At 71.9% G+C, this 54,849-nt stretch carries 60 protein-coding genes (2 of these 60 cut by a window edge); 19 read left to right on the forward strand and 41 right to left on the reverse strand.

Features of this window, described 5'->3' with window-relative positions; all coding sequences use genetic code 11:
• Together ACWEGE_RS17665 and ACWEGE_RS17670 are read right to left on the reverse strand one after the other, a co-directional pair.
• On the reverse strand, positions 1-991 hold the start of the coding sequence (locus ACWEGE_RS17665) for a patatin-like protein (protein WP_449661522.1). 2,039 nt of this gene lie to the left of the window's left edge; the window shows 991 of its 3,030 coding nt (coding positions 1-991); it begins with the start codon at positions 989-991; the stop codon falls past the left edge of the window.
• A 96-nt stretch (positions 992-1,087) separates the two neighbouring features.
• Positions 1,088-2,074 (reverse strand): zinc-dependent alcohol dehydrogenase family protein, encoded by a 987-nt coding sequence (locus tag ACWEGE_RS17670; protein ID WP_449661523.1) that lies wholly within the window; start codon positions 2,072-2,074, stop codon positions 1,088-1,090.
• A gap of 115 nt (positions 2,075-2,189) precedes the next feature.
• Between ACWEGE_RS17670 and ACWEGE_RS17675 the strand changes: the two genes are divergently transcribed.
• On the forward strand, positions 2,190-2,549 hold the full coding sequence (locus ACWEGE_RS17675) for a winged helix-turn-helix transcriptional regulator (RefSeq protein WP_449661524.1): 360 nt from the start codon (positions 2,190-2,192) through the stop codon (positions 2,547-2,549).
• Here the strand turns inward: ACWEGE_RS17675 and ACWEGE_RS17680 are convergent.
• Both ACWEGE_RS17680 and ACWEGE_RS17685 read right to left on the reverse strand, forming a co-directional pair.
• Positions 2,546-3,781, reverse strand: a complete 1,236-nt coding sequence (locus tag ACWEGE_RS17680) for a DUF445 domain-containing protein (protein ID WP_449661525.1) — start codon at positions 3,779-3,781, stop codon at positions 2,546-2,548. The genes ACWEGE_RS17675 and ACWEGE_RS17680 overlap by 4 nt on opposite strands.
• A 4-nt stretch (positions 3,782-3,785) precedes the next feature.
• Positions 3,786-4,577, reverse strand: a complete 792-nt coding sequence (locus tag ACWEGE_RS17685) for an Abi-alpha family protein (RefSeq protein ID WP_449661526.1) — start codon at positions 4,575-4,577, stop codon at positions 3,786-3,788.
• 134 nt (positions 4,578-4,711) lie between these two features.
• Here ACWEGE_RS17685 and ACWEGE_RS17690 point away from each other — a divergent pair, with 134 nt between their 5' ends.
• Positions 4,712-5,533, forward strand: coding sequence for a maleylpyruvate isomerase family mycothiol-dependent enzyme (locus tag ACWEGE_RS17690; protein WP_449661527.1), 822 nt, complete (start codon positions 4,712-4,714; stop codon positions 5,531-5,533).
• Here ACWEGE_RS17690 and ACWEGE_RS17695 read toward each other — a convergent pair.
• Positions 5,530-5,940 carry a LapA family protein gene (locus ACWEGE_RS17695; RefSeq protein ID WP_449661528.1) on the reverse strand — a complete coding sequence of 137 codons (411 nt, stop codon included), beginning with the start codon at positions 5,938-5,940 and terminating at the stop codon, positions 5,530-5,532. The two genes, ACWEGE_RS17690 and ACWEGE_RS17695, sit on opposite strands and share 4 nt — an antisense overlap.
• A 45-nt stretch (positions 5,941-5,985) precedes the next feature.
• Positions 5,986-7,125: a dipeptidase gene (locus ACWEGE_RS17700; RefSeq protein ID WP_449661529.1), complete on the reverse strand. Its 1,140-nt coding sequence runs from the start codon at positions 7,123-7,125 to the stop codon at positions 5,986-5,988.
• A 100-nt stretch (positions 7,126-7,225) separates the two neighbouring features.
• Between ACWEGE_RS17700 and ACWEGE_RS17705 the strand changes: the two genes are divergently transcribed.
• Complete coding sequence (locus ACWEGE_RS17705; protein ID WP_176174478.1) at positions 7,226-7,672, forward strand: MarR family winged helix-turn-helix transcriptional regulator; 447 nt, start codon at positions 7,226-7,228, stop codon at positions 7,670-7,672.
• 47 nt (positions 7,673-7,719) lie between these two features.
• The gene (locus tag ACWEGE_RS17710) at positions 7,720-8,100 is read left to right on the forward strand and encodes a VOC family protein (protein ID WP_449661530.1); all 381 of its coding nucleotides are present in this window, start codon (positions 7,720-7,722) and stop codon (positions 8,098-8,100) included.
• A gap of 30 nt (positions 8,101-8,130) precedes the next feature.
• Here ACWEGE_RS17710 and ACWEGE_RS17715 read toward each other — a convergent pair whose 3' ends face one another.
• The 8 genes from ACWEGE_RS17715 to ACWEGE_RS17750 form a co-directional block, all read right to left on the reverse strand.
• Complete coding sequence (locus ACWEGE_RS17715; RefSeq protein ID WP_449661531.1) at positions 8,131-9,051, reverse strand: S41 family peptidase; 921 nt, start codon at positions 9,049-9,051, stop codon at positions 8,131-8,133.
• Positions 9,052-9,061: 10 nt separating this feature from the next.
• Entirely contained in the window at positions 9,062-9,916 is an 855-nt protein-coding gene (locus ACWEGE_RS17720; RefSeq protein WP_449661532.1) for an amidohydrolase family protein, read from the reverse strand.
• Positions 9,913-11,457 carry a benzoate-CoA ligase family protein gene (locus tag ACWEGE_RS17725; protein WP_449661533.1) on the reverse strand — a complete coding sequence of 515 codons (1,545 nt, stop codon included), beginning with the start codon at positions 11,455-11,457 and terminating at the stop codon, positions 9,913-9,915. Before ACWEGE_RS17725 ends, ACWEGE_RS17720 begins: the two co-directional genes overlap by 4 nt.
• An 8-nt stretch (positions 11,458-11,465) precedes the next feature.
• Positions 11,466-12,887 carry a benzoyl-CoA 2,3-epoxidase subunit BoxB gene (gene boxB / locus ACWEGE_RS17730; RefSeq protein ID WP_449661534.1) on the reverse strand — a complete coding sequence of 474 codons (1,422 nt, stop codon included), beginning with the start codon at positions 12,885-12,887 and terminating at the stop codon, positions 11,466-11,468.
• Between the two features lie 5 nt (positions 12,888-12,892).
• Entirely contained in the window at positions 12,893-14,512 is a 1,620-nt protein-coding gene (boxC, locus tag ACWEGE_RS17735) for a 2,3-epoxybenzoyl-CoA dihydrolase (protein WP_449661535.1), read from the reverse strand.
• A gap of 31 nt (positions 14,513-14,543) precedes the next feature.
• Positions 14,544-14,969 (reverse strand): hypothetical protein, encoded by a 426-nt coding sequence (locus ACWEGE_RS17740; RefSeq protein ID WP_449661536.1) that lies wholly within the window; start codon positions 14,967-14,969, stop codon positions 14,544-14,546.
• 82 nt (positions 14,970-15,051) lie between these two features.
• The gene (locus tag ACWEGE_RS17745; RefSeq protein ID WP_449661537.1) at positions 15,052-15,954 is read right to left on the reverse strand and encodes a GNAT family N-acetyltransferase; all 903 of its coding nucleotides are present in this window, start codon (positions 15,952-15,954) and stop codon (positions 15,052-15,054) included.
• Between the two features lie 152 nt (positions 15,955-16,106).
• Positions 16,107-18,533, reverse strand: coding sequence for a glycoside hydrolase family 3 protein (locus tag ACWEGE_RS17750; protein ID WP_449661538.1), 2,427 nt, complete (start codon positions 18,531-18,533; stop codon positions 16,107-16,109).
• Positions 18,534-18,628: 95 nt separating this feature from the next.
• On the opposite strand from ACWEGE_RS17750, the gene ACWEGE_RS17755 reads away from it, so the two are divergent.
• The gene (locus tag ACWEGE_RS17755; protein WP_449661539.1) at positions 18,629-19,210 is read left to right on the forward strand and encodes a TetR/AcrR family transcriptional regulator; all 582 of its coding nucleotides are present in this window, start codon (positions 18,629-18,631) and stop codon (positions 19,208-19,210) included.
• 4 nt (positions 19,211-19,214) lie between these two features.
• On the opposite strand, the gene ACWEGE_RS17760 is transcribed toward ACWEGE_RS17755, so the two are convergent.
• On the reverse strand, positions 19,215-19,598 hold the full coding sequence (locus ACWEGE_RS17760; protein WP_449661540.1) for a TIGR03618 family F420-dependent PPOX class oxidoreductase: 384 nt from the start codon (positions 19,596-19,598) through the stop codon (positions 19,215-19,217).
• 29 nt (positions 19,599-19,627) lie between these two features.
• Positions 19,628-20,215: a dihydrofolate reductase family protein gene (locus ACWEGE_RS17765; RefSeq protein WP_449661541.1), complete on the reverse strand. Its 588-nt coding sequence runs from the start codon at positions 20,213-20,215 to the stop codon at positions 19,628-19,630.
• Between the two features lie 90 nt (positions 20,216-20,305).
• Between ACWEGE_RS17765 and ACWEGE_RS17770 the strand changes: the two genes are divergently transcribed.
• Positions 20,306-20,761, forward strand: coding sequence for a winged helix-turn-helix transcriptional regulator (locus ACWEGE_RS17770; RefSeq protein WP_449661542.1), 456 nt, complete (start codon positions 20,306-20,308; stop codon positions 20,759-20,761).
• A 17-nt stretch (positions 20,762-20,778) separates the two neighbouring features.
• Here the strand turns inward: ACWEGE_RS17770 and ACWEGE_RS17775 are convergent, their stop codons facing one another.
• Positions 20,779-21,225 (reverse strand): MarR family winged helix-turn-helix transcriptional regulator, encoded by a 447-nt coding sequence (locus ACWEGE_RS17775; protein WP_449661543.1) that lies wholly within the window; start codon positions 21,223-21,225, stop codon positions 20,779-20,781.
• A gap of 49 nt (positions 21,226-21,274) precedes the next feature.
• On the opposite strand from ACWEGE_RS17775, the gene ACWEGE_RS17780 reads away from it, so the two are divergent.
• Together ACWEGE_RS17780 and ACWEGE_RS17785 are read left to right on the forward strand one after the other, a co-directional pair.
• On the forward strand, positions 21,275-21,742 hold the full coding sequence (locus tag ACWEGE_RS17780) for a DUF1579 family protein (protein ID WP_449661544.1): 468 nt from the start codon (positions 21,275-21,277) through the stop codon (positions 21,740-21,742).
• 41 nt (positions 21,743-21,783) lie between these two features.
• The gene (locus ACWEGE_RS17785; RefSeq protein ID WP_449661545.1) at positions 21,784-23,697 is read left to right on the forward strand and encodes an ABC transporter ATP-binding protein; all 1,914 of its coding nucleotides are present in this window, start codon (positions 21,784-21,786) and stop codon (positions 23,695-23,697) included.
• A gap of 195 nt (positions 23,698-23,892) precedes the next feature.
• On the opposite strand, the gene ACWEGE_RS17790 is transcribed toward ACWEGE_RS17785, so the two are convergent.
• Positions 23,893-24,648 (reverse strand): 2-keto-4-pentenoate hydratase, encoded by a 756-nt coding sequence (locus ACWEGE_RS17790; RefSeq protein WP_449661546.1) that lies wholly within the window; start codon positions 24,646-24,648, stop codon positions 23,893-23,895.
• Positions 24,645-25,436, reverse strand: coding sequence for a 2-keto-4-pentenoate hydratase (locus ACWEGE_RS17795; RefSeq protein WP_449661547.1), 792 nt, complete (start codon positions 25,434-25,436; stop codon positions 24,645-24,647). Before ACWEGE_RS17795 ends, ACWEGE_RS17790 begins: the two co-directional genes overlap by 4 nt.
• 138 nt (positions 25,437-25,574) lie before the next feature.
• Here ACWEGE_RS17795 and ACWEGE_RS17800 point away from each other — a divergent pair, with 138 nt between their 5' ends.
• From ACWEGE_RS17800 to ACWEGE_RS17810, 3 genes are read left to right on the forward strand one after another with little or no spacing between them, the layout of a single operon-like run.
• The gene (locus ACWEGE_RS17800; RefSeq protein WP_310968855.1) at positions 25,575-26,078 is read left to right on the forward strand and encodes a VOC family protein; all 504 of its coding nucleotides are present in this window, start codon (positions 25,575-25,577) and stop codon (positions 26,076-26,078) included.
• A gap of 56 nt (positions 26,079-26,134) precedes the next feature.
• Positions 26,135-26,707: a hypothetical protein gene (locus ACWEGE_RS17805; RefSeq protein WP_449661548.1), complete on the forward strand. Its 573-nt coding sequence runs from the start codon at positions 26,135-26,137 to the stop codon at positions 26,705-26,707.
• Between the two features lie 23 nt (positions 26,708-26,730).
• Positions 26,731-27,132 (forward strand): CoA-binding protein, encoded by a 402-nt coding sequence (locus ACWEGE_RS17810; protein ID WP_449661549.1) that lies wholly within the window; start codon positions 26,731-26,733, stop codon positions 27,130-27,132.
• On the opposite strand, the gene ACWEGE_RS17815 is transcribed toward ACWEGE_RS17810, so the two are convergent.
• The 13 genes from ACWEGE_RS17815 to ACWEGE_RS17875 form a co-directional block, all read right to left on the reverse strand.
• Positions 27,129-27,656 (reverse strand): NHL repeat-containing protein, encoded by a 528-nt coding sequence (locus ACWEGE_RS17815; protein WP_449661550.1) that lies wholly within the window; start codon positions 27,654-27,656, stop codon positions 27,129-27,131. The two genes, ACWEGE_RS17810 and ACWEGE_RS17815, sit on opposite strands and share 4 nt — an antisense overlap.
• Before the next feature lie 74 nt (positions 27,657-27,730).
• A complete protein-coding gene (locus tag ACWEGE_RS17820; protein ID WP_449661551.1) occupies positions 27,731-28,291 on the reverse strand; it encodes a GvpL/GvpF family gas vesicle protein in 561 nt (186 codons plus the stop codon).
• Positions 28,288-28,614, reverse strand: a complete 327-nt coding sequence (gene gvpJ, locus ACWEGE_RS17825) for a gas vesicle protein GvpJ (RefSeq protein WP_449661552.1) — start codon at positions 28,612-28,614, stop codon at positions 28,288-28,290. The genes ACWEGE_RS17820 and gvpJ (ACWEGE_RS17825) overlap by 4 nt, the downstream gene beginning before the upstream one ends.
• Positions 28,611-28,856, reverse strand: a complete 246-nt coding sequence (locus ACWEGE_RS17830) for a gas vesicle protein K (RefSeq protein ID WP_449661553.1) — start codon at positions 28,854-28,856, stop codon at positions 28,611-28,613. Before ACWEGE_RS17830 ends, gvpJ (ACWEGE_RS17825) begins: the two co-directional genes overlap by 4 nt.
• A complete protein-coding gene (gene gvpJ / locus ACWEGE_RS17835) occupies positions 28,853-29,053 on the reverse strand; it encodes a gas vesicle protein GvpJ (RefSeq protein WP_449661554.1) in 201 nt (66 codons plus the stop codon). The genes ACWEGE_RS17830 and gvpJ (ACWEGE_RS17835) overlap by 4 nt, the downstream gene beginning before the upstream one ends.
• A complete protein-coding gene (locus tag ACWEGE_RS17840; RefSeq protein ID WP_449661555.1) occupies positions 29,046-29,780 on the reverse strand; it encodes a GvpL/GvpF family gas vesicle protein in 735 nt (244 codons plus the stop codon). The genes gvpJ (ACWEGE_RS17835) and ACWEGE_RS17840 overlap by 8 nt, the downstream gene beginning before the upstream one ends.
• A complete protein-coding gene (locus ACWEGE_RS17845; protein WP_449661556.1) occupies positions 29,777-30,076 on the reverse strand; it encodes a gas vesicle protein in 300 nt (99 codons plus the stop codon). Before ACWEGE_RS17845 ends, ACWEGE_RS17840 begins: the two co-directional genes overlap by 4 nt.
• A 16-nt stretch (positions 30,077-30,092) precedes the next feature.
• Positions 30,093-30,422: a gas vesicle protein GvpO gene (locus tag ACWEGE_RS17850; RefSeq protein WP_449661557.1), complete on the reverse strand. Its 330-nt coding sequence runs from the start codon at positions 30,420-30,422 to the stop codon at positions 30,093-30,095.
• Between the two features lie 184 nt (positions 30,423-30,606).
• Positions 30,607-31,287, reverse strand: coding sequence for a response regulator transcription factor (locus ACWEGE_RS17855; protein WP_449661558.1), 681 nt, complete (start codon positions 31,285-31,287; stop codon positions 30,607-30,609).
• Positions 31,287-32,681, reverse strand: coding sequence for a sensor histidine kinase (locus ACWEGE_RS17860; protein WP_449661559.1), 1,395 nt, complete (start codon positions 32,679-32,681; stop codon positions 31,287-31,289). The genes ACWEGE_RS17855 and ACWEGE_RS17860 overlap by 1 nt, the downstream gene beginning before the upstream one ends.
• A 71-nt stretch (positions 32,682-32,752) precedes the next feature.
• Positions 32,753-33,475, reverse strand: coding sequence for a type 1 glutamine amidotransferase (locus tag ACWEGE_RS17865; protein ID WP_449661560.1), 723 nt, complete (start codon positions 33,473-33,475; stop codon positions 32,753-32,755).
• Complete coding sequence (locus ACWEGE_RS17870) at positions 33,468-34,661, reverse strand: MurT ligase domain-containing protein (RefSeq protein WP_449661747.1); 1,194 nt, start codon at positions 34,659-34,661, stop codon at positions 33,468-33,470. The genes ACWEGE_RS17865 and ACWEGE_RS17870 overlap by 8 nt, the downstream gene beginning before the upstream one ends.
• A gap of 92 nt (positions 34,662-34,753) precedes the next feature.
• Positions 34,754-35,653, reverse strand: a complete 900-nt coding sequence (locus ACWEGE_RS17875) for an NADP-dependent oxidoreductase (protein ID WP_449661561.1) — start codon at positions 35,651-35,653, stop codon at positions 34,754-34,756.
• 71 nt (positions 35,654-35,724) lie between these two features.
• On the opposite strand from ACWEGE_RS17875, the gene ACWEGE_RS17880 reads away from it, so the two are divergent.
• The 4 genes from ACWEGE_RS17880 (at position 35,725) to ACWEGE_RS17895 (ending at position 40,177) form a co-directional block, all read left to right on the forward strand.
• Positions 35,725-36,285 carry a TetR/AcrR family transcriptional regulator gene (locus tag ACWEGE_RS17880; RefSeq protein WP_449661562.1) on the forward strand — a complete coding sequence of 187 codons (561 nt, stop codon included), beginning with the start codon at positions 35,725-35,727 and terminating at the stop codon, positions 36,283-36,285.
• A gap of 830 nt (positions 36,286-37,115) precedes the next feature.
• Positions 37,116-37,898 (forward strand): IclR family transcriptional regulator, encoded by a 783-nt coding sequence (locus tag ACWEGE_RS17885; RefSeq protein ID WP_449661563.1) that lies wholly within the window; start codon positions 37,116-37,118, stop codon positions 37,896-37,898.
• 26 nt (positions 37,899-37,924) lie between these two features.
• A complete protein-coding gene (locus ACWEGE_RS17890; RefSeq protein ID WP_449661564.1) occupies positions 37,925-39,616 on the forward strand; it encodes an L-lactate permease in 1,692 nt (563 codons plus the stop codon).
• A gap of 9 nt (positions 39,617-39,625) precedes the next feature.
• The gene (locus ACWEGE_RS17895) at positions 39,626-40,177 is read left to right on the forward strand and encodes an HD domain-containing protein (protein ID WP_449661565.1); all 552 of its coding nucleotides are present in this window, start codon (positions 39,626-39,628) and stop codon (positions 40,175-40,177) included.
• Here ACWEGE_RS17895 and ACWEGE_RS17900 read toward each other — a convergent pair.
• Genes ACWEGE_RS17900 through ACWEGE_RS17910 form a run of 3 tightly spaced genes read right to left on the reverse strand, consistent with a single transcriptional unit; the run spans position 40,174 to position 42,254 of the window.
• Positions 40,174-41,439, reverse strand: a complete 1,266-nt coding sequence (locus ACWEGE_RS17900) for an RNA polymerase sigma factor (protein WP_449661566.1) — start codon at positions 41,437-41,439, stop codon at positions 40,174-40,176. The two genes, ACWEGE_RS17895 and ACWEGE_RS17900, sit on opposite strands and share 4 nt — an antisense overlap.
• Before the next feature lie 39 nt (positions 41,440-41,478).
• A complete protein-coding gene (locus tag ACWEGE_RS17905) occupies positions 41,479-41,829 on the reverse strand; it encodes a YciI family protein (RefSeq protein ID WP_449661567.1) in 351 nt (116 codons plus the stop codon).
• A complete protein-coding gene (locus tag ACWEGE_RS17910) occupies positions 41,829-42,254 on the reverse strand; it encodes a YciI family protein (RefSeq protein ID WP_449661568.1) in 426 nt (141 codons plus the stop codon). Before ACWEGE_RS17910 ends, ACWEGE_RS17905 begins: the two co-directional genes overlap by 1 nt.
• A gap of 146 nt (positions 42,255-42,400) precedes the next feature.
• Between ACWEGE_RS17910 and ACWEGE_RS17915 the strand changes: the two genes are divergently transcribed.
• Entirely contained in the window at positions 42,401-43,384 is a 984-nt protein-coding gene (locus ACWEGE_RS17915) for a small ribosomal subunit Rsm22 family protein (protein ID WP_449661569.1), read from the forward strand.
• 16 nt (positions 43,385-43,400) lie between these two features.
• On the opposite strand, the gene ACWEGE_RS17920 is transcribed toward ACWEGE_RS17915, so the two are convergent.
• Positions 43,401-44,237 carry a maleylpyruvate isomerase family mycothiol-dependent enzyme gene (locus tag ACWEGE_RS17920; RefSeq protein ID WP_449661570.1) on the reverse strand — a complete coding sequence of 279 codons (837 nt, stop codon included), beginning with the start codon at positions 44,235-44,237 and terminating at the stop codon, positions 43,401-43,403.
• A gap of 65 nt (positions 44,238-44,302) precedes the next feature.
• On the opposite strand from ACWEGE_RS17920, the gene ACWEGE_RS17925 reads away from it, so the two are divergent.
• Positions 44,303-45,634 (forward strand): sensor histidine kinase, encoded by a 1,332-nt coding sequence (locus tag ACWEGE_RS17925; protein ID WP_449661571.1) that lies wholly within the window; start codon positions 44,303-44,305, stop codon positions 45,632-45,634.
• Between the two features lie 56 nt (positions 45,635-45,690).
• Positions 45,691-47,016: a DUF2079 domain-containing protein gene (locus ACWEGE_RS17930; RefSeq protein ID WP_449661572.1), complete on the forward strand. Its 1,326-nt coding sequence runs from the start codon at positions 45,691-45,693 to the stop codon at positions 47,014-47,016.
• Between the two features lie 122 nt (positions 47,017-47,138).
• On the opposite strand, the gene ACWEGE_RS17935 is transcribed toward ACWEGE_RS17930, so the two are convergent.
• The 5 genes from ACWEGE_RS17935 to ACWEGE_RS17955 form a co-directional block, all read right to left on the reverse strand.
• A complete protein-coding gene (locus ACWEGE_RS17935; protein ID WP_449661573.1) occupies positions 47,139-47,741 on the reverse strand; it encodes a DUF4232 domain-containing protein in 603 nt (200 codons plus the stop codon).
• A 129-nt stretch (positions 47,742-47,870) separates the two neighbouring features.
• Entirely contained in the window at positions 47,871-50,417 is a 2,547-nt protein-coding gene (locus ACWEGE_RS17940; RefSeq protein WP_449661574.1) for a CHAT domain-containing protein, read from the reverse strand.
• A gap of 83 nt (positions 50,418-50,500) precedes the next feature.
• Positions 50,501-50,986, reverse strand: coding sequence for a hypothetical protein (locus ACWEGE_RS17945; RefSeq protein ID WP_449661575.1), 486 nt, complete (start codon positions 50,984-50,986; stop codon positions 50,501-50,503).
• Complete coding sequence (locus tag ACWEGE_RS17950; RefSeq protein WP_449661576.1) at positions 50,983-51,558, reverse strand: RNA polymerase sigma factor; 576 nt, start codon at positions 51,556-51,558, stop codon at positions 50,983-50,985. Before ACWEGE_RS17950 ends, ACWEGE_RS17945 begins: the two co-directional genes overlap by 4 nt.
• Complete coding sequence (locus ACWEGE_RS17955) at positions 51,555-53,183, reverse strand: S8 family serine peptidase (protein WP_449661577.1); 1,629 nt, start codon at positions 53,181-53,183, stop codon at positions 51,555-51,557. The genes ACWEGE_RS17950 and ACWEGE_RS17955 overlap by 4 nt, the downstream gene beginning before the upstream one ends.
• A gap of 198 nt (positions 53,184-53,381) precedes the next feature.
• Between ACWEGE_RS17955 and ACWEGE_RS17960 the strand changes: the two genes are divergently transcribed.
• Positions 53,382-54,849, forward strand: partial view of an RHS repeat domain-containing protein gene (locus ACWEGE_RS17960; protein ID WP_449661578.1) — the beginning only. 1,604 nt of this gene lie beyond the right edge of the window; only the first 1,468 of its 3,072 coding nucleotides appear in the window; the start codon lies at positions 53,382-53,384; the stop codon falls past the right edge of the window.

The raw sequence follows: 54,849 nt of genomic DNA on the forward strand, positions 1-54,849 counted from the left end.
GCGCGCGGAGCACGGCGTCGTTGTGCCGGGTCAGGTCGTCCAGCTCGGCGCTGATCGACTGGCTCATCACGGTGTTGACGACCTTGGCCATCGCGTTCGACAGCAGCGGCGGGTTCGCCGGATCGCACCCGACGGCGTCGGTTTCGCCCTCGCCGGTCGGCACGACGTAGAGCAGCAGCCGCCGGACGTCCACATTGGACCGGCGTTCGAAGATCTCCCGCAGCGCGGGCCGCAGCGGCTTGTTGAGCAGCACCCCGCCGTCGGTCAGCCAGTGCGAGCGGGTCAGTTCGGTGTACGGCGTCATGTCCGGGTGCAGCCGGTCGGTGCCGTCGGTACCGATCGGCATCCGGGACAGCTCGAACGCGCCGGGGAAGGACGCGGTGGAGCGGGCCGCCAGCGCGAGCGGCCCCTCCACCCCGACCGTCCACTGTGTACCGCAGAACCGGAACAGCATGCGGTGCTCGGTGTCCCGCACCAGGTTCCCGAGCGCGTCGTCGAACCGGGTGGTCTCGCCGTCGATCATGGTGCCGGTGAGCAGCACGGTGATGTCGGGGTCGTCGGCGGGCGGCGCCCCGGCCGCGGTGATCTGCCGCAGCGCCCGTTCGACGCCTTCGAGCAGCACGCGGTCCCCGTCGAGCACCGACCGCGGCTGCGCCTCCTTGGCGTCCCGCACGAGGTTTTCCAGCGAGCCGGTGGTGATCCAGGTGTTCCGCAGCACCTGCGGGGTCGACCGGAAGGCCTCGGCGAGCCCGAGACAGGCGGCGTTGATCCCGCCGGCGCTGGTGCCGGTCAGGACGTCGATCGAGACGCTCGCCCGCAGGACGTCGAGCAGCCTGCGGTAAAGGCCGCCCGGGGCGTCCCCGCGCGACTCCCGCAGCAGCTGCGACGTCTCGGTGGCCACCCCGCCCATCCAGATGGCCAGGCTGGCGCCGCCGACCATGGTCATCGCCAGCCGGATCTCTTGCTGCCACGGTTCCACGGTCACGGCCATGGGGGTCTCCCGTCTTCCCGACGCAGAGTAGAGGCGAAGGGTGACTCCGGGGATACGTCCGCGGGTACGGCCGTTCGGGTGGATTTGTTCACCCGCTCAGCCGCCGGTGGTGACCACCACCTTGCCGAACTGGCCGTTGGCTTCCAAGTAGCGGTGCGCGCCCGCGATGTCGGTGAGGTCGAACGTGCGGTCCACGCGCGGCCGGAACGTCCCCGCCCGCACTCCGGCGCGGACGAAGTGTTCCGCGCGGGCCAGCCGCTCCGGGTTCAGCGTGAGGTCGAAGGCGTTGAACAGCCTCATGGTCGGCACGAACCAGAGCGGGAAGGGCGTCTCCTTCGTGTCGAGCGCGCCGTAGACGACGAGCGTCCCGCCCTTGGCGGTGGCTTGGGCGAGCTTGCGGACGCCCTCTCCGGCGACGGCGTCGAAGACGAACTCCGCGCCCCTGCCACCGGTGATTTCGAGCGTGCGCTCGGCGATGTCCTCGTCGTCGGTGACGATCACGTGTGCGGCTCCGGCGTCGAGGAGGCGCTGTTTCTTCGCGGCCGTCCGGGTGGCGGCGACCGGGATGGCTCCGATGTGGTTGGCGACGTCGATCGTGGCCAGCCCTACGCTGCTGGAAGCGGCTGTGATCAGCACGAAGTCGCCGGGCCGTACGTGTCCTTCGTCGACGAGTGCGCCGTACGCGGTGAGGAACGGCCCCCACAGCGCGACGGTTTCGGTGGCGCTGAGCCCCTCGGGCCGTCGGAGGACGGCGGACGCGGGCACGATCGCCGCCTCGCCGTAGACGCCGTAGTCCCGCATCGAGAAGCCCGCGACCGTGCTGACCTTGTCACCGATTTCGAATCCGGTGACGCCGTCGCCGAGCGCTTCGACGGTCCCGGACGCGGAGTAGCCGAGCTTGGCCGGGAACTCGCCGGGTCGCTCGAAGTAGCGGCCGGCGCGGAACATCGCCTCGGCCCGGTTGAGGCCGATCGCCTCGACCCGCAGCCGCACCTCGCCGGGACCCGGCTCGCCGAGGTCGACGTCCACGAGCTCCAGCACTTCCGGTCCGCCTTCGGCCGCGAACCGCACTGTCTTCGTCATTCCTGGTTCCTTTCCGGTGCTTGCCGGAATCGATCGTGGACCACCGGCGTTCCCGCAGGAAGACGGCACTTTCCTGGTACGACGGCACACGTCTGTTACGAACGAGGTCACGACGATGGACAACGGCGAAATCCCTTCGGCGGAGATGTGCTCCCTGCGCGAGGTCCTGGACCTGGTGGGCGACAAGTGGGCGATCCGGGTGCTGGTCCAGCTGGGTTCGGGCCCCCGCCGGTTCAGCGAACTGGAGCGCGCCCTCGACGGCGTCTCCCGGCGGATGCTGTCACTGACCCTGCGCGGCCTGGAGCGGAACGGCCTGGTGACGCGGAAGGTCTACCCGGAGGTCCCACCGCGGGTCGAGTACACGATGACGGCACACGCGGCGGAGCTGGACGAGCCGCTGCACGCGTTGTCGGCATGGGCGGCGAAGCACCGGGCGAAGGTCGCCGAGGCGCGGCGGGCGTACGACTTCGCCTAAGCCGCCAGGTGTTCCAGGACCAGCACCTGTGCCTCACCGACCAGGAAGCCCAGCACCGCGCCCGTCGCGATCAGGATCCACTCGTCCTGTTCGAAGGCCGGCCGCAGCAGGCGCTCGAACTCCCTCGGTGACAGCTCCTTCATCTTCGACACCAGCACGTTGCGGATGTCCATCGCGTCCGTCGCGTAGTCCTCGATGTAGCGCATCGTGTCCGGGAGGCGGGACATGATCTGGGACGAGATCGCCAGCTTCATCTCCTGGTACTTGCGGCTGCCCACCGCGAACACCAGCAGCGGCCTGGCCACGCTGCCCAGCTCGCGGTCGAGCTGGTGCTGGATCAGCGCCAGCACGCGGTCCGACAGCGGCCCGTGGAGGATCGCCTCGATGACGTTGTGCGGGGTGATGATCTCCTTCGCGATCAACGACCCGTACGCCTCCGCGACCTCCGCGCGCCGCTTCAGGAACAACCCTTGCCACTGCACCCCGAAGTACCGGCGGGGCTCGATCGGGTAGAAGATCATCCGCAGCGCCAGCCAGTCGGTGAACCAGCCCGTGAACAGGCCGAACACCGGCATGATCGGCGGGAACTTGAACAGCACCCACGCCACCATCTGGACCACGCCGATCGCGCCGCCGAAGACCAGTCCCGAGCGGGCGATGAACTTGAACTCCTTCGCGCCCGCCTCCTGGAAGATCCGGTTCAGCAGGCGCTTGTCCTTGACCAGGCTGGTGACCACCATGCCCTTGAGGTCGAACACGCTGTCCACATCGGACTTGATCAGGTCGAGCACCGCGGCGACCATCCGCGGCGACTCGTGCTGGACGCGCTCGATCACCAGCCGCTGCACCCGGACCGGCAGGGACTCCCACAGCCCCGGCTGGTACTGCGCGGCCACCTCGCGGACGATGTCCTCCACGCCCGCCAGCAGCGGCTTTTCGATTTCCTGGGCGATCCGCCCGGCGTCCAGCCGCGCCACCACCTCGGCGGGCTTGATCAGCTGCTCGGTCATCGTGTCGCAGGCGATGCTCGCCATCCGCGCGGCCCGCTTCGGCACGATGCCCTGCCAGCCCAGGAACGGCTTGACGCCGATGAACTCCACCGGCTGGAACATCATCCGGATCGCGACGAGCTTCGTGCCGTAGCCGATCAGCGCCGCGACGACCGGGATCGAGACGTAGAGGGGCCAGTGCTGCGCGAAGTCGGCGAGGATGCCGGCGAAGAAGGCCCCCATCCCGCTAACCGAGGCTCGGGTCGCAGGCCTGCCAGAACTGGGCGCCCAGCCGCGAGACGTGGATCGTCCGCCGCACGAACTTCGCGCGCCGGACGTGCTTCTCCGCGTCGCGCACGGTCTCGTCGGTCATCAGGATCTCGTACTGCGTCTCCAGCGACGGCACCTCTTCGTCGAGGTCGACCAGCCCGAGCCCGATCAGCCGGGTGACGTACCCGGGCACCTGGTCCGGCAGCGACACCCCGGCCGCCTTGCCGACCGTCGAGGCGTTGCGCAACACGACCCGGCCGTTGCCGCCGAGGCCGGTCCGTTCCACGACGTCGAGGGCGGGGAACGGCGAGCCGTCGGACAGCGCGGACAGGATCCGCGCCTCGTCCGGCGTCAGCTGGCGCAGGATGATCGCGTAGAAGTACTCGCGGGCGCGCTCGCGGCCGAAGCCGATGGAGTGGTTGAGCAGCTCGGCCATCGCCGCGCGCAGCGGCTCGGCGTGGTTGTCGCGCACCGGCACGAGCGTGACGGTGGCTTCGACCTTCCCGGGTACCGCCGCGCGGTTCATCGCCGACGCCGCGGTGAGCGCCGCGTGGTACGGGTCGTCGACCTCGTCGAGCCGGCGGCGCAGCTCGGTCAGCAGCTGGCGCTCGACCTCGCGCACGCTGCGTTCGGCGGTCTCCACGCCGGGGAGCTTGCGGCCGAGCGCGATGCCGGTGCGCGCGGCCCAGCCCGCCAGCTGACCGGCGCGGCGGGCCAGGTCGGCCACGTCGTCGGCGGCACCCCGGCCGTTCGGTCGCTCTGCGTTCACCGGCGGACTCCCCTCTGCTTACGGGGGTGATGCTACCTGCGGGTAGGCCGAATGCCTCCATCACTCGGGGGTCCGGGTGGCGGAGCCCCCGGCCCGGGCAAGGCCCCGGAGCAATACGGTGTTTGGATGGCCACATGAGTCCGACGCGCTGGGGCCCGCCGATCGACGTCCTCCCGTACTTCTCCAAAGAAGAACAAGCGCTGATGACGCTGCTCGGCGCCCTCACCGACGAAGACTGGACGCGGCCGACGATGTGCACGGGCTGGACGGTCAAGGACGTCGCCGCCCACCTGCTGGGCGATAAGGTCGGCCGGCTGTCCCGCGGCCGGGACGGGCACGCGTCCGAATCCCCCCGTCCGGGTGAGCCGTTCCCGCGGTTCATCGACCGGATCAACGAAGAGTGGGTCGTCGCCTGCCGCCGGCTCTCGACGGACGTCCTGATGACCATGCTGTACGAGTTCATGGGCCAGACGACCGAGTACTGGGCGCAGCTCGACCTCGACGTCCCCGGCAACCCGGTGAGCTGGGCCGGCGACGAGCCCGCGCCGCGCTGGCTGGACGCGGCCCGCGACTATTCGGAGTTCTGGGTCCACCACGTCCAGATCCGCGAGGCCTTGGAGCACACGCCGCTGGAAGCGGAGTACGCCGAGCCGATCGCGGACACCTTCCTCCGGGCGCTGCCGCACACGCTGCGTGACGTCGACGCCCGCGTCGGGAAGCAGGTCGGCTACACGGTGACCGGCCAGGGGAAGTGGTACGCGCGCCGCGAGCGCGACGGCTGGGTCCTGGACCGCGGCGCACCACCGTCCCGGACCCCGCTGGCCACCGTGACGACGGACCTGGACACGTTCTGGCGGCTCTGCACCCGCAACCCCGCGGACCTCGGCCGGGTGCGGACCACTGGCGACGAAAGCGTTTGCGCGGTGCTGCTCGGGATGACGTCGATCATCGTCTAGCGGCGCCGCGCCTGCTTCCGCAGCTGCAGGATCCGGGCCCCGCCGATCAGCGCGACCAGCGCCGCCCCGCCGATCGCCGAGAACAGCATGGCGATGGCCAGCGGCAGGCTGCCCTCGCCGCCGAAGAAGTGCACGGTCACCGAGTCCAGGTTCTGCAGGATGAAGATCAGCAGCAGCACCAGCACGACCAGCCCGGCGATCACGGCGACCCAGGTGCCGCTGATCCGGGTCCGCTTGATCTTCCCGGACGCGGGCCGGGACGGCGCCGGCCGCACCGGCGTCACCTCCTCCGCGCCCGGCCGGACGTCGCCGGCCCGGAGCTCGGCGGGCTCCAGGGCACCTTCGGGCAGGTCGGGATCGGTGGGACCGGTGGGGCGGTCGGCCGCGCCCCCGCGCGCGTGCGTCATCTGCCCAGTGTCCGTCCGGCGCGCGGGGTGCGCTGCTTCAAACCCCTAACGGGCGAAACCGTCGACTTCCCGGAGGACGCGCAGCGTGTTCCTCCCGGCCAGTTTCGCGCAGTCGTCCTCACTCCACCCGCGCTCGAGCAGCGCGGCGAACAACACCGGGTACTTGGACGTGTCCTCCAGGCCCTCCGGCAGCGCGCCGACACCGTCGTAGTCGCCACCGAGGCCGATGTGGTCGATGCCGGCGACCTCACGGGCGTGCTCGACGTGCGCGACGACGTCCTCCACGGTCGCCGTCGGCTTCGGGGGGCCGTCCCACTCCTTGACGAACTTCCCGCGCAGGCCGAGGTTCCGGTACTCGAGCCCGGCCTCGGCCATCGCGGCCTCGAGCCGTTCGTTCCAGGCGGCGACCTTCGGCGAGACGAACGCGGGCACGAAGGTGATCATCGCGACGCCGCCGTTGCCGGGCAGCTTCGCCAGTACGTCGTCGGGGATGTTGCGGGGGTGGTCGTTCACGGCGATGCAGGAAGAGTGACTGAAGATCACCGGCACTGAGCTGACCTCGATCGCCGCCCGCATCGTCGAGGGCGCCACGTGCGACAGGTCGACCATCATCCCGATCTTGTTCATCTCGCGCACGACGTCGCGGCCGAACTCGGTGAGCCCGCCGTGGACCGGCTCGTCGGTGCCCGCGTCGGCCCAGGTGGTGTTGAAGTTGTGCGTCAGCGTCATGTACCGGACGCCCAGGCGCCGCAGGATCCGCAGCACCCCGATCGACTCGGCGATGCTGTGCCCGCCCTCGGCCCCGAGCAGCGAGGCGATCCGGCCGTCGGCGAACGCGGCCTCGGCCTCGTCCGCGGTGGTGACCAGCCGCAGCCGGTCGGGGTAGCGCTCGACCAGCTGGTGGACGACCTCCACCTGCTCCAGGACGGCGGTCACGGCGCTGTGGCCTTCGAACTCACAGGGCACGTACACCGACCAGAACTGCATGCCCAGCTTCCCGTCGGCGAGCTTCGGGAAGTCGGTGTGCAGCGCGGGCTGCCGCACGGTCAGGTCGAGGGACGCGGCCGCCTCGACCGGGTTCGGGCCACCGTGCTGCCGCAGCTCCCACGGCAGGTCGTTGTGCCCGTCGGCGAGGATGACGGCGTCCAGCAGTTTGGTAGCACGCTGTAGTGCCTCGTTAGTCATCGGCCGATCGTAGGGATGGCCGGTATATGGTTCGTACAAATGGGCTGACATCTTTCTCGGAAGAAGTATTCCGGCGAGGTGTTGCGGTAAACTCCGCGCCGTGGACACCGACGACGACGAGATCGTCACCTGGTGGGGCCTGGTCATCGAGGGTTACCTGGCCACCCAGGACAGGCTGATGGGCGAGATCGCCGAGCGCTTCGGGCTCGCGCCCGCGTCGTTCGACATCCTGCTGCGGCTCGTGCGCTCACCCGAGCACCGGATGCCGATGACCCGCCTGGCCACCGAGGCCGCGCTGTCGAGCGGCGGGTTCACCAAGGTGGCGGACCGCCTGGTGGCGGCCGACCTGATCTGCCGGATCCCCAGCCCCGACGACCGGCGCGTCACGTTCGCGTCGCTGACCGAGCACGGCCTGGACGTGGCGAACAAGGCCCGTGCGGCCGCCGCGGACATCCTGCGGCGGATCGTGCTGACCCCGCTCGGTGAGGACGCCCCGGCACTCGCCGAAGCGATGAGGACACTGCGCGCGTTCAACGCCGACCGTTGAAAAAGTCGAGGTCACGCCGGGTGGGTGTGACGGCGCACCATTGAGCCATGTTGACCGAATCGACCATCACGACGATGCTTCCGGTGACCGACAGTGAACGCGCCGGCCACTTCTACGCGGACTCCCTCGGCCTGAAGCAGACGGGGAAGGGCGAAGACGGAACCCTCTACTTCTCGGCGGCCGGCGGGGCCATCGGCCTCCGCCCGATGCCGGCCGGCTCGCAGAGCGAGAACACGGCACTGAGCTTCGAAGTCGGCGACCTGCCCGCCGAAGTCAAGGCCCTGGAGGACCGCGGCGTGCGGTTCCAGGACTTCGAGCTGGAAGGCCTGAAGACGGTCGACCACATCGCCCAGCTGGGCAACGAGCGGGCGGCCTGGTTCAACGACTCCGAAGGCAACGTGCTCTGCCTGCACGAGGTCATGGGCTGACCTGCTGGGGGCGCGGGGGTGCCGGCCCGGTTACCGGCACCCCCGCGTGCGCAACCACTCCTTCGCCGCGGCCTCGGCATCGGCGGCGGGCTGGTCCGGCGGGATCGGGGTGTTGCCGTGGACCCGCCCGGTCCGGTCGACGTCGCGAGCCACGGTGAGCAGCAGGGTGACGCCTCCGCCGAGGTCGACGGCGTCGTTGCCGGTCGCGTACCCCGCCGTGGGGGCGCCGAACGAGCGTGCGATCCCGCGCGTCGCCACCAGCGTCGCTTCCCCGGAGCTGACGGTTTCGCCTGAGGTCAGTACCGCGATCGGCCGCCGCGGCAGTTCCACGGGGTTGGGCCGGGCGGACGCGGACCGGCCGTCGAGCCAGAACTGCCCGTCGTGGATTTCCCACGCCGTCCGCCCGCCGTCCCTGGTGACGAACGATCCGACCGGGCCGTCGCCGAGCACCGGAGCGAGCACCGTGAGCATCGGGAACATCGAGCCGCCGTGGTTCGCCCGCAGGTCGACGATCCAGCCGCAGGCCGAAGACGCACCGGCCAGCGCCGCGAACCCCGCGTCGAGGTAGCGGCGTGCCGCGGCTTCGTCGGGGCCCACACCGGGGAGGCGGAGGGTGGCGACCCCGCCTTCGGTTCGCGCCGTGGGGACCTCGCCCTCCCCGGCGATGTCGTGCCCGGGGTAGAGCAGGATCGTGTGCGGGTCGTGCAGCTCGCTGACCACGTACTCGAGTGCCTTCAGCGTCCCGATATCGGCCCGCGCGCCCCGCGCGAGGTAGGCCGCCCGAGCTTCGACGCGCGGCCAGTCGACCTGCGCCGAATCGATGGACTGCGCCCGGATCAGCGCGATCGTCCGGTCGAGGAACTCGGCCGGCGTGTGCGGCCGGACTCCGGCAGCGCCGCCCGCGCAGAAGAGCACGAGCGCGGTCACCAACAGCGAAACTCGACCCCCCATAAGGGCCAGGTTACGCCAGTGACGGCATCAGCTTGATCGCGTTCCCGGACAGCACCCCGCTCAGCACGTCATCCGGCAAACCCAGCCCGATGAGCGTCCGGACGTTGGCGGCCACCGAAGGCACGCCCGGCCAGTCCGTCCCGAACACGAACTTCCCCGCCAGCCGCGCGAAGTCGAACCGCCGGTAGTACTCCGGCAGCTTCTTCGGCGGCAGCCCGGCGAGGTCGAGCCACACGTTCTCGCGCGCCAGCGCCAGGAACGCGGCGACGTCGTACCACCAGCCGCGACCGCCGTGGGCGAAGACGAACTGCAGCGAAGGGAAGTCCTCGACCACATCGGACAGCAGCTCCGGGTTGCCGAAACTGGTGCGGGAGCCCGGGAAGCTCGACGTTCCCGAGTGGAGGATCACCGGCACCCCGCGTTCGAGGCACAGCTGGTAGACCGGGTACAGCTCCTTGTCCGCCGGCGAGAACGCGCCGTGCACCGGGTGGATCTTCAGCGCCACCGCGCCCAGCTCCAGCTGCCGCTCGACCTCCGCCGCCGCCGGGTGGTGGACGTACGGATTCACGTTCGCCACCAGCCGGAACCTCTCCGGGTTGACGGAGACCAGCGGCAGGTTGTCCTCGATCGGCTGGATCCCGGTCGCGCGCGGGCTGTACTCGCAGAACAGCAGCACGCGGTCGACGCCTTCGGACTCCATCAGTTCGTCCATTGCGGACGGAACCACGTCCCCCGAAGCCGAGTACACCGAACGCCACGGGTACGTCCCGGCGAAGTCGTGCGCCCACTGCAGCCACGCGGGTTTCAGCGTCGGCAGCCGCGGCGCGTGGACGTGCGCGTCGACCACGAAGTGCCCGTCGATCACGGGCTCGGCACCACCCGCAGCACGTCGCGGACCTGCTCGCGGATCACGTTGCGGCGGATCTTGCCGGTCGCCGTCTTCGGCAGCTCGGCCAGTTCGACCACCCCGCGAGGCCGCTTGAACGCCGCGAGCCCCTCGCGGCAGAACTCGATCAGCTCGGCCGGGTCGACCGCGAAGCCGGGCGCCGCGACCACGCACGCCACCGGTTTGTCGATGCCGTCGGCGTCCGGCGCGGCGACCACCGCGACCTCGGCCACCGCCGGGTGCTGCCGGAGCCGTTCCTCCACTTCGGACGGTGACACCCAGATCCCGCCCGCCTTCAGCATGTCCCCGAACCGGCCGAGGCAGCTGTAGGTGCCGTCTTCGTTGCGGACGTAGCTGTCACCGGTGCGCAGCCACTCGCCCTGGAAGACGAGCTTCGTCGCGTCGTACCGGGCCCAGTAGCCGGTCGCCGTCGACGGTCCGGCCACGAACAGCTCGCCCGGCCGGCCGGCGGCGTCGATCACCGCCCCGGCTTCGTCGCGGAGCTGCACGGAATACCCCGGCACGGGGACGCCGGTGCTGCCCGGCCGCACCGAACCCGGCTGGTTCGACAGGAAGATGTGCAGCGCCTCGGTCGACCCGATGCCGTCGAGGATCTCCAGCCCGAAGCGGGCGCGGAACCGTTCGAACAGCGACGCGGGCAGCGGCTCGCCCGCCGAAACCGCGTACCGCACCGAAGAAAACGAGTCGTCCGGGACGTCGCTGGCGAGCAGGGCCGCGTAGAACGTCGGGACCGCGAAGAACAGTGACGGCCGCTCCTCACGAGCCCGGCCGGCGAACAACGCGGGTGTCGGCCGCGAAGGCTCCAGCAACGTCGTCCCGCCCGCACCGAGCGGGAAGAAGCACGAATTCCCCAAGCCGTAGGCGAAGAACAGCTTCGGCACGGACAGGAACCGGTCCGACGGCGTCGTCGCGAGCACTCCGCGCGCGTACGTCTCGCAGACCGCGCGGATGCTCGCGTGCCGGTGCATCGCGCCCTTCGGCTGCCCCGTGGTGCCGGAGGTGTACAGCCACAGGGCGGGCGAGTCCTCCCACGTCCGTCCATCGGGGACCGGCCCGGCCAGCGACGGCCAGTCGTGCGTCCGGACGCCGAACCCGGCCGCGTCGCAGCGGTCGAGCACGACGTCGGTGACCTCGGGGGCCAGCTCCAGCGCCGTCTGCGCCTGCCCGGCGAACTCCCCCGACACGCACAGCACGCGCGCCCGCGAGTCGGCCAGCACCTGGCCCAGCTCCGGCCCGGTGACCATGGTCGACACCGGGACCGCGACCGCGCCGGCCAGCATCGCGCCGAGGATGCCGGTGAGCAGCTCGACGTCGTCGACCATGCAGAACATGACCCGTTCTTCGGGCCGCACCCCGAGTTCGGCGAGCCCGCCGGCGACGCGCCGGGACTCCTCGGCGAGCTCGGCGTAGGTCAGCGAACGGCGGGGCGACACGACCGCTGTCGCGTCCGGGTGCCCGGCCCGCAGCAGGTACTCCGCCGCGTTGAACCCTGTCGCCACCAGGCCTCCTACGTGAGGTACACGTACTCGTAGTCGACGGGCTTGCCGTTGATGCCCTGCCGCGGCGGCGCGACCCAGCTCGCGATCTTCCCCCGCTCGTACACCGGGTGCATCAGCGAACGGACGAACGTGAGGTCTTCGGTCGTGGGCAGCCACTTGCGTTTGCCCGCCTCCCAGGTCGCCTCGTCGACGATGGTGCCGTCGGGAGTGACGTGGTGGCCGGAGTTTATGCCCACTTCGCGGTTGAAGCCAGGGTGCGGCAACCGGAACGCGTGGTCGATCCCGGCGTCGGCGAGGATCTTGTTCCAGCGTTTCACGCCGGTCTGGCAGTCGGCCACGTACTCGCTGCGCAGGTCGAGGTTCAGCAGCAGGATCGCCTGCAGCTCTTCGGTGGTCCAGGTGCCGTCGCCGTTCGGCCGTTCCAGCGTGCGGGCGTCCTCGGTGAGCTTGTGGTCGTCCTTGCGACGGGTTTCCTGCCAGCGGCCCTTGAGCCCGGCGGTGTAGTAGTTCGCCGCGTTCGTCGACGTCTCGCTGCCGAACAGGTCCAGGGACACCGTGTAGTGGAAGTTGATGTACTTCTGGATGATGTCCAGCGGGATGCCGCCGTGCGGGCCGATGTCGTAGGTGTCGTGCTCGCGGATCAGCTCGGCGCTGCGGGTCACCACGCGGTCGACGCCGGTGGTGCCGACCATCATGTGGTGCGCTTCTTCCTTGAGCATGAACTCGCAGGTGCGCGAGAGCGGGTCGAAGGAGGACTCCTTGAGCGTGCCGAGCTGGTACTTCCCGTCGCGGTCGGTGAAGTAGGTGAACATGTAGAACGCCAGCCAGTCGGCGGTTTCCTCGTTGAACGCGCCGAGGATGCGGGGCGCGTCGGGACTACCGGAGTTGCGCAGCAGCAGCCCTTCGGCCTCGTCACGGCCTTCGCGGCCGAAGTACGCATGCAGCAGGTACACCATCGCCCACAGGTGCCGGCCTTCTTCGACGTTGACCTGGAAGAGGTTCCGCAGGTCGTAGAGGCTCGGCGCGGTCAGGCCGAGCAGCTTCTGCTGCTCGACCGACGCCGGTTCGGTGTCGCCCTGGATAACGATCAGCCGCTGCAGGTCGGCGCGGTATTCGCCGGGCACCTGCTGCCAGACCGGCTCGCCCTTGTGCTCGCCGAAGGCGATCCGGCGGTCCGGGTCGCGCTCGGCGAGGAAGATGCCCCAGCGGTAGTCGGGGACGTTGACGTGGTCGAAGTGCGCCCAGCCCTCGCGGCCCACGCTGACGGCGGTGCGCAGGTAGACGCCGTGGGTCTCCAGCGTCGGCCCCATTTCCGACCACCAGTGCATGAACTTCGGCTGCCAGCCTTCCAGCGCCCGCTGGAGCCTGCGGTCTTCGGAGAGGTTGACGTTGTTGGGGATCTTCGCGTCGTAGTCGATCTGCTCGGGCATCTGCGCTAGACCCGCTTCCTGTCGAAGACGGCCTTCTGCCCCGTACCGTAACGGCGCAGCGCGCCTTCCGGCCCGGATGCGTTCGGCCGGGTGAAAATCCAGTTCTGCCAAGCCGCCAGCCGGCCGAAGATCTTCGTCTCGATGGTCTCGGGGCCGACGAACCGGTGGTTGGCCTCCATCCCGGTGAGCGCGTCCGGGGAGAGCGACGCCCGGCCTTCGAGGGCGATCCGGATCTCGTCCTCCCAGTCGAGGTCGTCCGGGGCGTCGGTGACCAGGCCGAGTTCGAGGGCTTCGGCGGGGGTCAGTGCGCGGTTCTTCTCGCGGGCGAGCCAGGCGAGGTGGTCGTCGTCGCCGTAGAAGCGCGCTTGGAGCCGGGTCAGGCCGTTGCCCATCGGGAACGCACCGAAGTTGGCGTCGGTCAGCTGGATGGACGCACGTTCTTCGGAGTCCTCGTCGTCGATCGGCGGGCCGTCCAGGATGTACTGGCGGTCCGCGGCCAGCGCGATCTCCAGCAGCGCGCCGGTGAAGCAGCTGCCCGGCTCGATGAGCGCGATCAGGCTGCGGCTGGTGACGTCGAGGCGTTTGAGCGTGCGCTTGAAGTAGTGCGTGATCTCGTTGGCGAGCCAGTCCTTCTGCCCCAGTACGGCCTCTTCGTGCGCGCGCACCTTCGCCGGGTCGCCTTGCGTACGCAGGATCCAAGTGCCGGCTTCGACCTCGTTGGTGCGCAGCCGCAGAATGGCGTCGTCGAGCTCGCGGGTCATGGCGAGGAACCAGCCGTCGGCGCCCTCTTCGTGCAGGTCACCGGGGTCGTTTTCCGGGCCCCTGATGGTGATCGTGGCCTGGTCCTTCTCGACCTCGATGTCGACATGGCGATGTGCCAGCGGGGTCAGCTCGATGCCGTGGTCGGCTTGCTTGCCGGATTCGCGGGCCAGTTCCCGCGCCTTTTCGAGGACCTTCTCGCGGAAGTCCTGGCGGGGCACCAGTTCGTCGACCAGGCGCCAGTCGACCGCCGTCTTGCCCTTGACGCCGTCCGGGCGCGTCGCGAAGACGTCGGCGAGGTCGCGGCGCACCCGTCGCTTGTCGACGACCCGGGTGAGGCCGCCGGTGCCGGGCAGCACGCCGAGCAGCGGCACCTCGGGCAGCGCGACGGTCGAGGAGTTGTCGTCGATCAGGAAGATCTTTTCGCAGGCCAGCGCGATTTCGTAGCCGCCGCCGGCACAGGTGCCGTTCACCGCGGCCACGTAGACCTGGCCGGAGTGCTCGGTGGCGTCCTCCATGCCGTTGCGGGTCTCGTTGGTGAACTTGCAGAAGTTCACCTTCCAGTGGTGCTCCGACGCCGCGAGCATGCGGATGTTCGCGCCGGCGCAGAACACCTTCTCCTTGGCGCTGGTCACGATGACCACGCGGACCTCGGGGTGCTCGAACCGCAGCCGCTGCGTGGCGTCGTACAGCTCGATGTCGACGCCGAGGTCGTAGGAGTTGAGCTTGAGCTCGTACCCCGGAACCAAGCCACCCTGCTCGTCGACGTCCAGCTCCAGCCAGGCCACCTCCCCGTCGACCCGCAGCCGCCAGTGGCGGTACTCGTCGGGACGGCGGTCGAAGGCAACCGGTGTGCTGGTGGTCACTCCTCGATTGTCTACATGAGTCAGACGGAGGTCAATGTTGTGTAGAAACTTGATCTCGGGTGGTCACCCGGTTGACCGCGGCCCACGCCCAGACGAGGAACCCCCAGAGTGCCAGCCCGGCCGCGGCGTCGGTGAAGATCGTCGCGAACCAGAACGCCGGGATGCGCGGGACGCCGGCCAGGAAGTGGCCGAGGGTGACCATCCCGGCCAGCGAATAGACCATGAGGAAGGCCAGCGCTCGCGGGTACCTGCGTTGCGTGTACGCGCGGTAGCCGAGCCAGCCGAACGCCGTGAGCAGCACCCAGGTGGCGGCGACGACGATGCCGCCGACGAGCGGCGTGATGCCCTGCAGCTGCGGGTAGTCCGCATACCGGATGGCGTTGTGCGCGTAGTGGATCGCGGTGCTGAGCAGCGAGAAGCCGAGGATCAGGCGAAGCGGTACGAGTCCCTGGTCCATCGACGCCCCCGATTTGATAGATCGCTCTAGCGACGGTACCGCGGGGCGGCCGCGCCGGGCAAGACACGGCCGCCCCGGGTCGTCAGACGAAGTCGATGCGGTGCTGCGCGACCGGGTAGCCCGCCTTGGCGAACGTCTTCGCCATCGGGACGTTGCCGACGTCGGTGCCCGCGACGATCCGGTCCGCGCCGTACCCGACGAGGTCGTGTGTCGCCTCGACCAGCAGGTCGTACGCGTAGCCGTGGCCCCGGTGCTCCGGGACCACGGCCACGTAACCGATCACCGGGTCGTAGACGTTGCGGCTCGGCAGGACGAGACCGACCAGTTCGCCTTCGGGGGTGTACGCCAGCCGCCACCAGTCCCGCGGCCCCGGCATCCACTTCATGATGTCGAGGTCCTCCTGCGCGGCCGCGTCGATGCCGTGCTCCTCGACGGTCTTCCGCACGTGCGCGTCGAGGCTGCCGACGTGCACCCGCTTGAAGACGTCGAGGATGACGTCGTCGTCCGGCTCCGGCCGGAACTCGAGCCGACCGGTCTTCTCCGGCAGCCCGTTTTCCGGCGTCCAGCGGAAGCGGTAGCGCTCGACGAGCTTGCGGTAGCCCGCCTTCTCGGCCGCTTCGACCCGGCCGTCGACCTCGGCCGCGACCTCCGGGTCGTCCCGCCACCCCGGCGGCGCGTGCAGCGCGTATTCGGCGCGCAGCGGTGCGGTTTTCAGCAGCTGGACGGCCGCGTCGAAGTCGGTGAAGTCGAACCAGTCCAGGGCGACCGGGTCGTCGTCGAGGCTCTTGGCCCACCAAGCGGCGCGGGCCACGACGACGTCGTCGCGCAGCGCGACCCAGACCCGCTCGGGCGGGTATTCGCCACGCTCGGCCATCTCGATGAAGTCGTCGCCGAGCAGCTTGCGGCCGACGAGACCGCGGTCGGGCAGGGAGGTGAACAGTGCTTCTTCGCCCGCTTCGAGCGGGCGGATGACCAGATCGGTCATGGAGATCCTTCCAGGAGTACGCGCTCCCGGTCAGACAGCCGGCACCCTCGCTGCGAGGTGGGAGCGCGTGATCGGTTGCGTGATCATCGGTCCCACCTCCTTTCGCCGGTCAAGGTGCCTGCCGGAGACCTTAGAGGGTCCGCCCGCGGTGATCAACGTATTTTCTGGAGCACCACGCGCGTGCTCAGCCGGGGTTCGGCGTAGGAGTGCGACGCCTCGACGACGTACTCGCCCGCGATGTGCTGCCAGCCGTCGTTCCAGACCTCGGCCGCCCGCGCGGCGACCGCGATGTCGGCCTCCACGACGTCGCCGGGCCCGGCTTCGAGGCTCGCGAACCCGGCCAGCCACCGGTGCGGCCGGTCGCCGCGTTCGGTCGGGACGAGGTAGAGCTGGACGACTTCGCGGCCCCTGCGCGGTCCGGTGTTGCGTATGCGGACCCGGACGCGCGCGCCGCCTTCCTCGTCCGGGTAGGCGTCGAGCTCTTCGTACTTCCAGGTCGTGTAGCCCTGGCCGTGGCCGAACCAGTACGCGGGTTGCCGGTCGGTGCGGGCCCAGGCGCCATAGCCGACGTACACGCCTTCGCCGTACTCGAGCACGCCTCCCACCGGCGTCACCTCGGTGACCGGTGCGTCTTCGAGCTTCGCCGGCCAGGTCGTCGGCAGGCGGCCGCCGGGCTCTTCGCGGCCGAGGAGGACGTCGGCGAGCGCGTCGCCGCCGGCCTGGCCGGGGAACCAGGTGAGCAGCACCGCGGCGACGTCGTCGCGCCACGGCATCTCCACCGGGGAGCCCGCGTTGACCACCACGACGGTGTTCCGGTTCGCTTCGGCGACCCGTGCGACGAGTTCGTCCTGACGTCCCGGCAGCGCGAGGGAAGTCCGGTCGAAGCCCTCGCTTTCGACCTCGGCGGTCGTCCCGACCACGACGACGGCGACCTCCGACTTCGCCGCCAGCGCCACGGCCTCCTCGAGGCTCGCGTCCGGGTCGAGGACCGGGCCGCGGTGGCCGAGCGCGAAGGTGACCCAGGCGAAGGTCCCCCGGGCGAACTCCGCCATCTCCGACGGGATCCAGTAGGTCAGGCTGACCTCGACCGGCTCGCCCGCGGCCAGCTCGATCTCCCGCCGCTGCTCGTGGACCTGCATGACGGACGTGAAGATGTCCCCGCCCTCGGGCAGGTTCACGCCGTCGAAGAGGGTCTGCCCGGCGACGGTGAGGCGCAGGTCGCCGGGACCGGTGATGCCGAAGGTGTGCGCGCCGCCGGTCTCCGGGACGAACGTGCCGGCGATCTCGACCGAGGCGAGCGTGCCGATGTCGAGCCCGGCGGGCAGTTCGCCGATCCAGTCGATCCTGGCTGTGCGCAAGGAAAACTGCGCGAGTTCGGTGCCGTCGGCCGCTCGGGCCGTCGCGCGGAGCCGGAAACTGTCGGTGGCGGTCGGTAACGTCATGCGCGGATCGGCACCAGGGGCGTAGGCCAGCTCGGTGCCCGGCGGAACGGCCGCTTTCAGGCCGTCCAGAGGGGAGATGACGTGGTCGGGGAACACGGTGGCGCTGCCACCACCCAGGATCTTCGGGTCCGCGGCGAGCGCGCCGATGAGCGCGATGCTCTGCGGTTCCTGCAGGGGCAGCAGGCCGGTTTCGTTGCGGAGCAGCACGAACGACCGGCGCGCAACCTCGCGCGCGATCGTGTCGCCGTCCACATCGGACTCTTTCGCCGCGGGCCCGTCGCCGAGCGCGCCGGTCCGGTGGGCGAGCAGGAGCACGCGGCGCACCATGGCGTCGACCACGGCTTCGTCGACTTCGCCGCCGCGAACGGCTTCGGCGAGCCGTTCGCCGAACACCGTGCGGGGGCCGGGCATGGCCACGTCGAGGCCGCCGTTGGCGGAGGCGACGGTGTCGCGCGCGGCCAGCCAGTCGGAGACGACGAAGCCGTCGAAGCCCCATTCCTCGCGCAGCACGCCGTTGAGCAGCTCGGCGTGCTGGGTCATCGTGACGCCGTTGACACCGTTGTAGGCGGCCATGATCCCCCACGGCTTCGCGCGCCGGACGATGAGTTCGAACGGCGCGAGGTAGAGCTCGCGCAGCGCGCGCTCGCCGACGAGCACATCGACGGTGAAGCGTTCGGTCTCGAAGTCGTTGGCCACGAAGTGCTTGACCGTGACGGCGACCCCGCCGTCCTGCACGCCGGTCACGTAGCCGGCGCCGATCATCCCGGTGAGGAGGGGGTCTTCGGAGTAGCACTCGAAGTGGCGTCCGCCCAGCGGCGAGCGGTGGAGGTTGACCGTCGGGGCGAGCAGCACGTGCACGCCCTTGCGCCGGGCCTCCTGCGCGAGCAGGCGGCCGGCTTCGACGGCCAGGCGCGGGTCCCAGCTCGCGGCGAGCGCGGTCGGGCTGGGCAGGGTCACCGAGGGGTCGTCCGGGCTCCAGCGCGTTCCACGGACGCCGACCGGGCCGTCGGAGAGCACCAGCGAGGCGAGCCCGATCCGCGGCAGCGCGGGGAGCGACCAGACGTCCTGGCCGGCGAGCAGGCTCGCCTTGGCGTCCAGGTCGAGTTCGGCCAGCAGCGCTTCGACGTCGAAGCTCATGGGCATCCTCCGCGGTCGGTCCTGCCGACACCCTACCTGGCGAAGAGTAGTGAAAGTTATGCTTCCGTGACACTTTCTGCCGTAGGCTCGGGATCATGACCCGGGCCAGAGGCGCCGACCGCCGAGCAGGCATCGTCCGCGCGGCGTTCGAGGTGATCGCCGAGCGCGGCTACCGAGGCACGTCCCTGGCCGCGGTGGCCGAGCGCGTCGGGCTGACGCAGCAGGGGCTGATGCACTACTTCCCCACCAAGGAAGACCTGCTGACCGCGGTGCTGGAGACCCGCGACGAGTGGGACCTGCTGCACTTCGGCCACGCCCCGGCGGGCGACCCGTCGTCGATGACGGTGAACCAGCTGGCGGACCTGGTCGACTACAACGCGACCCGCCCGGGCGTCGTCCAGACGTACACGGTGCTTTCGGCGGACAGCGTCACGGAAGACCACCCGGCCCGGAAGTACTTCCAGGACCGCTACGCCCGGGTCCGCGCGGGCATGGCCCAGATGCTCGAGCGCCACCGCGACGAACTCCCGCCGGGAACCACGCCGGAGCAGCTGGCCCCGCTGGCCATCGCGCTCCTCGACGGCTTGCAGCTGCAGTGGCTCCTGGACCCGGCGGAAGTCGACATGTCGGCCGGGTTCCGCACGTTCCTGAACCTGCTGGGGGTCAAGCCGGACTGACTCCTCAGCGCATCCCCACGCTCTGCCGGTCGACCTCGATCAGCGCCACGACCCGCTGCTGCTCGCGCGAGTACGGCCCGCCGATGTACTTGGTCGCGATCCGGTCCACGATCGCCCATGCGGCGTCCCCCTCGAGCCACTCGGCCACCCGGCCGCGGATGATCACCGGCTCGAACGGGTTGTCCACCGGGGTCAGCGAGAGCGCGACCCGCGGATCGCGGCGCAGGTTGCGGGCCTTGCGCGAGTCCGGGCCGGTCAGGATGGCGATGCGGTCGCCCTCCGGGTCGACCCAGACCGGCACCGAGTGCGGCGCGCCGTCGGGCAGGACGGTGGCGAGGTGACCGATCGCGGTGGTGGCGAGGATGCGGCGGACGTCGGCGTCGAGCATGGTGGGCTCCTTGGTGGGTTGAAGGGGGTTCAGGCGACGGCGTAGTGGAGATGGGTGACGCCGGGCGCGGCCACGGCCTCGACCAGGTCCAGCCGCACGTGCGCGGGCAGCTCCCGGAAGAACGACCGGCCGCCGCCGAGCAGGACCGGGACCTGGTGGAGCACGATCTCGTCGACCAGGCCGGCCTGCAGCGCCGAGGTCAGCACGCCGCCGCCCATCAGGCCGACGTCCTTGCCGCCGGCCGCCTCGCGGGCCGCCGCGATCGCGTCTTCGACGTTGCCGACGAGCGTCTGCCGCTCGGTCAGCTCCGGCGCGGGCCGGTGGCTGACCAGGAACAGCGGGGCGTCCGGGTGCGGGCTGCCGCCGCCGAAGCGCTCCGAGTCTTCGTAGGTGTTGCGGCCCGCCACGATCGCGCCGACCCGGCCGGCGAGCGAGTCGAAGACGCGGGCGCTCGGCTCGCTGAGCTCGAAGAAGTCGAAGACGCTGCTCTGGGTGTCCCCGTCGGAGTACCAGTCGAAGAGCGTCCCGCCGTCGCCGAGGCCCTGGCCGGGACGGGCGCCGCGGCCGGTGATGTAGCCGTCGACCGACACGGCGTGGGCGCTGAAGACCTTGCTCATCGTGGCATTCCCTTCTGGGTTCCTTCAGGAGACTCCAGAACCGTAGCAGTCGAAGTTCCCTAAGGGAACCCCGAATGCTAAACTCGGCTCATGCAGCGCACGAACTTCAGCGAACTGGCCGCGTGCTCGATCGCGCGCACGCTCGACGTCATCGGCGAACCCTGGTCGCCGCTGATCCTGCGGGACGTGTGGGCCGGGTTCAGCCGGTTCGAGCAGCTCCAGGCGGATCTCGGCATCTCGCGCAAGGTGCTCACCGAGCGGCTGAACCACCTGGTCGGCTCCGGCGTCCTGGAGCGCCGCCCGTACGACCGCCGTCCGCGCTACGAGTACGTCCTGACCGAGAAGGGCACCGAGCTGGTCGACATGCTGATGGTGATGACCCGCTGGGGCGACAAGTGGCTGGCGGGCGAGGCGGGGCCGCCGGTGCTCTACCGCCACCACGCGTGCGGCGAGATCAGCCGCGTCGACCTGCGCTGCGCCCACTGCGGCGAGCCGATGCACGCCAACGACGTCGAATTGCTGGCCGGGCCCGGCTCGGCCGGCTGAGCACGCCGGGCCGCGGATCACGGCAGCCGCGGCCGGCCCACCACTTCCCGCAACCGCCGGAGCGTGCGCAGCGTCGTCTCCAGATCCTCCAGCGGCACCTCGGCCGCGGCTTCCTCCGCCCATGCGACCTGCGCCGCGCCCAGTTCCCGCATCGCCGCCCGCGCCCGCCGCGTCAGCGACAGCAGCGGCGCCCGCGCGTCGGCGGGGTTCGGGAGGCGGTCGAGCATTCCGTTGCGCAGCAACCGGTTCACCGTCTCCTGCACGCTCTGGCGGCGCAGCCCGCGGCGGCGGGCCACCTCGGCGGCGGTCGCCGGGCCGTCCTCGAGGAAGCCGAGCACCTGCCACTGCGCCGCGGTCAGCCCGACCGGCCCGGTGAGCGCGTCGCCCGCGGCGAGGAAGCCGCCGTTGCACGCGAAGACGGCGTCGATCACGCGGGTGAACGTTTCGGCTCGGGGCGACCGCATGCGTGCTAGTCTCGCACATCGACAGGCACCTGTCGAAATGGAGACGACCATGGACATGCCCCGCCTCGGCCCCGCGCACGACGCGCTGAAGGCGTTCGTCGGCGACTGGACCGGCACCGAGGAACTCGCCGCCTCGCCGTGGGCGCCGGCCTCGACCGCGTCCGCCGAGTGTGCCTACCGGTTGGCCCTCAACGGTTTCGCCGTGGTCCAGCACTACCGGCAGCGCCGCGAGGACGGGTCGGAGTTCCTCGGCCACAACGTCTTCACCGCCGACCCGGCCACCGGCGAGACGCTCTGGTACGGCTTCGACAGCTACGGTTTCCCGCCCGAGTCACCCGCGCGCGGCGCCTGGACCGGGGCGACCCTGACCCTGGAGAAGCGGACCGCGCGCGGGATCGCGCGGCACCGGCTCACCCCCGAGGGCGGGACGCTGACGCACGAGATCGACGTCCGGATGGGTGAAAACCCAGCGTACAGCCCGTTTCTGCGGGCCAGGTACACCCGGACGGGCCAGTAGCGGACCGGAAACTGTCGGACCCCCGGAGTACTGATGGAGGCGTGACCGGAACCGCCGACCCGCCCCCGCTGATCGGGGTCGAGAACGTCAAGATGCCCGAGTGGGCCCGCGTGGACGAACGCGTGGCCGCCGCGGGCTTCGGCCAGGCCGTGCGCACGCTGCCCACGGCGATCTCGGTCGTGCTGCGGCTGGCGTGGCGCACGTCGCCGCGGCTGACGCTGCTGGCCGCCTTCGTGCACGTCGTCTCCGGCTGCGTCACGGCGTTCGGGCTGCTCGCCACCGCGAACGTCTTCACGGCGCTGCTCGAACAGGGCCCGACACCGGATCGGGTGCTCCAGTCGCTGCCGGCGATCGCGGTCGTCACCGGGTCGTACGCGGCGCGCGCGTTGCTGGACGCGGCGGTGGCCGCCGTCGAAGGGGCGCTGCGGCCACGGGTCACCGCGGCGGCGGACGACGCGGTCACGGCCGCGGTCGTGCGCGTCGGGCTGATCGCGTTCGAGGACGCGGACTTCCGGGAGCTGGCCCGGCAGGGCGCGCGGTTCGGGGTGCGGGCCATCGAAACGAGCCTGCGGCGGCTGGCCGACCTGACGTCGTCGGTGATCTCGCTGGCGGCGGCGATGGTCACCGCCGGGCTGCTCAACCCGTGGCTGGCCCCGGTGCTGCTGCTCGCCGCGGCGGCCGACGGCTGGGCCGCCGCGCGCGTCGCGAAGCTGAACTACCGGCACTTCCTGGACACCGTCGGGCGCAACATCCGCAAGTCGGTCGTCGAAGAGGTCGCCACCTGGCGCTCGATGGCCCTCGAGCGCCACGCTTTGACGCTGCAGGAGCCGCTGCTCGGCGAGTACCGGCGCATCTCGCGGAGCCTCACGCGCGAGGAGATCCGGCTGGCGCACCGGAGCAACCTGGTGCGCACCAGCGGGCGGGCGGCGGCCGGCTTCGGCACGGCGGTCGCGTACCTGGTGCTCGGCTGGCTGCTCTACACCGGCTCGATGGAGCTGGCGCTGGCCGGCACGGCGGTGCTGGCGATGCGCACGGCGTCCACCGCGCTGTCCAACACCATGCGGGCGGTCAACTCGCTGTACGAGGACTCCTTCTACATCGGGTTCTACAACCAGCTGCTCGAGGAGTCGCGGAAGCGGCAGCCGCCGCCGGCGTCGGTGGCAGCGCCCGCCGACCCGGCCGAGATCCGGCTGGACGGCGTCACGTTCACGTACCCGGGCCGCGACAGCCCGGCGCTGCGGGACGTCTCGCTGACGATCCGGCGCGGCGAGGTGGTCGCGCTGGTCGGCGAGAACGGCTCGGGCAAGACCACCCTCGGCAAGCTCCTCACCGGCCTCTACCCGCCGGACGAGGGCACGGTCCACTGGGACGAGGTCGACCTCGCGCGCGCCGATCCGGCGTCGGTGCACGAGAACATCGCGGTGATCGCCCAAGAGCCGGCGGAGTGGCCGATGACGGCGGCGAACAACATCACGGTCGGCCGCCTCGGCCGCCCGGACCCGGAGCGGCAGGCGTGGCGCGAAGCCGTCGACTATTCGGGCGCGGACGAGGTGATCGGCTCCCTCCCGGCGGGGGAAGACACGGTCCTGTCGAAGAAGTTCGACGAGGGCCACGACCTGTCCGGCGGCCAGTGGCAGCGAATGGGCATCGCCCGCGGCATCTACCGCGATGCCTCGGTTTTGGTAGCCGACGAACCCACGGCGGCGCTGGACGCCCGAGCGGAAGCCCGCGTGTTCGCCGGCCTTCAGCACGCGAGCCGCTCAGGCCGCGGCCGCCGCACCACGGTCCTGGTAACGCACCGCCTGGCCAACATCCGCTCGGCGGACCGCATCCTGGTCCTGGAGAAGGGAAGACTGATCGAGGAGGGCACCCACGACGACCTGATCCGAGCAGGCGGGGTCTACCACGAGCTGTACGAGATCCAGGCTCGCGCCTACCGCAACACCCCACCCTGACCCAGGCAGTCGGTTCGCCGGCCGACCCTCCAGGCACTCGAACCGACCCTGCAGGCACGCCAGCCGACCCTTCCGGTACGCGAGTTCGCCGGTCGGGTACGCGGAACTCGCGTGATCGGTGGCGGATCTGGCGTGACTCGCGGCGAAACTCGCGTGATTGGCGGCGGAACTCGCGTGATTGGAGGGGTATGGACCTCAGGTGGCGAGGGTCAGGGAGCCCAGGTGGGAGAAGTGGGCGGCGACACGGGAGCCCCGGCGGAGCGGGACCGCGTCCGTCATGCCGCCCGTCAGGACCAGCCAGCCCGGCTCCAATGCCAAGCCCCGGGCCGCAAGGGCGTTCGCCGCCAGGGCCAAGGCCTCCGCCGGGTGGCCCTGGACCGCCGCTCCCGTGGCCGTGTCGACTATCTGGCCGTCGACCTCCAACAGCGCCGCCTCCAGTGACAAATCCAGCGCTGCAGGAGGCACCCCGACCGGGCCCACGCTGAAGTACGCCGACGAACCGTTGTCCGCGACCGCGTCCGGCAGCGTGAACCGGTAGTCCTTGTACCGGCTGTCGATCACCTCGATGCCGCCGTACACCCGGTCGACCGCCGCCAACGCCGTTGCCGCCGTCACGCCCGGGCCCGCCAAGCGGCGGCCCAGCACGAACACCAGCTCCGGCTCCGCGCGCGGGTGGATCAGCGAAGGCACCGGCACGCCCGCCGGCAGCACCATCGCGTCGGTCAGCCAGGCCAGCAGCGGCGAATCGATCCCCATCCGCTCCTGCTTGGCCCGCGAAGTCAGCCCCAGCTTCACCCCGATCAGCGTCTCGCCGCGGGCCCGGCGCTGCCGCAGGGCCTCGTCCTGGATCGCGTACGCCGTGTCGACGTCGAGGTCCGACCAGTCCGCCGAGAGCGGCGCGCGCTCCGAAACCGTCCCCAACAAGGAAGCAGCCGCTTCTCGCACGTTCACGATTCCTCCGAAAACACCGCGGTGACGCTGCCGATCCCGGCGATCGTCGCGACGATCGTGTCCCCCGGCGACACCGGGATCGCCCGGGTCATCGACCCCGGCAGCACGACGTGGCCGGGCTCCAGGGTGACGCCCAGCGGCCCCACCGTGTTCGCCAGCCACACCAGCGAATTCAACGGCGACCCGAGCACCGCGCCACCCGCACCCGTCGCGGCCACCGCGCCGTTCTGGTACAGCACGCAGCCGGCCAGCCGGAGGTCCACCGAGCCCAGCGACGCCGGGCTGCTGCCCAGCACCACGCCACCCGACGACGCGTTGTCCGCGATCGTGTCGAACAGCGAAATCTTCCAGTCCCGGATGCGTGAGTCGACGATCTCCAGCGACGGCAGCACGAACTCGACCGCCCGGACCGCGTCGGCGACCGTCACGCCCGGGCCGCGCAGGGCCGAGCCGAGCACGAACGCGATCTCCGGCTCGATCCGCGGCTGCAGGAACGCCGACGTCGGGATCGGCTGGTGCTCCAGGTGGAACATGCCGCCGGTGAGGTGCCCGTAGTCGGGCTGGTCGACGCCCATCTGCCGCTGCATCGCCGCCGACGCGAGGCCGACCTTGTGCCCGCGGACGGCGTCGCCGCCCTCGACCCAGTGCCGCACCTGCTCCTGCTGGATCCGGTACGCGTCCTCGACGCCCGCGTCGGGGTACGTCTTGATCAGCGGCTCGATCGGCTCGCGCGAGGCATAGGCCCGCGCCAGCGCCGAAGCGGCCTCCTGCACCTTGCTGACATCCACTTCCCGGACTCTGCCGTGCGAGACGACCGCACACAAGCGACGACGTTCCACCCAGCGGAACTCTCGCCGTACAACCTCTTGCGCGCGAGACAATTTGAGCGTACCGTGAACGACACACCAGGAAGGGACGTGAGGGACATGGCACCGACCCAGGCCGAGGTCACCAAGCTCGCCGAGGCCCGCGACGCACTGCGCGAACGCCACCTGCGCCCGGCCGCCGAACGCCCGGCGACGAACGGCCGCGGCATCCACCACACCGCGCTGATCTCCAGCGACGTCGAGCGGACCATCGAGTTCTACCAGGACATCCTCGGCTTCCCGCTCACCGAACTCATCGAAAACCGCGACTACCCCGGCTCCAGCCACTTCTTCTTCGACGTCGGCAACGGCAACGCGGTCGCCTTCTTCGACCTGCCCGGTCTGGACCTCGGCCCGTACGCGGAAGTCCTCGGTGGACTGCACCACCTGGCCTTGTCCGTCACGCCCGAACGGTGGAGCGCGATCAAGGACAAGCTCGACGAGGCCGGCGTGAAGTACCTGCTGGAGAGCAAGACGTCCATCTACCTGTCCGATCCGGACGGTGCCCGCGTCGAGCTGATCTCCGACCCGCTCGGCGAGATGTACGGCGAGAAGATCGGCTGAAAGCGTGGTCCGGACGTCGCGCGCCAACTAGCCTGTGCGCGACGTCTGGAGGTCCGATGTCCGATTGGTCGCTCTCCCGCGCGAAGGCGCGGCTCGATCACCGCGAGCTGCTCGACGAACTCACCGCGCGCACCCGGTTCGAGGTCCGGCTGCACCTGAACGAGCCGAACACGAACGGCGCCTACGACGAGCTCACGAGCATCTTCGCGATCGGGCACGGCGAGTGCGCCGCCCTCCTCGCGCACCACCGGCTGCTGCCGTGGTGGGAGCGGGCGCTGCTGTTCCGCTACGCGCGGCGCATGCACGGCAAGGCGATCACCCGCAGTGTCGGCGCGGTTCCCGCCGACGTGGCACCGCAGGCGGCCCGCGCGTTCGGCGCCGAAATCGCCGAACTGGCCCCCGGCTCCGGGGACACCGGCGCGAAGTACGACCTGCAGGGGCGCGGGCTGCTGACCGTGTTCCGGATCGCCGTCGGCGCCAAGGGCGCGATCTGGGCCGACCGCCACGAGGTCACGACGACGTCCGCCCGCAACATCCTGACCTGCGCCGCGACCTTCGCCCACCGGAAGCCCTGGCACGTCCTCTGGCCGGTCTACCGCGTGCGCGGCCTGCGGCTCTGGAAGCTTTGACCCGCGCACAGCGTTCAACCGGTATGACTCCAGAGGAGATCCTCGCCGGCGCGAAGACCATCGCCGTCGTCGGGCTGAGCCGCGACCCGGCCAAGGCCGCGCACGGCGTCCCGGCGGTCCTGCAGGCCCACGGCTTCCGGATCATCCCGGTGCACCCGACCGCGACCGAGCTGCTCGGCGAGAAGGTGTACCGGTCGTTGAAGGACATCCCGGAGCCGGTGGACCTCGTCGACGTCTTCCGGCCGTCCGCCGAAGCGCCGGGCATCGCGCGGGACGCCGTCGAGATCGGCGCGAAGGCGCTGTGGCTGCAGCAGGGCCTCGTCTCCGCCGAAGCGCGCCGCATCGCCGAGGAGAGTGGGCTCGCCTACGTCGAGAACCGGTGCACCGCCGTCGTCCGGGCGACCGCCTCGATCTCGAAGCACTAGCCGGTCGCTCCGAAGTGGACGATCCGGTGGTTGCCCGGCTCGGCGACCCAGACGCCGCCCGTGCCGTCGTCGGCCATGTCCCGCGGTGCGCCGATCGGCTCGGCCGTGTCGGGTAGCGCGGCGCCCGTGCGCGTGTCGAACCGGGCGATGCGCCCGGTGTCGTCGACCAGCAGCAGGCCCGCCGGGTCGAGGGCGACCGCGCGAGGCCGGGTGAGCCCGGCGAACTCGCGCAGGAACCCGCCCTGCCACGAAAACTGCACCACGCGGCGGTTGCCGGTGTCGGCGACGTAGACGTTGCCCGCCGCGTCGACCGCCACCGCTTCCGGTGCCTTGAGCCGTCCGGCCAGGACGCGCACGAGCGCGCCGTCGCGGGTGAACGCCTGGACCCGGTCGTTGCCGGTGTCCGCCACCCACACGCGGCCGCGGGTGTCGACGGCGATCCCGGACGGCGCGCGGAACTGCCCCGGCCCGGTGCCGGGTCCGCCGAACGCACGCGGGAGCGCGGCGACTTCACTGCTGGTCACAGCATCAGGATCACCGGCCGCGAGCCACGGCGGCCAGCGCCTGGACGAGTGTTCAGCGACTGTTCCGCCTCCGCTCACCAGCTCCAGCGGGAGCACGTCCGCCGGTCGAGGAAGCTGTACGCGGGCAGTGGGCCGACCCAGTCGGCCTGGACGCCCTCGTTGCGCGCGAGCCCGGCGACGGTGTCCCGGACGACGAGCAGGTCACCCAGCCCGACCAGGAACGCCCACCGCTCGTCGGCGCTCTCGCCCGCGGGCAGCGCCACCGAGTCGCGGGCGCGTTCGGCGACCCGGGAGAGCAGGACGTCCGAGCGGGCCGCCCGCCACGCCGAGCCGGGTTCGGAGAACCGGAGGCAGACGTGCACCTCGGCCAGCCCGTCGAGCCGGTCGAGGTCGGCGCGGTAGGTGTCGGCGGCCGGGGCGAGCACCTCGGTGCGGACGGCGTCTTCGTCCTCGGCCACGGTGCCGAACCGGACCGGCAGCACCGGACCGCCCTCGACCAGCGCGGACACCACCGCCAGGTGGGCCGCCGGGTCGGGCTCGGGATCGCCGACGACCATCGCCAGGTCCTCCCAGCTCACCGTGCGGGGCGCCCGCGGGTGTCCGGACCGGACGACGCCGTACAGCTGCAGCGTCACTGCTGTTCGACGGGGATGGCGGGCTCCACCGGGACGGCGACGGCCGGTGTCGGCGGCGGGGGCGGGATCAGCCCGACGGTCTGCTCGAGCCCGATGGACACCTGCCCGGGGTTGGGCTGCTGCGCCTGCGCGTTGACCCGCTGCATCGCTTCGAGGTAGCGGATGTAGGTGTCGACGCTGGCGATGACCACCCTGGCCTCGATCGAGAGCAGTTCGATCCCGATCAGGGACACCTTCACCGTGGCGTCGATGACGAGCCCCTTGTCCAGCAGGACGTTGAGGGTGTCGGTGAGGGTCCCACCGGTCTGTCCCGGTCTGGTCACTTCGCTCCTTCGGTCGCGGGGATTTCGTCAGGGATGCCGTCGAGGGCGGCGCGGATCTCGGCGAACCGGAGCTCCAGCGCGATGAGGGCCTGGCCGAGCGCTTCGACCTGGTCCGGGGTGAGGGTGCCGGCGTCGAGCCGCCGCAGGGCCTGCCGTTCGAGCACCTCCTTGAGGATGTCCAGCACGGTGACGACGAGGTGGCCGAGCCCGCGGCCGGCGTCGGCGGCGATCCGCTGGGTCATTCGCCCGTCCCGTCCAGCCCGAGCAGCAGCAGCCGCAGGTCGAGCCGCACGAGGTCGATGCCGGCGAGGGAGATGATCACGTCCCCGGTGACGACGGCCCCGCGGTGCACGACCCGGTCGAGCAGGTCGACGACGGCCTCGGCGGCGTTGGTGCCGGACGGGGTGAAGACCTCGGCGAGCACGTCGGGCTCAGCCATGCGCCGTCGCTCCGAGCTCGACGTCGGTGAACGAGTACGGCGGCCACGGCCCCGACGTCTCCACGGTGGCGCCGGCCGCGCTCAGCTCGCGGGCGAACCACTCGGTCTCCGCGTGGAAGTCCGCTTCGCGGCCGGTCTCCACCAGGTACGCCGTGTTCATCAGCACCCCGTGCGGCCGCGCGCGTTCCACGCTGTCCGCCGCGTGCCGGCGCAACGCGTCCCCGAGCCGGCCGGCCGCGCCGGTGACGTCTTCACGCGCCCGCTGGATCGCCTTCAGCCGTTCGCGCCGCCGCACCAGGTACTGCGTTCCCGTCAGGCCCGCCGCGTCCGGCCGGGTGGTGGCCGCCGGCTCGGTGTGGCGGACCCGGACGCCCCACTCGCGGTGCCCGGCCACCTCGTCGAGGCAGTCGAGCGCCTGGTCGTAGCCCGCTTCCAGGAGCCGGCGGGCGGCGTCCTCGCCGTCGAGGACCGTGCCGAACCGCAGCGGCAGCACCGGCTCGCTGCGGAACACCGCGCGCACCACGGCGTCGTGCTCGCGGGCCAGCTCGGCGAGCGTGCCGTCGACCGGGTCGAGCGTGTCGATGCGGTCGAACCGCGCCGGCGCCACCTCGGACACGACCACGCCGAGGTCGCGGTAGCCGATCAGCCGCGGCACCGGGCCGATGTCCAGGCCGGCCGGACGGTTGCGGGTGATCGCGTACGCGCACAGCCAGTTTCCGGTGCTCACCGCGCTTCGTCCCTCCCGCCCGGCACGGGCAGCCGGGCCTCCAGTTCGGCGACGCGCGCCGCCAGATCGGCCTTCCCCAGTTCCGCTCGCGCGGCGTTCGGGGCGAAGAACGGATCGTTCGTCCACCAGTCCATGCCCATTTCCCGGGCGGTCTGCGCGGACGCGATGAACAGCCGGATCCGCAGGGTCAGCAATTCGACGTCGACGACGCTGACGCCGATGTCACCGGCGATGACGACGCCCTTGTCGAGCACGCGCTCCAGAATATCCGCCAACGAATCGGACGAAGCGGCCAATCTGTCGACCTTCCTTTCAGGAATCGGTGGCACCCCGGGTGAACCGGCGCAGCCGCTCACACGCGCCGAGCTCGCCGTCGGCGTCGACGTCCACCCGGTAGGTGGCCATCACGCTGGTGGAATCCGGGATCCGGGCCAGTTCGACGACGTCGACGAGCACGGACCAGCCCCCGTCGCCACGACCGCGGATGCCGGTCACGGCGTGCGGGGTGAGCCCGGTCACCATGCCGAACTGGTCCTTCGCGGCTCGAATGGCGTCGGCGGCACGCAGCCGGGAAACGGATTTCTCGGAGGCTTCGGGAGTATTTTTGCTTTGGGCAGGGAACGGCAGTGGCGATTCCGGCATCGCTTCCCTCGTCACGGGTGGGTGGCCCACGGTAGCAACGCTCAGCGGCACGTGCAGCGCGGTCAGGGGACGGTATTTTCACCGGTTCGCGCGGAAGATTGGGCGATCCGCGGCAACCAGCGGGAGCAAACGGCGCAATGCGCGGACACCCGGCGGCACCAATTTCCGGAAAATGCCCGGTTGATTACGATCGAGTAACGTCTACCAGCCGGTAGCCCACGCCGCGGACCGTCTCGATGGTGTGGGTGCCGAACGGCGCGTCGATCTTGCGCCGCAGGTAGCCGATGTACACCTCGACGACGTTCTCGTCGCCGTCGTAGTGCGCGTCCCAGACGTGGCTCAGGATCTCGTTCTTCGACAGCGCCGTCCCCGCCCGCCGCAGCAGGAACTCCAGCAGGCCGAACTCCCGCGCGGTGAGCTCGATCCGCTTCTGTCCCCTGTGGACGGTACGGGCGGACGGGTCGAGGCGCAGGTCGCCCGCCTCCAGCACGGCCGGGCGGGCCGGCGCGCCGCGGCGCAGCAACGCGCGCAGCCGGGCGATCAGCACGACGAAGGAGAACGGCTTGGACAGGTAGTCGTCGGCGCCGAGGTCGAAGGCGTCGGCTTCGTCGTACTCGCCGTCCTTGGCCGTCAGCATCAGCACCGGCGTCCAGTTCTCCGCCGCCCGCAGGCGTTTGAGCACCTCGTAGCCGGACAGCTCGGGCAGCATGATGTCGAGCACCACGACGTCGTAGGCGTGCTCGGTCGCCCGCCACAGGCCTTCTTTGCCGGTGTGCGCGACGTCGGCGGTGAAGCCCTCGGCCACCAGCCCCCGCCGCAGCGTCTCCGCGAACTCGCGCTCGTCCTCCACGATCAGCAGGCGCACTACTCCTCGGCCTCCTTCGGCAGTTCGATCACCGGCAGCTCGATCACGAACCGCGCGCCCGGCTCGTCCGACTCGGCGTAGCGCGCCCGGCCGCCGTGGCGCGCCGCGATGCCCGCCACGATCGGCAGGCCCAGCCCGGTCCCGCCGTGTCCGCGCTGCCGTGACGCGTCGAGCCGGACGAACCGCTCGAAGATCCGCTCCCGGTCGGCGGGCCCGACACCGGGGCCGTCGTCGCTCACCTCGACGACGGCCACGTCACCGCGCACCGCGCTGCTGACCCGGATGCGCGAGCGCGCGTGCCCGCGCGCGTTGTCGACCAGGTTGCGCACCGCCCGCCGCAGCTGGGCCTCGCTGCCGTGCACCTTCGCCGGCCCGGCCCGGACCTCGACGTCCACCGCGCTCTCGCCGCGCAGCCGCTCGGCCTCGGCGCGGACGATGTCGTCGAGGTCGACCTCGGTGCGCTGCGGCCGGTCGGTCGCGTCGTCGGTGCGGGCCAGCATCAGCAGGTCGTCGACCAGCTCGCGCAGCCGCGCGGTCTCCCGGTCAATCACCGGCACCAGGTCGCCGGTGCTCTCCGGGTGCCGGCCGGCGACGTCGAGCGCGGTGCTGATCGTCGACAGCGGCGAGCGCAGTTCGTGGCTGGCGTCCGCGACGAACCGGCGCTGCGCGGCCTGCGCCGAGGCCAGCCGGGCCAGCATTTCGTTGAGCGTCACGGCCAGGCGGTGCACCTCGTCGCCGCCCGGCGGCAGCGGGACGCGTGCGGCGAGGTCGCGGGTCGAAATCTCGGCGACGGTCCGGCGCATCCGCTCGACCGGCCGCAGCGCCGAGCCGACCGCGCGGTACACCGCGAGCCCGGCGATCGCCAGCAGCGGCACGGCGATGAGCCCGAGCAGCAGCGTCAACCGCGTCGACGCCTCCGTGACCGGTTCCAGCGAGCGCGCGGAGATCACCGTGAACGGGCCGCCCGGCCCGGCCACCTCCTGCGACACCACCCGGTAGTCGTCGTTGTCGCCGTTCAGCCCGAGCGGCAGCGTTTCGACGATCTCGTGCCCGATGACCGGGCGGGCCACGGTCAGCGGCGGGTGCCCGACGATCGCGGGATCGCTCGCGATCGGCGTTCCCCGCGCGTCGAGCACCTGCGTGACGGCCTCGGTGTCACCGGTGCTGGCGACGTCGCTCGCGCTCAGGTCGCGCGCGCCCTCGCGGATGAGCTGGATGGCGACCTGCCGCCCGGTGCTGCGGGCACTCTCGGTGACACTGCGGTCGAGCGATTCCTCCAGCAGCAGCACGACGACCACGCCACCGACGGCAATGGCCAGCGCGAGCGCGAACACCGCCACCGCGGTGGTGCGCATCCGGACGCCGGTCGCGGCGATCACCCTGCCCAATCTCACCAACGCAGCGTAACCACGGACGAGGCTCGCGCGCGGGCGGACCAGCGGCGGGGCGTTCGCCGCCATCCGGGTCACGCGCCCCGGCGGCGGCGCGGGACGGCGAGCCGCTCCCCGCGCAGGCGCTCGACCTCGGGCAGGGGCAACGGGCCGAGCGGGTGCCCGATCGTCCAGGCCAGCAGCAGGTCGGCCAGCGCGGGGTTGCGGGCGAGCGCCGGGCCGTGCAGGTAGGTGCCGACGACCCGGTCGGTCACCGCGCCCTCGGTACCGTCGCCGTTGCCGGTGCCGCGCACGACCCGCCCGAGCGGCTCGCTGTCGGCGCCGAGTTTGCTGACGCCCAGGTGGTTTTCGAAGCCGGTCAGCGCTTCCCCGTCGAGGAGCCGCGCCGGCGTCGCCACCAGCTCGGCGACCGCGCGCTGTTCGCCCGGTTCGGTGGTGAGGTCCAGCAGGCCGAGCCCGTCGTGGTCGACGCCGTCGAGGCCGCGGAAGCGGGTGCCGAGCACCTGCAGGCCGGCGCACACGCCGAAGACGACCGCACCGGCCGCGACCGCCCGCCGCAGGCCGGGGTACTTGCGCAGGTGCGCGGCGGCCAGCGCCTGGGCACCGTCCTCACCGCCGCCGAGCAGGTATAGGTCCAAAGCGGACGGAACCGGCTCACCGAGCCCGACCGGGACGACCTCGGCGTCGAGCCCGCGCCACTGCAGGCGCTTCCCGAGCACCTGGGCGTTGCCGGTGTCGCCGTAGGTGCCGAGCACCTCCGGCAGCAGAAGTCCGATGTGGACGGTCGAGTCAGCCATCGGGCAACCTGCCGACCAGGTCGCGGAACGCGGTGTAGTTGGCGACCAGCTCGACGGCGCCGGGCGGCAGCGCGTCGATCGCGGCGACCGGGTCCGGCTCGGCCCAGTGCGCGACCTCGGCGTAGCAGAGCCGCACGGACAGGTCGGCGCCGCGCTCGCCGGTGACCACCACCTGGCGCCCGCGGAGCCGCTCGAAGTGCACGTCCCACAGCCAGGACAGGTCCCGGCCGTCGGCCTCCTGGGCGTTGACCGCGACGACGACCGGGGTGTCCTCGTCCAGCACGCGCAGCGTCTCCACCCAGCCGGCCGGGTTCTTGGCCAGCATCAGCCGCACGGAGTGCCGCGACCGGCGGATCGTCCGGTACCGGCCGCCGATGTCGGTGATGGTCCGCAGCCGGGCCGCGGCGGTGTGCGGAGGAACGCCGAGCCGGTGCGCCGCGGCGAGCGCGAGCGCGGCGTTCGCGCGGTTGACCTCGCCCGGCAGCCGCAGGTCGAGGTCGACTTCGCGGCCACCGGGCGTCCGGACGAGCTCGCCGTCGAGCGTCCAGGCGGGCTCCGGCCGGGCCAGCCCGCAGGCGCAGCCCCAGTGCCGTTCGTGGGTTTCGACGCGGCCTTCGCAGCGCGGGCACGCCGTGGAGTCACCGGTCCAGCGGCGGCCCGTGCTCACCCACACGAGCTTCGCGGCCGCGCTCGCCGCGGACGCCACCAGGACGTCGTCGCAGTTCGCGACGACGACCGTGCCGGGCAGGCCGGCGATGGCGGCCCGCAGGTCGCGTTCCATGGCGCGGACCTCGCCGACCCGGTCCAGCTGGTCGCGGCTCAGGTTGAGCAGCACCAGCACGGCCGGCTGGACCTGGTCGGCGACCCAGGGCACGTACGTCTCGTCGACCTCGAGCACCGCGTACGGCGCGTCGGGGCGGGCGGTCAGTGCGGCGAGGACACCGTCGGGCATGTTCGCGCCGTCGCTGTTGGCGGCGACCTCGGCCAGCGTTTCCAGCGCGCGGGTGAGCATCAGCGACGTCGTGGTCTTGCCGTTGGTGCCGGTGACGAGCACGACGGTGCGTTCGCGGCCGAGGCGGCGCAGGGCGGCGGGATCCAGCGCCAGCGTGACGCGGCCGCCGATCATGCCGCCGCGGCCGAGCCCCGAGCTGCGCGACAGCCAGGCGGTCAGCCGCCCGGCGGCCACGGACGCACGGGTGCGGAGGGGGCTTCGGACGGACACCTCCTGGAGGGTGCCCGCCGGGCGCTGTGAGTTTCCTGAGTCCGTGGCGCGGGTCTCTAAAGCGTGACGACGACCTTGCCGTGGACGTGCCGCCCGGCTTGCAGCGCAACGGCGTCCCGGATCCGTTCGACGGGGAAGACCCCGGCGATGGGCACGGTGAGCCGGCCGGCGGCGATCTCGTCGGCGACCTTTCCGACGGCACCCGGCTCGGCGTCGATGCCTCCGGTGGCACGCACACCGCCCGGCGGATTGGGCCCGGCGGCGATGGTGGCGATCCGCTCGGGCGGGACACCGAGCGCCAAGGCGGCCTCGGCGGTTTCCGTGCCGAAGAGGTCGATGGCCGCGGTGATTCCCGACACCCGGCCGGCCAGGCCGGGACCGTAGGCGACGGGTTCGGCGCCCAGCTTGCGCAGGAACGGGAAGGTGCCCTCGGAGGCGGTGCCGAGCACGGTGGCGCCGGCGAGCTTGGCGAGCTGGACGGCGAAGATGCCGACACCACCGGCGGCCCCGCCGACGAGGACGGTGTCACCGGCCCGCAGGCCGACCGCGGCCAGCGCGGCGGCCGCCGAGGACGCGGCGACCGGGAGGGTGCTCGCGACCTCGTCGGAGACGCCATCCGGGGTGGGGAAGAGCTGGTCCCCGGCACGAACGACCACGAAGTCGGCAACGGCCCGGCCGAGCGCACCGCCGTAGACGCGATCGCCGGCAGCGTGTTCCGCACCCGGACCGGCTTCATCGACCACGCCGGCGAAGTCGTACCCGAACCCGGCGGGAAGGCTGATCCCGAACCGCGCGGCGGCCTCGGGGTGCCGGGCAATGCCCCAGTCCATCGGGTTCAGCCCGGCAGCGGTGACCCGCACCCGCACCTCCCCCGGCCCGGCGTGCGGTTCGGGGACTTCGCGCAGTTCGAGCACTTCGGGTCCACCGAACTTCTCGTAGACGACGGCTCGGCTCATGGGGACCTCCCTAGTGATGGGACTTGGTCTCATCACCGTACACCTCCGACGGCACCAAGTACCGTGTCCCCATGGGCCGCTGGGAACCGAACGCACGGGAGAGGCTGAGCCGCGCCGCCCTCGAACTCTTCGCGGAGCGCGGCTACGAGAACACGACGGTGATCGACATCGCCACGCGAGCAGGGCTGACGAAGAGCACGTTCTTCCGCCACTTCCAGGACAAGCGGGAGGTACTCTTCGGCGGCGGCACACTGGCGGAGCTGCTGGCCGGGGCGATCGCCGCAGCACCCGAGACGGCCGCACCGTTCGAGGCACTGGCTTGCGCAATGAAGACGGTGGGCCGCAAGGCGTTCACGACCGAACGGCGGGAGTTCAGCGCGCTTCGCCGGTCGGTGATCGCAGCGCACCCCGAGCTGCAGGAGCGGGAGGCACTGAAGGGGCTGGCCCTGACCGCAGCAATGGCGGAGGCACTCCGGGAGCGCGGGACACCGGACCTGACCGCACGGGTCGCGGCCGAACTGGGAGCTCTGGCGATGAAAGTCGCGTACGAGCGATGGATCGACGAGCCCACCGAGTTCGGCGAAGCGGCAAGGCAGGCACTGAACGAGGTCCAGGCGGCCGCCAGACAGTAGGCAACACCCTCACCGCAGAGGAGACGTGCCCCCGGACGGCCCACCAGGACTCCGGCAGAGCCGGACCGCCAGTTTTCAACCCCGCCTGACCAGCTAAACGGCACGCGGACACCAAGACCCGCACCCCATCCAGCTGCCTCGCAGCGGCCCGAACGGGACGCGGACAGCCCAACCCGCACCCCACCCAGCCCCCTCCCAGCACCCCGATCCGAAGCCCCAACACGGCCGGCAGTACCGGGTCAAGGCACGCTTTCCCGCCTTGACGCGGTGCTGCCGGCCGTAGTCACAATCGGACATCGGGGTGGTGGGCACAGACCAAGGCGACCTAGCACCACCCACACCAGCCGCACAGCAGAGCGAAGGCCTCCCAGCCGAGGCGACCCGCCCCACCCAAGCCGGCCACACCTCCAAGCCGACCCGGCCCACCCAAGCCGGCCACACCCACAAGTCAAGACCAGCCCAGAAGAACCCAACTTCACCAAACCCCCGCGGGGGCGCCCCCCGTCTCCAGCGTATCGCCGCACCCCGACAACAACCGGCAAAAGAACCCCACCCCAACCCGCTTTGTCCACATTGCACCACCCCCGTGGACAACCCATCCATTCACGGACATGAACAACCAGAACCCGCCGAACACCCCCCAAGACCAGCACAACCGCCATAGGTAGGAAACTTAACCATCGGATGTTGTACCAATTAGCATCCACAACTACTCGCATTATTGCGAGTTATTCCAAGATCTACCGAACATTCATCGGAGGTGTTACCGTCCAACCCCAGCCAGCGGAAAGGCGTACCGCTGAGCGGGAAAACGTCCAACGGAGGGCAGCGTGGGACCGGAGCGCGGGCTTGAACAAAGCGGAACTCTCGAACGCGGGCTCGCGGTGCTGGAGCACGTGGGCCGGCACCAGGAGATTTCCACCAATGCGATCGCGCGGCAACTGGGGCTTTCCCGCAGCGCCGCCTACCGCATCGTCGGCACCCTGAAGAACCTCGAATACCTCGAGGCCGACCAGGTCACCGGGCGGGTGCGGCTCGGCACCCGGCTCGTCGAACTCGGGGCGCGGGCGATGGCCGCGACCGATCTGCACCGGTGTGCTCCCCGGTACCTCGCGTCGCTCGCCGAACGGTCCGGGGAGACCACCTACCTCGCCGTTCCCGACAACGACACCATGGTCTACGTCGCCACCGAACGCAGTGCCAGTGCCGTCACCCTCGCCTGCCGGCTCGGCACGCGGCGGCCGCAGCACGCGACGTCGCTCGGGAAGGCGTGGCTCGCCGCGCTGCCCGAGGCCGACCGGCTCGAACGGATCCGGCGGATGAAGCTCGACTCCCTCACCCTCAGGACCATCGTCGACCCGCACCGGCTGCTCGACGAGCTCGCGAAGACCAGCCGCCGCGGCTGGGCGATCGACGAGGTCGAAAACGAGCCGGACGTCGGGTGCGTCGCCGCCGCCGTGCGGGACCACTCCGGGCGGCCGATCGCCGCCATCAGCATCGCCGGGCCCGCTCCGCGCGTGCTGCGCCGGCTCGACGAACTCGGTGCCTCCGTCGCCGGGACCGCCGCCGCCCTGTCCCTGCGGCTCGGGTACGTGCGGAGCCGGCCCGCCTGAGCACTCACCCCGGCAAAGGAGCCGACGTGACCTGGATCCAGGACTACCAGCCGGCGGGCGGGCTGTGGGTTTCCGCGCTGCTCGCCGCGCTCCCGATCATCGTGCTGCTGGTTTCGCTCGGGGTGATCCGCTTCTCCGCGCACCTTTCGGCGGCGCTGGCACTGGTGACGGCGCTCGGCGTCGCCCTGCTGCTCTACCGGATGCCCGCCGCGCTGGCGTTCGACGCCGCCGCGATGGGCGTCGTGTTCGGCGTGTGGTCGGTGGCCTGGATCGCCTTCCACGCCGTGTACTTCCACAACGTCACCGTCGCCACCGGGCGGTTCGACGCGATCAAGCGGGTGCTCGCCGGGTTCAGCGAAGACCGGCGGCTGCAGGCGCTGCTCATCGCGTTCGGCTTCGGCGCGCTGCTCGAAGGCGTCGCGGGCGGCGGGTCGCCGATCGCGATCACCGCGGCGATGATGGCCGCGCTCGGGTTCCCTCCGGTGAAGGCCGTCGTGCTGGCGCTGCTGGCGAACACCGCGCCGGTCGCGTTCGGCGGGCTGGGCAACCCGCTGATCGTGCTCGGCAGGCTGACCGCGCCGATCATGCACCTCAAGCAGGACCAGGCGACCGAGCTGTTCTCGGCGGCCGTCGGACGTCAGGTCCCGGTGCTGGCGCTGATCATCCCGGCGTTCCTGGTCGTGGTGCTGGCCGGCTGGAAGCGCATGCTCGAGGTGTGGCCGGCGGTGCTGACCGCCGGGCTCGCCTTCGCGGCCATGCAGTTCGTCGCGTCCAACTACATCAGCGCCAGCCTGGTCGACGTCCTCGCGGCGCTCACCGCGATGGCCGCGCTGTGGATCCTGACCCGGTTCTGGCAGCCCGCGACGGTCTGGCGCTTCGAGGGCGAGGAGGCCGCGCCGGCCGCCAAGAGCCTCGGCGCCGCGCAGGCCGAGCGCGGCGCGCTGTACGCGTGGACGCCCTACATCATCCTGATCCTGGCGATCTTCCTGTCCCGGATCGGCACGATCTTCAAGAACCTCCCCACCTGGCTCGACCTGACCAAGCTGCTGCACAAGGCCGACTGGATCTTCGCCTGGCCGGGGCTGCACAACCACGTCGTCCAGCACCCGCCGATCACCGCGAAGAACGCGCCGTACGCGGCGACGCTGACCGTCGACTTCCTGTTCTCGCCGGGCACGGTCGCGCTGATCGCGGCGGTGCTCGCCGGGCTCGCGATGGGCGGGCGGCCGAAACTGCTGCTGACGACGTACCGGAAGACGCTGCACCAGATGCGCTGGGCACTGGCGACGATCTTCATGATCCTGGCGATCGCGTTCGTGATGAACTACTCGGGCGCGACGCAGACGCTGGGCCTGGCCCTGGCGACGACCGGCGCGGTGTTCCCGCTGTTCTCGGCCTACATCGGCTGGCTGGGCGTGTTCCTGACCGGCTCGGACGCGTCGACGAACAGCCTGTTCGGCCCGATGCAGGTGATCTCGGCGCAGCAGCTGAACCTCAACCCGATCCTGGCCGGCGCGACGAACACCTCGGGTGGCGTGATGGGCAAGATGATCTCGCCGCAGAACCTCTCGATCGGCGCGACGGCGATCGGCCAGAGCGGCAAGGAGGGCTCGCTGCTGCGGCAGACGTTCCTGTGGTCGCTGCTGCTGACCGCGGTGGTCGGCGTGATCTCCCTGCTCCAGGCGACGGTCCTGACGGCGATGATCCCGTCGCCCTAGGCTGGGTGGATGAGCGCATCCTTGGCCTCCTTCGGGTACGAACTGGGACTGCTGAAGCGCGTCCGCCGGTCCGGCTGGTGGCACGCCGGGGTCCGCGACCCGGAGTCGGTCGGCGAGCACAGCCTGCGCGCCGCCCAGCTCGCGGCGCTCATCGCGGCGGAGGAGGGCGCGTCCCCCGAGCGGGCCGCGTTCCTCGCGCTGTGGCACGACACGCAGGAGACCCGCACGGGCGACCTGCCGCTGACGGCGGCGGACTACCTGCGCAAGCCGGAGCCGCGGGACATCACCGCCGACCAGACGGCGGCCCTGCCCGCGCGGTCGCGGGAGCTGGTGCGGTCGGCGGTGGACGAGTACGAGACCCGGGAGTCGGCGGAAGCGTTGTGCGCCAAGGACGCCGACAAGCTGGAGATGCTGCTGCAGGCCTTGGAATACCGGGACGTCGGCGTGCGGCCGGTCGACGAGTGGATCGAGTCCGCGCGGAAGGGCCTCAAGACGGAGACCGCGCGAAAGGTCGCGGAGGCGGCGTTGACGCTGTCGCCGCTCGCCTGGCGGGGACGCTAGCCGGCCACCGCCGTCGCGCGGTCCAGCAGCAGGGCGCGCTCGCGGGAGTTCTCCGTCATCTCCGCCGCGCGCCGGAACTCCTGCTCGGCTTCCGCGTGCCGGCCGAGCTTCTCCAGCAGGTCGCCGCGGACGCTCGGGAGCAGGTGGTAGTCCTTCAGCGCCGGGTCGTCGGCGACCGCGTCAACCACTTCGAGACCCGCTGACGGCCCGTACGCCATCGCCACCGCCACCCCGCGGTTCAGCTCGATCACCGGGGACGGCTGGAGCTTGCCGAGGCCTTCGTAGAGCGCCGCGATGCGGTGCCAGTCCGTCTCCTCGGCCGTCCGCGCCCGCGCGTGGCAGGCCGCGATCGCCGCCTGGGCCGAATACGGGCCGTACGCGCCCTCGGCGATCTGCTCGGACAACGCCAGCGCCGCGAGGCCGTGCTGGATCAGGAAGCGGTCCCACCGGGAGCGATCCTGCTCCAGCAGCAGCACCGGCTCGCCGTTCGGGCCGGTGCGCGCCTTCGAGCGGGACGCCTGGAGCTCCATCAGCGCGACCAGGCCGTGGACCTCCGACTCGCCCGGCATCAGCCCGGCGAGCACGCGGCCGAGCCGCATCGCCTCCTCGCAGAGCGCCGGGCGCATCCAGTCGTCGCCGCGGGTGGCCGAATACCCCTCGTTGAACACGAGGTAGACGACTTCCAGCACGGACGACAGCCGGGCGACGCGCTCGTCGCCCTCCGGCACCTCGAACGGCACCTTCGCCGCGGCGAGGGCCTTCTTCGCCCGGACGATCCGCTGGGCGATCGTCGACTCGCGGACCAGGAAGGCGCGCGCGATCTCGTCGGTGGTCAGGCCGCCGAGCATGCGCAGCGTCAGCGCGACCCGCGCCTGCGTGTTCAGCACCGGGTGGCAGGCGACGAACAGCAGGCGGAGGACGTCGTCCTCGATGTGGTCGTCGAGCGCGGCGTCGAAGTCGGGCAGCACGCCCTCGCCGAGCCGCTGGTCGCGGCCGACTTCTTCGAGCTTCTCCGCGTACCGCTCGTTGCGGCGGAACTGGTCGACCGCGCGGCGCTTGGCGATGGTCATCAGCCAGGCGCCGGGGTTGCGGGGCACGCCGGAGCCCGGCCACTGCTCCAGCGCCGCGACCAGCGCGTCCTGCGCGAGCTCTTCGGCGAGACCGACGTCGCCGCGGGCCATCCGGGCCAGGCCCGCGATGAGCCGCGGCGATTCGATCCGCCAGACCGTCTCGACCGTTCTCCGGGCGTCCGCAACCGTCACCCGGCCATCAGACAGGGTGATCTTCCGCGGTGCAACCCGCTACTCGCTGATCTGGCGAATCTCCACCACGCCGCCCTTGGCTTCGGGGTTGGGCGCCTGCTTCATCAGCGCGACGACCTCCTCGAGCGACTCGCCCCTGAGCACCCAGAACCCCGCGATCAGCTCCTTGGTCTCGGCGAAGGGCCCGTCGATGACCTTCGGCTCGGCGTCGCCCCGGAAGAGGACGCGCACGCCTTCCGCGCTCGAGGTCAGCCCCTCGGCGAGTTCGATCCGGCCCTCCTTGAACAGCCGGTCGTTGAACTGCGCCATCTCGGCCAGCTCTTCGGCGCCGGGCTGGAAGCCGGGGGCCTCGGACTCCGGGCTCGCCTTGACCATCACCATGAAGCGCATCAGGCCTCCTTGGCGCTCTCCGCCCGAAGCCTGCCTTCCAGCGCCTCGACCTCCGGCGTCATGTTCTCGAAGTCGGCCGCCTCGGCGACGCGCCGGATCTCGACCTCGCCGGCCTGGCCCTCGGGGTTGGGCATCCGCTTGACCCACTCGATGCACTCGTCGCGGTCGCGGCACTGCAGGATCCAGAACCCGCCGACGAGCTCCTTGGTCTCGGCGAACGGGCCGTCGACGACCTTGGGTTCCTCGGTGCCGGAGAAGACGACCCGCGCGCCCTGCGAGCTCGGCGTGAGCCCTTCGCCGGCGAGCAGGACGCCGGCCTTGACCAGCTCCTCGTTGAACTTCCCCATCTGCTCCAGCAGCTCGGCGCTGGGGCCCTTGCCCGCCTCGGAGTCTTCGTTCTGCTTGACGATCACCATGAACCGCACCGCGGTCTCCCTTCGTTCGCTTCTGCCTACGCGTCGAACGGCCGGGCGCCGGATCGACCTGCTCCGCGGAAAAGTTTTCGCGCGGGAAAAGTAGCAGCTCAGGGCCGGGTCGGGCGGGCAATCCGGACAGGGGAGAATCGTCAGCCGTGGCGGTACTCCCCGACGATCTCTCCTCCGCGCTCGACGCCGAGCTGGCCCGGCACCCCGTGGCCCGGCTGACCCAGTCCGTCGATCGCCTCAGCACTCGCTACCGCCGAGGTGATGCCGCGGCTTCGCCGATCCTCGGCTCCGAGGCCGACGTCGCCGCGTACGCGGGTTACCGCATGCCCGCGACCTACGCCGCCGTGCGCGCTGTGCTCGCCGAAGCCGCTTTGCGCGCTCCCGACTTCGCACCGCGCACGCAGATCGACGTCGGCGGGGGTACCGGTGCCGCCGTGTGGGCGGCCGCCGGCGTGTGGCCGTCGCTGGCCGAGTGCGCCGTGCTGGAGCAGGTCGCCGGGGCCATCGGGCTCGGCAAGCGGCTCGCCGCCGGCAGCGACCTGGCCGCGGTCCGGGGCGCCGAGTGGCGGCGGGGGTTCGTCGACCCCGCCGCGCCGTCGCCCGAGGCCGACCTGGTCACGCTGTCCTACGTGCTCGGGGAGCTCCCGGACCCGACCCGGGACGGCGTCGTGCGCTGGCTGGCCGCCAAGGCCGGCACGGTCGCGCTGGTCGAGCCCGGAACGCCGGCCGGCTACGAGCGGATCCGCGCCGCCCGCGCACAGCTGGTCGAACTCGGCCTGCACGTCGTCGCCCCGTGTCCGCACGACGCCGCCTGCCCGATCGTGCCCGGCGAGGACTGGTGCCACTTCGCCGCGCGGCTGCCGCGCTCGGGGCTGCACCGGAAGCTCAAGGCGGGCACGCTCGGCTTCGAGGACGAGAAGTTCTCCTACGTCGTCGCGTCGCGGACCCCGCCGCGGCGGGCGGACGCGCGGATCATCCGGCACCCGAAGAAGCACAAGGGGTGGGTCGCGCTCGACCTGTGCACGGCTTCCGAGGGTCTGCAGCCCGCGGTCGCCGTCTCGAAGAAGCAGGGCCCGCGGTACCGCGCCGCCCGGGACGCCGAGTGGGGCGACGGCTGGCCCACAGCCTGATCCGGCCGGCAAATCCCTAGGGCATCCGGACCGTCCGCAGGAACTCCGGGAGCAGCCACGGGCGCGGCCCGCCGATCCGGACGCCGCCGGTGAGCACCGCGCGGACGCGGGACACCCGGCCGAACATCATCGGCACCAGTACCGCCGGGTCGAAGCGCAGGCGGACGTCCGCGGTGCCGTCCGGCCGCTCGAGGCGCAGCTCTCCGTGCTGAAGTGCCAATACCGCCGGGGTCGTGTACGCCGACCGGAACTCCACCGCGATGCGGCGCGGTGACGGCGTCGCGTCGTCGAGCAGGTGGCCCATGCCGCTCGCGGCCATGCCGAACAGGAACAGCTCCAGGAACAGCGCCTCCAGCCGGGCGGGGATCCGCCACGGCTGCCCGATCGCGCGGGCGATGTCGAGGCCGTGGATCAGCATCTCGTTGACCAGGTGCGCGAGGACGCCCGCGACCGGCACGCGGGAGCCGCCCAGCCACCACACCGGCTTCTCCGGGTCGAGGTCCGCGCTGACCAGCAGCACCTCGGCGATGTCCGCGCGCAGCCGCGCGGCCAGGCGGACCGGGTCGCGTTCCGGGTACAGCTCCAGCGCGAGCGCGTTCATCCGGGAGATCGTGTCGACGCTCGCCGAGTCGATCGGCTCTTCGAGACCCGGCAGCGGGAGCGGGCCGCCGTCGCCGCGGATCATCGCCGGGTACATCAGCGCGATCATCCCCACGTGGGACGCCGCTTCGGCGATCGACCACTCGCCGAGCGCTTTCCGGTGCGGGTCGCGGACGCCGGTCAGCAGGTCCGCGAACCGGCCGCCGACCTCGGGCAGGGCCGCGCGCACCTGGTGCCACCGTTCGACCGTCACGGCTTCCGACGCTAGCTCGCCGGCACACCGGCCCGGATCTCCGAAGGTGCGGTTATCTTCTGGGCATGGCCCGGTTCCTGCCCCGGTCGACCCGGTGGCGGGTCGCCCTCTTCGCCGCGCTCGCGTCGGCCGTGGTGCTCGGCCTCGGGTCGTTCTGGTTCGTGAACGCGCTGCAGAGCAGCCTCGAACCCAACGCCAGTGCCCGGGCGAGCGACAAGGCCGACGCGTTGCTCGCGCTGCTGAACTCGGGGGTCGCCCCGGCCGACGTCCCGACGCGGTACCCGAAGGGCGGCGGGTACCTGATCAGCCGGGAGGCCGCCGACTGCTCGCTCGGCAGCCCGAAGGAGTTCCGGGACGACGAGCCGGTCCGGGTCTACGGGCCGGACTGCGTCATCGTCGAGCCGTTCGGCCTCGACGACCAGCTGTACAGCACCGCGCGGACGAAGGACCGCCGCTACGCGGTCGTGTCCGCGGAGCAGCTCGACCCGGTCGGCCTCGAGACCGTGGCCACCGCCCGGCAGCTCCTCTGGGGCGGGGTGCCCGCGGCTTCGCTGTTCATCGGCGCCGTCGCCTGGTTCGCCGTGCGCCGGTCGCTGCGCGCGGTCGGCGGCATTCGCGCGGAGGTCGACGGGATCCGCGCGCGGGACCTCGGCCGCCGCGTGCCGGTGCCCGACTCCGGCGACGAAATCACCGAGCTCGCCGTCACGATGAACGCGATGCTCGCGCGGCTCGACGAGTCCGTGCGACGGCAGAGCCGGTTCACGGCGGACGCGGCGCACGAGCTGCGCACCCCGCTGGCGTCGATGCGCACCCAGCTCGAGGTCCAGCTGGCCCACCCCGACCGGCTCGACTGGCGCCGCAGCTTCGAAAACGCCGTGCTGGACGTCTCGCGGCTGGAGACGCTCACCGGGGATCTCCTGCTGCTCAGCAAGCTGGACGCCGACCAGCCGGCCGGCACCACCCGCATCGCACTCGCGGACCTCGTCACCGGGCACCTGTCCGCGCGGATTCCCCGCGACGGCGTCGAGGTGCGTCCGGAACTCGACGCCGAGCCGGTGGTCCGAGGGAACGCGGGACGGCTTGAGCGCGTGCTGCGCAACCTCGTCGACAACGCCGAGCGGCACGCCCGGAGCCGGGTGACGATCACGCTCGCCGAGGACGGCGGCCAGGCCGTGCTGGCCGTCCGGGACGACGGCCCCGGCATCCCGGACGGCGAGCGTGAGCGCGTCTTCGACCGGTTCGTCCGCCTCGACGACGACCGTGCGCGCGAGGACGACGGCGGATCGGGGCTCGGGCTGGCGATCGCCGCGGAGATCGCGCGGACGCACGGCGGCACGCTGCGCGTCGCCGAGAGCTCGTCCGGCGCCTGCCTGGAGCTGCGCCTGCCGCTTGCCTGAAGACTTCTTCAGGCTGCTTAAGCTCCCGTTCAGCGTGGCCGCAAGAGCATCCCGCCATGCTGATCGACTTCGCGCCGGCTCCGGCGCGCACGCGCGAAGGCCGCGCGGTTCCCTACGTCGTCGCCGCGGTCGCCTTCGCCGGGTACGCGGCCTGGTCGTTGCAACGGCTGAGGACGTTCGACGCGAGCGGGTTCGACCTGGGGATCTTCGAACAGGCGGTGCGGTCCTACGCGCACGGGCACTGGCCGGTGTCGGACCTGCTCGGCGCGGGCCGGCCGACGCTCGGCGACCACTTCCACCCGATCCTGGCGCTGCTGGCGCCGTGCTACCTGCTGTGGCCGTCGCCGGGGTGCCTGCTGGTCGCGCAGGCGCTGCTGTTCGCGCTGTCCGCGGTGCCGGTGACGCGGTGCGCGATCGAGCTACTCGGCACGCGCCGGGGCGCGCTGGTGGGCGCCGGGTACGTGCTGTCGTGGGGGCTGCTGTCCGCGGTGAACTTCGACTTCCACGAGGTCTGCTTCGCCGTGCCGATGCTGGCCTTCACCGCCGAGCACCTGCTGCACGGGCGGTGGCGGGCCGCGGTGTGGTGCGCGCTGCCGCTCGTGCTGGTCAAGGAGGACCTGCCGCTGACGCTCGCCGCGGTCGGCGTGGTGCTGGTGCTCAACCGGCAGCGGCGGCTCGGCTGGACGGTGATCGGCTTCGGCGTCACCGCGTCCGCGCTGCTGTTCCTGGTCGTGTTGCCGGCCTTGAACCCCGCCGGGGTCTACGCGCACGGCGGTGGCCTCAACCCGTTCGGCGGGGCGATCGTCAAGGTCTCGATGCTGCTGGCCCTGCTGGTGCCGACCGCGTTCGCCGCCGTGCGGTCGCCGCTGCTCGTCCTCGCGGTGCCGACGCTGCTGTGGCGGCTGGTCTCGGCCAACGACCGCTACTGGGGCATGGGCTACCACTACAGCGCGGTGCTGATGCCGATCGTGTTCCTCGCCGGCGTGCACGGCGCCCGCCGGTTCGGCGGGTTCCGGCGGTACCTGCCGGCGTGCGCGGTGGTCGCCGGGCTGGCTTCGCTCGGCCTGCAGGCGGCGCACCTGACCGACGGTGTCTGGACGCCGGCTCAGCGGGCCGGGATCGACGCGGTCCTGGCCCGGATCCCCGACGGCGCGACGGTACTGGCGTCCAACCGCCTGGCCCCGCGGCTGACGTCCCGCTGCACGGTGCTGTTCTTCGACGGGGTCACGGACCGGCGGCCGGAATGGGTGGTCGTCGCCCAGCCGGAACAGTCCTGGCCGACCACGCTCGCGACGAAAGCCGCGGCACAGGCGGAGCTGGAGGACGAGGGGTATGCACGGGTCGACGGGACGGACTCCGTCGTGCTGCTCCACCGTGAGTAGAGAACTCGCAGCGGTAACCGGCCAGTCGGGGGGCGTGCCGGCCGGTTACCGCCGCACCGAGGAAGAGGGCGCCCCGCGGCAGGAATGACGCCTGGGTCCGCGCTTCACTCGATCGAGTGATGTCAGGCCGGATCGGCCAGAATGCCGTTGACATACGTGCCCGGGTGGGTGGCCGCGTCCTGGCGCAGCACCGGGAGGTCCGCCGGCCAGTCCGCGGACAGCGGCCGGGTCTGGCCGGGCGGGATCGTGTTCAGCTTCGCCGGCGTCCAGGACTTGCCGCCCCCGTCCGGGGTCAGCACGGTGATGGTGGCCGAAGCCGTGGTCCCGGGCGTCACTTCGTTGTACTTCACGCCGTTGTCGATGCGCGGCAGGTGGTACACCGCGCCGAAGGCCGGGTCGTCCGGGCCGACGAGGTCGACACCGGGCACGCCGTACAGGCCGCACGTGTGGTCCGAGAGGTTCTGGTAGGTCAGCCGGAGGTCGTACTGGCCGGGGCTCTTCTCCTTCGGCTTGCCCAGGGCGACCGTGAGGTCGGCCGTCGTGCACCGGGGCGTACCGGACGTCTTCGCCGCGGCCGGCGCGGCGGGAGCGGGGGCCTCGGCGGCACCGGCGCCCGTGCCGCCGTTCGCGGCCGGTGCCGCCGTGGAGCCGGTCGTCCCGCAGGCCGTGAGGGCGAACGCCCCCGCCAGCGCCGCGGCCCCGATCGAAATGCGCTTGCCGAGCATGACGTTCCTCCCTGCGCCGAACTGGTCGAACTCACCGGAAGAGATGTCCGGCGGCCCCTCGGGGATGCGCCGGGATGCGATCGATCACCGCGACGCAACCCGCGGGATCGCCGGACGTCGGAAAGGGAGTCAGCTGCGGCCGAAGCACACGAACGGCATCAGCGGCTCCGCCTGCGCCGCGTCGGCCAGCGCCCGCGCCGGGGGCGTGCCCACCGACAGCGCCTTGTGGAACGCGAGCATCACGCCGCCCGCGGTGCGGTCGTCGACCCTGGCCACGCTCGAGACCACCGTGCGGCTGCCGCCGTAGAGCAGCGCCGCCGTGAAGCCGAGGACCTCGTCGCCCGCGCGGACCACCGCCTGGCCGACGTCGCACGACGACAGCACCACCTGCTCCGGGGCCGTCGCCAGCTGCTGGACGTCGTAGGCCATCAACGGCCCGTCGGCCAGGTTGAGCCGGGAAAACAGCACGTTCTCCTGCTCGTGGTGGCCGTGCGCGGCGAAGTGGGCGAGGCGGCAGCCGTCGAACGCCTTGAGCGTCGCCGCGACCGTCGCGTCCGGGCCGGTCAGGACCTCGGCGTCCGGGTACAGCGGCGCCAGCCGGGCGACCTCCGCCTCGGCGTGGGTCAGGTCGGAGCCCGCGACGAGCAGCGGCGCGCCGGTCGCCCGGCCGGACCGGCGCCCCGCGTCGAACCAGGCCGACGACGACGGCGTGACCGTCACCGGGCGGCCGTGCAACGTCGGCAGCAGCCCCCACGGGATCGCCGAAAGCGCCCCGGTGGGCACGACGACGACGTCGAGGTCGCCGAGCCGGGACGCCAGCGGGGCCAGCAGGATCGCGTCCAGCGCGGTGACCTGCGTGCGCACCGAACGGCGGATCACCCGGTCCAGCTGCGGCGGCAGCTGGCGCCCGCACAACGCGTCGAGGTCGCTGTGCAGCCGCGCGACCGGCTCCGCGACGGCCGACGCCGGGCCGAGCTCGACCAGCGCCACGCGGTGGTTCGCGATCACCTGCGCGCACAGCGCACCCCGGTCGGCCAGGAAGCAGACCATCGCGCTGCCGGTCTCCGCCAGCTCGTCGCCGATCTCGCGCAGCTTCGCTTCGGCGTGGCTGTCGTCCACGCCCTCGGCCTGCCAGCCCTTGGCGCGGATCTCGCGTTCCAGCGCGGCACACCGCTTCACGGCCTGGGTGTCCGGCTTCCCGGCCAGCTCGCCCGCCCGGATCTGCATCGAGAGGAACCGCAGCTCGGCGACGGCGTCGACGGTCTCCGGGTGGGACGGCGGGCGCACCGGCCGGAACCGGAACGCCTGCGCGCGCGAGCGGTCGAGCCAGCGGAACACCACACCCGGCGAACGCTGGGCGAGCGCGGCGGCGAGCCCCGCGGCGGCGAGTTCCTTGCCCAGCGACGTCGTCCCGGTCTGCAGGTCGACGCTGCCGAACCGGCTGCGGTGCCGCTGCAGCTGCGTCAGCCCGGCCCGCGCGTTCGCGAACGTGACACGCCGGTGGCCGGTCGCGGCCCCGAGCTCGGCCAGCGCGAGCCGCCGCACCAGCCGGTTTTCCAGCGGCGCGCTCCGGCGGTCGCGCGGGGCGATCGCGGCGCGGGCGCCGTCGAGGTCCCCCAGCGCGATCCGGGCCCGTGCCGCCAGCAGGCCCGCGATCTCCGCGTCGTTGCGCAGGCCGAGCCCGGTGAGCCGGTCGGCCAGCGCGGTCGCCTCCGCGCCGATGCGGGCGATCCGCCGCCCCGCCGCGAAGTCCGCGCGCAGCACGGTCAGCTGCGCCACCGCCGCCCAGGTTTCGTTGCCCCGGCGGCGAAACCGGCGTTCGGCGCGACCGGCCCAGCCGCGCGCGGCCGCCGGGTCGCCGCTCGCCAGCGCGGCCAGCGCCCTGGTCAGCTCGGCTTCGGCGTGTTCCTGGTTCATCCGCAGCCGGGGGAACTGCACGAGCGCCGCGTCCAGTTCGGCGGCGGCTTCGTGCGGCAGGCCGGCGGCCAGCAGCGCCCGCGCCTTGTCGACGGCCAGCACCGGCAGCATCCCGACGCTCTGCGCGGCGTAGAACCCGCTCGCCGCGTCGAAGTCGCGCAGGGCGCCGGGGATGTCGCCGGTCAGCACGCGCGCCTGGCCGCGGCCGTGCGCGGCCTTGGCGAAGATCCGGGCCAAGCCCTCTTCGTCGGGATGGCTCGCGCCGATCTGCTCGCACTGGTCGAGATCGGCGAGCGCGAGCCGGACGCGCCCGGCGTACTGGTGCAGCATCGCGCGGTTGAGCAGCGTCCTGGCCAGCACGACGAACTCGCCGGCCTGCCGCAGCAACGGGATGGCTTCGTCGAAGCAGACCAGCGCCTCGTCCATCCGGCCGATCAGGATGAACACCAGACCCCGTTGCTGGCGCAGGATCCCGCGCCCGGCGTCCGACACGAGGACGTCGGCCTCGTCGAGCAGCGCGAGCCCGCGGGCGCTGTTGCCGAGCGCCGTTTCGACGGCCGCGTAGGTGCCGAGCACGCGCGTCGCGAGGTCGGGCCAGGACGGCCACCCCGGCGGCGCCGCGGCGGCGGGCAGGCCGAGCAGCCGCGCGGCGGCGCGGATCAGGCGTCCCCCGACCACCGGCTGGCCGTTGTTGGTCGCGGCGACCGCCCGCCGGTGCAGGTCGCGGACCCGGTCTTCGACCCTCGGCGACGCGACCACGGGCTGCCCTTTCGGCCGGGGAAGGACGCCCCGGATCGTACCTCCGAGTCAGAGGTATCAGGCAGCTTCGAAATCCTCGAAATCTACAGCTCGATCGCCGGCGTGCTCACCGTCCTCGCCCGGCCGACCGTCCGCACCAGGACCTGCACCATCCCGTGCGGCACGCCGCCGACGGCGAACCGGCCCTCCGCGTCGGACGTCGTCGTCAGCGGGCCGGTCGCCGTGCGGACCTCGATCGGGTGCTCGGCCGGCGGGGTGAGCCAGCCGTCCAGGCGGATCGTGCCGCCCGGTTCCGGGCTCACGTTCACCATGATCGTCAGGCTTTCGCTGTCGAACGTGATGAGCCTGCCCTGTTCGGCGGCACTGCGCGCACCCACCGGCGCTTCCTGCTCCCGGATGCGCATCACCTCCAGGTCGACGTCCTCCAGCTGGATCGCGAACCGGATCTGGTCCACCAGCGTGGCGGGCATCGGGTCGGCGTCTTCCCACAGCTCGCGCAATCCGGCCAGCAGCCGGAAGTCGAGCTCGTCCAAGGGCTCGTTCGCGCCTGGTGGTTCGACGGTGGTCACAGCCAATCTCCTTCGCCGTTGGCGAGTAGCTGCTCGCGCAAGCGCGCGAGGCAGCGTCCCCTGGTCGGGCCGATACTCCCCCTCGGCATTCCCAGCCGGGCGCCGACTTCGGCGTAGTCCGGCCGGTGCACGAACGCCACGATCCGCAGCAGGCTGCGGCAGCGTTCGGGCAGGTTGTCGACCGCGCGCCAAAGCCGCACGCGCTGGTCTTCGCGCAGCACCCCCTCCTCGGGTGCCGGTGCCGCCTCGGTCAGCCGCTCCGGAAGCTCCGGCAGCGGCCGCTCGACCTGGCGCCGTTCCCCCGTGCGCCAGGCCTCCCGCTTGGTGACGGTGATCAGCCAGCCGGTCAGCGCGACCGGCGAGCGGATCTCCGCGAACGAACCGAGCAGGCGCAGCCACGTCGTCTGCACGACGTCGGCCGCCTGATCGGCGTCGAGCCCCTGGTCACGCGCCACCTGCCAGAGCAGCGGCGTGAGCAGGGAAACCAGTTCGTCCAGCGCCGCGCGGTCGCCCTCCCGCGCGGCGTCGAACAGGGTCGCCACGCGAGCGTGGTCGGTCTTGGCCACGTTCACAGCGAGCCCAGTGCGGTCCAGGCGCGCTTGACGACGGTCTCCCGGTCGACGGTGGCGAGGTCCCCGGACTGCAGCAGGGCCTTGCCGAGCTCGGCCGCGGCGAGCGGCGCGGCGAACGACGTCCCGTCCCAGACCGCGAAACCGGCGCTGAAGTCGTCCGGGTCGAAGGAGTTGCGGCCGAAGCCGGGCACCTCGTGGTCGGCCGCCGCGGTGCCGCGGACGTCGGTCGGGTAGGTGCTGACGACCCCGGCGCCGGTCGCCCAGCAGTGCACCCACGGGCCTTCGTTGGAGAACAGCGCCTTGCTCGTGGTGACGTCGGGGTTGAGCGCGCCGACGCTGATCACCTGCGGGCCGCTGCCACCGCCGAGCGGCTGGTCGGCGAAGGCCGCCGGGTAGAACCGGCGCGTGGTGGCGTCGTTGCCCGCGGCCGCGACGACGAGCACGCCGAGGCCGGTCAGCTCGGCGATCACCGCACCGAACTGGCCGGTGAAGGCGACGTCCGCGGCGTCTTCGAGGTAGTAGCCCATCGAGATCGAGACGATGTCCACCATGTCCTGCGGGCGGTTGTCCGCCTGCGCGTGCCGGACGCGGTCGGCGAGCAGGTGCAGCGCGAGCAGCACGTCGGCCTCGTACGCGACGCCGTCGCTGTGCACCACGCGGATGGCGAGGGTGTCGGCCTCCGGGCAGGCCTGCCGGACGATGCCGGCGATGAACAGGCCGTGCCCGGTGTCGGTGTCGACGTCGCCGATCAGCGGCTGGCCGGTCGTCGGCGCGTCCCAGTGGTCGTGGAGCAGCTGGGTGGGCACGGTGGTCCCGGAGCCGAGCTCGGCCGCCAGGATCGCGGCCTGGATGCCCGGGGCGACGGCGAGCCCCGAGCCGGCGGGCGGCGGGCCGGAGCGGTCGGCCAGCCCGAACCACGGGTGCGGGCCGATGCCGGTGTCGAGCACGGCGATCACCGGGCGCCGGTGCGCGGGCTTCGGGCTGCGGTAGGGCGGGGCGGCGGCCAACGTCACCGGGATCCGGTTGGCACCGCGGGTGCGCCCGTACGAGCTGCCCGCGCCGAACCCGCTGGTCTCCCAGGGCGTGCCGCCGAGACCGCTGGTCTCCCACGGCACCCCGCCGAACACCGGCGTCGTGAACAGCAGGTGCTCCACGGACACGTCCCGGACGATCTCCGGGTCCAGTTCGGGCTTCTCGCCGGAGGCGGCGGACCGCAGCAGCTGCAGCGCCCGCCAGCAGTCGACGACGACCGGGTCGGTGTCCTCCCGCACCCGCAGCAGGGCGCGGACGGGCAGGTCGTCGAGCTGCCGGACGCGGTCGAACTCCTTGCTGTCCCCGCGGTCGGCCGGCCCGGCCTCGACGCCGATGCGGGCGAGCACGCGGTTGATGGCCGCCAGCGTCCCCTGGTCGCGCAGGTACCGCTGGGGCAGGAGGAACACGCCCGGCCGGTACACGGTCGTGCGCGGCGCCGGCTGCCCGGCGGCGACGACGGCCGTCGCCGGGTCGAGCACGCGGGCGCCGTGCCGGTCCAGCAACTGCCTGGGCGGGGCCGGGAGCTCGTTGAGCGTGCTCGCGTCCTCCACCGCTGTCTCCGCGGTCTCGTCCCGTACGAACTTGACGACCATCGGGTCCACCCTCCTGCTGCCTCTGCCCCCGCCACTGATCACCAACGGCACCCGGGAAAGACCCGGGAGCCGCCCTTGGGATACGACACGGACATCACGAATGCATAACGACGACGGCAAACGGGTGACGACGTATCTGGCGCGTCCCGCTCACCCACTTGGCCCTCCGGAAGTCACGAAGCATGCGGGGAGATCACCATGGTTGTGCTCCGGTCGAGCACGCACGAGGCCGCGTTCACCGCGGAGCCGTCGACCGGCGGCGGCCGCTTCGCGGTGCCGCTCGACCTGCCGCCCGGTCCCGGCGGCAGCGCACCCGCGCTCGCCCTGCGCTACACGACCGGCGCCCCGAACGGCCCGTTCGGCGGCGGGTTCACCCTCCCGCTGCCGCACGTCGGGCCGTCCGGCGACGCCGCGCCGTCCGGTGCGGCGGGCCGGCTCGCCCGCCACGGCGACGGCTTCCTGCTCACCACGGCCGCGGGCCTGCGGCACTTCCTCGGCCCCGGCGACGGCGCCACCTGGTACCTCGACCGGACCGAGGACCCCTTCGGCACCATCGCGACGTTCGCGTGGGCGCACCACAGCGGCCAGGCCTACCTCACGCGCGTCTCCTACGGCCCGTACGAAGTGGAGTTCACCTACGAGCCGCGCCCGGACGTGCTGCGCCGCGGCCGCGGCGGCACCCTCGTCACGACGGCGCTGCGGTGCGCGCGGATCGACCTGCGGGTGCCCGCCTCGGCGCGGCCGCTCGTGCGGCGGTGGACCCTCGGCTACACCGCCGACGACGTCTCCGGCGCGTCCTTGCTGACGTCGGTGGCGCTCACCGGCTTCGACACCCAGGGCACCGAGACCGCCGCCCCGGTGCTGCGGCTGGCCTACGCCGCCGTGGAGGCCCCGGCCCCGCGGCGGGTCCGGCTGGCCGTGCGGGCGCGGTCCGGCAGCGGGGTGTCCGTGCTCGACTCCGTGCCGTACCACTCCTTCGGGGACCTGCCCCGCACCGGACGGCTGTGCGAGATCGACAACGGGCTGGGGCTGCGGACCGCGATCGAGTACGCGACCGTCGCCGCGGTGCCGGTGGTCCGGCGGGTCTCGCGGCGCGAATCGAGCACCGGCCACGTGGGCGTCACCGAGTTCGAGTACCACGACGACAGCAGGCTCCCCGTGTTCGGCCGCGTGGTCCAGGACGACCTCGGCGACGAACACGCGCCGACCCTGCGGACCGTGCGCTGGTTCGGTGCCGGGGGGTGGCTGGCCAAGGAGGAGACCTACGGCCTCGACGGCTCCCCTGATGCGAACCGGCCGTACCGCCGCGTCGAGCACTTCCGGCGTCCACAGTGGACGCGTTCGGTGACGACGGTGTTCGAACGCCGGGAAACGCCGGTGTCGGTCACCACGAAGGAGACGGACTTCGACCCGGCCGGGAACCCGGCCCGTGCGGTGGAGACGACCGAGCGGCCCGGGCGCGAGCCGCTCGTGCGCGAGACCCGGACCGAATACGCGACCGACCCCGAACACCGGTTCGCCGCGCTCCCGGCCCGGGTCCGCGAGGTCGACGGCGCCGGGAAGGTGCTGGCCGACCGGATCTTCCGGTACGACGAAGAGCCCGACGGCTTCGCCGGTTCACACGGCTTGCGGACCGCGCGGGAGGAGCTGGTGCTCACCGACGCGC

It is taken from the genome of Amycolatopsis sp. NPDC004747 (genome assembly GCF_053601335.1).

What these genes read in the sequence shown, in the direction of transcription:
- ACWEGE_RS17670 (WP_449661523.1), bottom strand. Translation starts at nt 2,074, where the DNA reads ATGACGAAGACAGTGCGGTTCGCGGCCGAAGGCGGACCGGAAGTGCTG.
- ACWEGE_RS17675 (WP_449661524.1), top strand. Translation starts at nt 2,190, where the DNA reads ATGGACAACGGCGAAATCCCTTCGGCGGAGATGTGCTCCCTGCGCGAG.
- ACWEGE_RS17680 (WP_449661525.1), bottom strand. Translation starts at nt 3,781, where the DNA reads ATGGGGGCCTTCTTCGCCGGCATCCTCGCCGACTTCGCGCAGCACTGG.
- ACWEGE_RS17690 (WP_449661527.1), top strand. Translation starts at nt 4,712, where the DNA reads ATGAGTCCGACGCGCTGGGGCCCGCCGATCGACGTCCTCCCGTACTTC.
- ACWEGE_RS17695 (WP_449661528.1), bottom strand. Translation starts at nt 5,940, where the DNA reads ATGACGCACGCGCGCGGGGGCGCGGCCGACCGCCCCACCGGTCCCACC.
- ACWEGE_RS17700 (WP_449661529.1), bottom strand. Translation starts at nt 7,125, where the DNA reads ATGACTAACGAGGCACTACAGCGTGCTACCAAACTGCTGGACGCCGTC.
- ACWEGE_RS17710 (WP_449661530.1), top strand. Translation starts at nt 7,720, where the DNA reads ATGTTGACCGAATCGACCATCACGACGATGCTTCCGGTGACCGACAGT.
- ACWEGE_RS17715 (WP_449661531.1), bottom strand. Translation starts at nt 9,051, where the DNA reads ATGGGGGGTCGAGTTTCGCTGTTGGTGACCGCGCTCGTGCTCTTCTGC.
- boxB (WP_449661534.1), bottom strand. Translation starts at nt 12,887, where the DNA reads ATGCCCGAGCAGATCGACTACGACGCGAAGATCCCCAACAACGTCAAC.
- ACWEGE_RS17740 (WP_449661536.1), bottom strand. Translation starts at nt 14,969, where the DNA reads ATGGACCAGGGACTCGTACCGCTTCGCCTGATCCTCGGCTTCTCGCTG.
- ACWEGE_RS17745 (WP_449661537.1), bottom strand. Translation starts at nt 15,954, where the DNA reads ATGACCGATCTGGTCATCCGCCCGCTCGAAGCGGGCGAAGAAGCACTG.
- ACWEGE_RS17750 (WP_449661538.1), bottom strand. Translation starts at nt 18,533, where the DNA reads ATGAGCTTCGACGTCGAAGCGCTGCTGGCCGAACTCGACCTGGACGCC.
- ACWEGE_RS17755 (WP_449661539.1), top strand. Translation starts at nt 18,629, where the DNA reads ATGACCCGGGCCAGAGGCGCCGACCGCCGAGCAGGCATCGTCCGCGCG.
- ACWEGE_RS17760 (WP_449661540.1), bottom strand. Translation starts at nt 19,598, where the DNA reads ATGCTCGACGCCGACGTCCGCCGCATCCTCGCCACCACCGCGATCGGT.
- ACWEGE_RS17765 (WP_449661541.1), bottom strand. Translation starts at nt 20,215, where the DNA reads ATGAGCAAGGTCTTCAGCGCCCACGCCGTGTCGGTCGACGGCTACATC.
- ACWEGE_RS17770 (WP_449661542.1), top strand. Translation starts at nt 20,306, where the DNA reads ATGCAGCGCACGAACTTCAGCGAACTGGCCGCGTGCTCGATCGCGCGC.
- ACWEGE_RS17775 (WP_449661543.1), bottom strand. Translation starts at nt 21,225, where the DNA reads ATGCGGTCGCCCCGAGCCGAAACGTTCACCCGCGTGATCGACGCCGTC.
- ACWEGE_RS17780 (WP_449661544.1), top strand. Translation starts at nt 21,275, where the DNA reads ATGGACATGCCCCGCCTCGGCCCCGCGCACGACGCGCTGAAGGCGTTC.
- ACWEGE_RS17800 (WP_310968855.1), top strand. Translation starts at nt 25,575, where the DNA reads ATGGCACCGACCCAGGCCGAGGTCACCAAGCTCGCCGAGGCCCGCGAC.
- ACWEGE_RS17805 (WP_449661548.1), top strand. Translation starts at nt 26,135, where the DNA reads ATGTCCGATTGGTCGCTCTCCCGCGCGAAGGCGCGGCTCGATCACCGC.
- ACWEGE_RS17810 (WP_449661549.1), top strand. Translation starts at nt 26,731, where the DNA reads ATGACTCCAGAGGAGATCCTCGCCGGCGCGAAGACCATCGCCGTCGTC.
- ACWEGE_RS17830 (WP_449661553.1), bottom strand. Translation starts at nt 28,856, where the DNA reads ATGACCCAGCGGATCGCCGCCGACGCCGGCCGCGGGCTCGGCCACCTC.
- gvpJ (WP_449661554.1), bottom strand. Translation starts at nt 29,053, where the DNA reads ATGGCTGAGCCCGACGTGCTCGCCGAGGTCTTCACCCCGTCCGGCACC.
- ACWEGE_RS17850 (WP_449661557.1), bottom strand. Translation starts at nt 30,422, where the DNA reads ATGCCGGAATCGCCACTGCCGTTCCCTGCCCAAAGCAAAAATACTCCC.
- ACWEGE_RS17865 (WP_449661560.1), bottom strand. Translation starts at nt 33,475, where the DNA reads ATGGCTGACTCGACCGTCCACATCGGACTTCTGCTGCCGGAGGTGCTC.
- ACWEGE_RS17875 (WP_449661561.1), bottom strand. Translation starts at nt 35,653, where the DNA reads ATGAGCCGAGCCGTCGTCTACGAGAAGTTCGGTGGACCCGAAGTGCTC.
- ACWEGE_RS17880 (WP_449661562.1), top strand. Translation starts at nt 35,725, where the DNA reads ATGGGCCGCTGGGAACCGAACGCACGGGAGAGGCTGAGCCGCGCCGCC.
- ACWEGE_RS17895 (WP_449661565.1), top strand. Translation starts at nt 39,626, where the DNA reads ATGAGCGCATCCTTGGCCTCCTTCGGGTACGAACTGGGACTGCTGAAG.
- ACWEGE_RS17905 (WP_449661567.1), bottom strand. Translation starts at nt 41,829, where the DNA reads ATGCGCTTCATGGTGATGGTCAAGGCGAGCCCGGAGTCCGAGGCCCCC.
- ACWEGE_RS17925 (WP_449661571.1), top strand. Translation starts at nt 44,303, where the DNA reads ATGGCCCGGTTCCTGCCCCGGTCGACCCGGTGGCGGGTCGCCCTCTTC.
- ACWEGE_RS17930 (WP_449661572.1), top strand. Translation starts at nt 45,691, where the DNA reads ATGCTGATCGACTTCGCGCCGGCTCCGGCGCGCACGCGCGAAGGCCGC.
- ACWEGE_RS17935 (WP_449661573.1), bottom strand. Translation starts at nt 47,741, where the DNA reads ATGCTCGGCAAGCGCATTTCGATCGGGGCCGCGGCGCTGGCGGGGGCG.
- ACWEGE_RS17955 (WP_449661577.1), bottom strand. Translation starts at nt 53,183, where the DNA reads ATGGTCGTCAAGTTCGTACGGGACGAGACCGCGGAGACAGCGGTGGAG.